At 61.4% G+C, this 43,684-nt stretch carries 41 protein-coding genes; 31 read left to right on the forward strand and 10 right to left on the reverse strand.

All coding sequences use genetic code 11. The annotated features are described in order from the left end of the window. Window positions 1–132 precede the first annotated feature (132 nt). Window positions 133–1,815: an electron transfer flavoprotein-ubiquinone oxidoreductase gene (locus APH36_RS24285; protein WP_082426450.1), complete on the reverse strand. Its 1,683-nt coding sequence runs from the start codon at window positions 1,813–1,815 to the stop codon at window positions 133–135. A 532-nt stretch (window positions 1,816–2,347) separates the two neighbouring features. Here APH36_RS24285 and APH36_RS24290 point away from each other — a divergent pair. From APH36_RS24290 to APH36_RS24330, 9 genes are all read left to right on the forward strand, one after another. Continuing rightward, a complete protein-coding gene (locus tag APH36_RS24290; protein WP_014590265.1) occupies window positions 2,348–3,097 on the forward strand; it encodes an electron transfer flavoprotein subunit beta/FixA family protein in 750 nt (249 codons plus the stop codon). Then, the gene (locus APH36_RS24295) at window positions 3,098–4,027 is read left to right on the forward strand and encodes an electron transfer flavoprotein subunit alpha/FixB family protein (RefSeq protein WP_060500809.1); all 930 of its coding nucleotides are present in this window, start codon (window positions 3,098–3,100) and stop codon (window positions 4,025–4,027) included. Between the two features lie 75 nt (window positions 4,028–4,102). After that, window positions 4,103–4,924 carry an ABC transporter substrate-binding protein gene (locus tag APH36_RS24300; RefSeq protein ID WP_060500811.1) on the forward strand — a complete coding sequence of 274 codons (822 nt, stop codon included), beginning with the start codon at window positions 4,103–4,105 and terminating at the stop codon, window positions 4,922–4,924. A 9-nt stretch (window positions 4,925–4,933) separates the two neighbouring features. Then, complete coding sequence (locus APH36_RS24305) at window positions 4,934–5,287, forward strand: DUF4398 domain-containing protein (protein WP_060500813.1); 354 nt, start codon at window positions 4,934–4,936, stop codon at window positions 5,285–5,287. Continuing rightward, window positions 5,284–6,096 (forward strand): OmpA family protein, encoded by an 813-nt coding sequence (locus APH36_RS24310; protein ID WP_060500815.1) that lies wholly within the window; start codon window positions 5,284–5,286, stop codon window positions 6,094–6,096. Before APH36_RS24305 ends, APH36_RS24310 begins: the two co-directional genes overlap by 4 nt. Window positions 6,097–6,270: 174 nt before the next feature. Then, complete coding sequence (locus APH36_RS24315) at window positions 6,271–7,713, forward strand: PLP-dependent aminotransferase family protein (RefSeq protein WP_012273358.1); 1,443 nt, start codon at window positions 6,271–6,273, stop codon at window positions 7,711–7,713. Between the two features lie 64 nt (window positions 7,714–7,777). After that, a complete protein-coding gene (locus APH36_RS24320) occupies window positions 7,778–8,251 on the forward strand; it encodes a hypothetical protein (RefSeq protein ID WP_060500817.1) in 474 nt (157 codons plus the stop codon). Between the two features lie 130 nt (window positions 8,252–8,381). Continuing rightward, window positions 8,382–8,636, forward strand: coding sequence for a YkgJ family cysteine cluster protein (locus APH36_RS24325; RefSeq protein ID WP_009684718.1), 255 nt, complete (start codon window positions 8,382–8,384; stop codon window positions 8,634–8,636). Window positions 8,637–8,669: 33 nt separating this feature from the next. Further along, window positions 8,670–9,275 (forward strand): START domain-containing protein, encoded by a 606-nt coding sequence (locus APH36_RS24330; RefSeq protein WP_025753288.1) that lies wholly within the window; start codon window positions 8,670–8,672, stop codon window positions 9,273–9,275. 75 nt (window positions 9,276–9,350) lie between these two features. On the opposite strand, the gene APH36_RS24335 is transcribed toward APH36_RS24330, so the two are convergent. Together APH36_RS24335 and gltA are read right to left on the reverse strand one after the other, a co-directional pair. Further along, window positions 9,351–10,661 carry an IS4 family transposase gene (locus APH36_RS24335; RefSeq protein WP_060500820.1) on the reverse strand — a complete coding sequence of 437 codons (1,311 nt, stop codon included), beginning with the start codon at window positions 10,659–10,661 and terminating at the stop codon, window positions 9,351–9,353. 123 nt (window positions 10,662–10,784) lie between these two features. Further along, entirely contained in the window at window positions 10,785–12,074 is a 1,290-nt protein-coding gene (gltA, locus tag APH36_RS24340; RefSeq protein ID WP_016711651.1) for a citrate synthase, read from the reverse strand. Window positions 12,075–12,426: 352 nt separating this feature from the next. Here gltA and sdhC point away from each other — a divergent pair, with 352 nt between their 5' ends. The 11 genes from sdhC (at window position 12,427) to APH36_RS24395 (ending at window position 26,414) form a co-directional block, all read left to right on the forward strand. Next, window positions 12,427–12,813, forward strand: coding sequence for a succinate dehydrogenase, cytochrome b556 subunit (gene sdhC, locus APH36_RS24345; protein WP_012315350.1), 387 nt, complete (start codon window positions 12,427–12,429; stop codon window positions 12,811–12,813). After that, a complete protein-coding gene (sdhD, locus tag APH36_RS24350) occupies window positions 12,807–13,175 on the forward strand; it encodes a succinate dehydrogenase, hydrophobic membrane anchor protein (RefSeq protein ID WP_003254214.1) in 369 nt (122 codons plus the stop codon). Before sdhC ends, sdhD begins: the two co-directional genes overlap by 7 nt. A gap of 3 nt (window positions 13,176–13,178) precedes the next feature. Then, window positions 13,179–14,951: a succinate dehydrogenase flavoprotein subunit gene (gene sdhA, locus APH36_RS24355; protein WP_060500822.1), complete on the forward strand. Its 1,773-nt coding sequence runs from the start codon at window positions 13,179–13,181 to the stop codon at window positions 14,949–14,951. Window positions 14,952–14,962: 11 nt separating this feature from the next. Further along, window positions 14,963–15,667, forward strand: coding sequence for a succinate dehydrogenase iron-sulfur subunit (locus APH36_RS24360; protein ID WP_060500825.1), 705 nt, complete (start codon window positions 14,963–14,965; stop codon window positions 15,665–15,667). Window positions 15,668–15,913: 246 nt separating this feature from the next. Next, window positions 15,914–18,745: a 2-oxoglutarate dehydrogenase E1 component gene (locus APH36_RS24365; RefSeq protein ID WP_060500827.1), complete on the forward strand. Its 2,832-nt coding sequence runs from the start codon at window positions 15,914–15,916 to the stop codon at window positions 18,743–18,745. 42 nt (window positions 18,746–18,787) lie between these two features. Beyond that, complete coding sequence (odhB, locus tag APH36_RS24370; RefSeq protein WP_060500829.1) at window positions 18,788–20,011, forward strand: 2-oxoglutarate dehydrogenase complex dihydrolipoyllysine-residue succinyltransferase; 1,224 nt, start codon at window positions 18,788–18,790, stop codon at window positions 20,009–20,011. Window positions 20,012–20,104: 93 nt separating this feature from the next. Next, window positions 20,105–21,541 (forward strand): dihydrolipoyl dehydrogenase, encoded by a 1,437-nt coding sequence (gene lpdA / locus APH36_RS24375; protein ID WP_003254207.1) that lies wholly within the window; start codon window positions 20,105–20,107, stop codon window positions 21,539–21,541. Between the two features lie 172 nt (window positions 21,542–21,713). After that, window positions 21,714–22,880 carry an ADP-forming succinate--CoA ligase subunit beta gene (gene sucC, locus APH36_RS24380; RefSeq protein ID WP_003254205.1) on the forward strand — a complete coding sequence of 389 codons (1,167 nt, stop codon included), beginning with the start codon at window positions 21,714–21,716 and terminating at the stop codon, window positions 22,878–22,880. Continuing rightward, complete coding sequence (gene sucD, locus APH36_RS24385) at window positions 22,880–23,764, forward strand: succinate--CoA ligase subunit alpha (RefSeq protein WP_003254203.1); 885 nt, start codon at window positions 22,880–22,882, stop codon at window positions 23,762–23,764. The genes sucC and sucD overlap by 1 nt, the downstream gene beginning before the upstream one ends. Window positions 23,765–24,139: 375 nt before the next feature. Then, window positions 24,140–25,453 (forward strand): branched-chain amino acid transport system II carrier protein, encoded by a 1,314-nt coding sequence (gene brnQ, locus APH36_RS24390; RefSeq protein WP_060500832.1) that lies wholly within the window; start codon window positions 24,140–24,142, stop codon window positions 25,451–25,453. Window positions 25,454–25,664: 211 nt separating this feature from the next. Further along, complete coding sequence (locus APH36_RS24395) at window positions 25,665–26,414, forward strand: DUF599 domain-containing protein (RefSeq protein WP_060500834.1); 750 nt, start codon at window positions 25,665–25,667, stop codon at window positions 26,412–26,414. 67 nt (window positions 26,415–26,481) lie between these two features. On the opposite strand, the gene APH36_RS24400 is transcribed toward APH36_RS24395, so the two are convergent. Further along, on the reverse strand, window positions 26,482–26,793 hold the full coding sequence (locus APH36_RS24400) for a hypothetical protein (RefSeq protein WP_060500837.1): 312 nt from the start codon (window positions 26,791–26,793) through the stop codon (window positions 26,482–26,484). 154 nt (window positions 26,794–26,947) lie between these two features. Between APH36_RS24400 and APH36_RS24405 the strand changes: the two genes are divergently transcribed. The 4 genes from APH36_RS24405 to APH36_RS24420 all read left to right on the forward strand — a co-directional run bounded on the left by APH36_RS24405 (window position 26,948) and on the right by APH36_RS24420 (window position 30,682). Continuing rightward, window positions 26,948–27,424 (forward strand): PaaI family thioesterase, encoded by a 477-nt coding sequence (locus tag APH36_RS24405; protein WP_060500839.1) that lies wholly within the window; start codon window positions 26,948–26,950, stop codon window positions 27,422–27,424. Beyond that, the gene (locus APH36_RS24410; RefSeq protein ID WP_060500841.1) at window positions 27,421–27,903 is read left to right on the forward strand and encodes a PaaI family thioesterase; all 483 of its coding nucleotides are present in this window, start codon (window positions 27,421–27,423) and stop codon (window positions 27,901–27,903) included. The genes APH36_RS24405 and APH36_RS24410 overlap by 4 nt, the downstream gene beginning before the upstream one ends. A gap of 70 nt (window positions 27,904–27,973) precedes the next feature. Beyond that, the gene (htpG, locus tag APH36_RS24415; protein ID WP_060500843.1) at window positions 27,974–29,878 is read left to right on the forward strand and encodes a molecular chaperone HtpG; all 1,905 of its coding nucleotides are present in this window, start codon (window positions 27,974–27,976) and stop codon (window positions 29,876–29,878) included. Window positions 29,879–29,956: 78 nt separating this feature from the next. Then, window positions 29,957–30,682: a dienelactone hydrolase family protein gene (locus APH36_RS24420; RefSeq protein ID WP_060500846.1), complete on the forward strand. Its 726-nt coding sequence runs from the start codon at window positions 29,957–29,959 to the stop codon at window positions 30,680–30,682. Window positions 30,683–30,712: 30 nt separating this feature from the next. Here APH36_RS24420 and APH36_RS24425 read toward each other — a convergent pair whose 3' ends face one another. Beyond that, a complete protein-coding gene (locus tag APH36_RS24425; RefSeq protein WP_060500848.1) occupies window positions 30,713–31,576 on the reverse strand; it encodes a pirin family protein in 864 nt (287 codons plus the stop codon). 117 nt (window positions 31,577–31,693) lie between these two features. Here APH36_RS24425 and APH36_RS24430 point away from each other — a divergent pair, with 117 nt between their 5' ends. Continuing rightward, window positions 31,694–32,701 (forward strand): amidohydrolase family protein, encoded by a 1,008-nt coding sequence (locus APH36_RS24430; protein ID WP_060500850.1) that lies wholly within the window; start codon window positions 31,694–31,696, stop codon window positions 32,699–32,701. Between the two features lie 169 nt (window positions 32,702–32,870). Here the strand turns inward: APH36_RS24430 and fabB are convergent, their stop codons facing one another. The 5 genes from fabB to APH36_RS24455 all read right to left on the reverse strand — a co-directional run bounded on the left by fabB (window position 32,871) and on the right by APH36_RS24455 (window position 39,794). Beyond that, the gene (gene fabB / locus APH36_RS24435; protein ID WP_019099700.1) at window positions 32,871–34,091 is read right to left on the reverse strand and encodes a beta-ketoacyl-ACP synthase I; all 1,221 of its coding nucleotides are present in this window, start codon (window positions 34,089–34,091) and stop codon (window positions 32,871–32,873) included. Between the two features lie 11 nt (window positions 34,092–34,102). Further along, window positions 34,103–34,618 (reverse strand): 3-hydroxyacyl-[acyl-carrier-protein] dehydratase FabA, encoded by a 516-nt coding sequence (fabA, locus tag APH36_RS24440; protein ID WP_051098991.1) that lies wholly within the window; start codon window positions 34,616–34,618, stop codon window positions 34,103–34,105. 207 nt (window positions 34,619–34,825) lie between these two features. Further along, entirely contained in the window at window positions 34,826–36,757 is a 1,932-nt protein-coding gene (locus APH36_RS24445) for an ATP-binding protein (protein WP_060500851.1), read from the reverse strand. Then, entirely contained in the window at window positions 36,754–37,641 is an 888-nt protein-coding gene (locus tag APH36_RS24450) for an ABC transporter substrate-binding protein (RefSeq protein ID WP_060500854.1), read from the reverse strand. Before APH36_RS24450 ends, APH36_RS24445 begins: the two co-directional genes overlap by 4 nt. After that, entirely contained in the window at window positions 37,641–39,794 is a 2,154-nt protein-coding gene (locus tag APH36_RS24455) for a TonB-dependent siderophore receptor (RefSeq protein WP_177337134.1), read from the reverse strand. Before APH36_RS24455 ends, APH36_RS24450 begins: the two co-directional genes overlap by 1 nt. A gap of 139 nt (window positions 39,795–39,933) precedes the next feature. Between APH36_RS24455 and APH36_RS24460 the strand changes: the two genes are divergently transcribed. The 6 genes from APH36_RS24460 to APH36_RS24485 form a co-directional block, all read left to right on the forward strand. Further along, a complete protein-coding gene (locus tag APH36_RS24460; protein ID WP_060500858.1) occupies window positions 39,934–40,959 on the forward strand; it encodes an NAD(P)H-dependent glycerol-3-phosphate dehydrogenase in 1,026 nt (341 codons plus the stop codon). A gap of 36 nt (window positions 40,960–40,995) precedes the next feature. Next, window positions 40,996–41,343 (forward strand): DUF4389 domain-containing protein, encoded by a 348-nt coding sequence (locus APH36_RS24465; RefSeq protein ID WP_016711631.1) that lies wholly within the window; start codon window positions 40,996–40,998, stop codon window positions 41,341–41,343. After that, window positions 41,340–41,798, forward strand: coding sequence for a phosphohistidine phosphatase SixA (gene sixA / locus APH36_RS24470; protein WP_060500861.1), 459 nt, complete (start codon window positions 41,340–41,342; stop codon window positions 41,796–41,798). Before APH36_RS24465 ends, sixA begins: the two co-directional genes overlap by 4 nt. Window positions 41,799–41,927: 129 nt before the next feature. Further along, window positions 41,928–42,302, forward strand: coding sequence for a hypothetical protein (locus APH36_RS24475; protein ID WP_060500865.1), 375 nt, complete (start codon window positions 41,928–41,930; stop codon window positions 42,300–42,302). 93 nt (window positions 42,303–42,395) lie between these two features. Then, window positions 42,396–43,184 (forward strand): alpha/beta fold hydrolase, encoded by a 789-nt coding sequence (locus APH36_RS24480; RefSeq protein WP_060500863.1) that lies wholly within the window; start codon window positions 42,396–42,398, stop codon window positions 43,182–43,184. Next, window positions 43,181–43,684, forward strand: a 504-nt coding sequence (locus APH36_RS24485; protein ID WP_156342189.1) for an alpha/beta fold hydrolase, incomplete at its 3' end; no start/stop codon positions are given. The genes APH36_RS24480 and APH36_RS24485, both read left to right, overlap by 4 nt.

Below are 43,684 nucleotides of genomic sequence, written 5' to 3' on the forward strand. Positions count from 1 at the left end.
GCGTAGGCGGCGCTCGATCTGATAAGCGCTGAGCCTCTCACGGCGAACACCTCGCAGCCCAGACGCAATTCACAACAAAAAGCCCCCGGCTCGTGAGCGCCGGGGGCTTTTTGTTACGGCAGGGCAGGGGCCTTACATGTTCGGGTAGTTCGGCCCACCCGCGCCCTCAGGGGTAACCCAGGTGATGTTCTGGGCCGGGTCCTTGATGTCGCAGGTCTTGCAGTGCACGCAGTTCTGCGCGTTGATCTGGAAGCGCTTGTTGCCGTCTTCCTGGGTGACTACTTCGTACACGCCTGCCGGGCAGTAGCGTTGTGCCGGCTCGTCGTACAGCGGCAGGTTGCTGGCGATCGGCACGTTCGGGTCGGTCAGCTTCAGGTGGCAGGGTTGTTCCTCTTCGTGGTTGGTGCTGGAGAGGAATACCGAGCTGAGCTTGTCGAAGCTGAGCTTGCCGTCCGGTTTCGGGTAGTCGATCTTTTTCGAGTCGGCCGCGAGCTTGAGGCAGGCGTAGTCCGGCTTGGTGTCGTGCAGGGTGAACGGCAGCTTGCCGCCGAACCAGTTCTGGTCCACATAGTTGAACGCGGCGCCCAGCAGCGGGCCGAACTTGTGCATGGCCGGGCCGAAGTTACGGCTGGCGAACAGTTCTTCGTACAGCCAGCTCGCCTTGAAGGCGCTGACGTAGCCGTTCAGCTGGTCACCGCCCTCGCTGCCGGCGAGCAGTGCGTCGGCCACCGCCTCAGCGGCGAGCATGCCGGACTTCATCGCCGTGTGGCTGCCTTTGATCTTGGCCACGTTCATGGTGCCCAGGTCACAACCGATCAGCGCGCCACCATTGAAGACCATTTTCGGCAGCGAGTTGATGCCGCCCTTGGCCAGGGCGCGGGCGCCGTAGCTGATGCGTTTGCCGCCCTCGAGGTACTGGCTGATCACCGGATGGTGCTTCAGGCGCTGGAACTCATCGAATGGCGACAGGTAAGGGTTGGCGTAGGACAGGTCGACGATCAGGCCGACCACCACCTGGTTGTTTTCCAGGTGATAAAGGAACGAACCACCGGTGTTGTCCTTGGCCATCACGTCCAGCGGCCAGCCAGCGGTGTGCACCACCAGGCCCTGCTCGTGCCTGGCCGGGTCGATTTCCCAGATTTCCTTCAGGCCGATGCCGTAGTGCTGCACATCGGACTCGCTGTCCAGGTTGAAGCGCTTGATCAGCTGCTTGCCGATGTGGCCACGGCAACCTTCGGCGAACAGGGTGTACTTGCCACGCAGCTCCATGCCAGGGGTGTACATGCCGTCTTTCGGGTTGCCTTCACGGTCCACACCCATGTCACCGGTGACGATGCCGCGCACCACACCGTTTTCATCGAACAGCGCTTCCTGGGCGGCGAAGCCCGGGTAGACTTCCACGCCCAGGTTCTCGGCCTGCTGGGCCAGCCAGCGGCACAGGTTGCCCAGCGAGATGATGTAGTTGCCTTCGTTGTGCATGGTCTTGGGCACGAACAGGTCAGGCACCTTGGTGGCGCTGCCGGCATCCTTGAGTACGTAGATGTCGTCACGCTTCACTTCGGTGTTCAGCGGCGCGCCGAGTTCCTTCCAGTCGGGGAACAGCTCGTTCAGGGCGCGGGGCTCGAACACTGCGCCGGAGAGGATGTGGGCGCCCACTTCAGAGCCTTTTTCCACCACGCAGACGCTGATTTCGCTACCGGCTTCGGCGGCCTTCTGCTTCAGGCGGCAGGCGGCGGACAGGCCCGCCGGGCCGGCGCCGACGATGACCACGTCGAATTCCATGTATTCGCGTTCCACTGGTTCTCTCCTACTCATCAAGGCTCGTGCTGTTGCTTTGTCTTATGGGGGCTTGCGCGCAGTGGCTCATCACGGGAGCGGAACTGTAGCTGCGCAAATGACGGACTACACCGTTTTGTCTTGGCCGCGCATTATATCTACACCACTTGGCGGGTCCAATACAAACGTTTGTTTGAATTTGCCGCAGGCCAGTAAAATCACAGGAGCGCGGCTGGAGGGTGACCGATTTGCCGTATTGACCGGATGGGGTGTTACGGTCAAGATACGAGCGGTTTTACGTTCGCCGTAGGCTTGCAGCCGGGCGCAGGTACACCTCTAAAGACCAGGTGTGGAGCAGGGTTTTGCGGCCTTTGGCCGGTTTGTAGTGGAGTTTACACGCCACGACAGAAAATGACCCGTGAGTATTCGTCGCAATGGTCCGAACAAGACTGTTCGGTCACTGTGAAGTTATTGCCTCCCGATACGTTTTTAGAGGTGCCCTTGTACCCACGCGCATCGCAGGGCTCAGTCCCAGGCGACTATCTATTCACCGGAGAGTAACGAGGAATCCATGAAGGTTCTTGTAGCTGTCAAACGAGTGGTCGACTACAACGTCAAGGTTCGCGTCAAGGCGGACAACTCCGGCGTCGACCTTGCTAACGTCAAGATGTCCATGAACCCCTTCTGCGAAATCGCCGTGGAAGAGGCTGTCCGCTTGAAGGAAAAGGGCGTTGCGACCGAGATCGTCGTCGTTTCCGTCGGCCCGACCACTGCCCAGGAGCAACTGCGTACCGCCCTGGCCCTGGGTGCAGACCGCGCCATCCTGGTAGAAGCCGCTGACGAACTGAACTCCCTGGCCGTGGCCAAGGCGCTGAAAGCCGTTGTCGACAAGGAGCAGCCACAGCTGGTCATCCTCGGCAAGCAGGCCATCGACAGCGACAACAACCAGACTGGCCAGATGCTGGCTGCGCTGACCGGCTTTGCCCAAGGCACCTTCGCCTCCAAGGTTGAAGTGGCTGGCGACAAGCTGAATGTCACCCGTGAAATCGATGGCGGCCTGCAAACCGTTGCGCTGAACCTGCCAGCCATCGTCACCACCGACCTGCGCCTGAACGAGCCGCGCTACGCGTCGCTGCCGAACATCATGAAGGCCAAGAAGAAGCCGCTGGAGACTGTTACTCCGGACGCGCTGGGCGTTTCCCTCGCCTCCACCAACAAGACCCTGAAGGTTGAAGCCCCGGCTGCCCGCAGCGCTGGCATCAAGGTCAAATCGGTGGCCGAACTGGTCGAGAAGCTGAAGAACGAAGCGAAGGTAATCTAAATGACTATCCTGGTTGTCGCTGAATACGAAAACGGTGCCGTAGCCCCGGCTACCTTGAACACTGTTGCTGCTGCCGCCAAGATCGGTGGCGATGTGCACGTGCTGGTCGCTGGCCAGAACGTCGGTGGCGTTGCTGAATCTGCTGCCAAGATCGCGGGTGTGGCCAAGGTGCTGGTTGCCGATAACGCTGCCTACGCCCATGTGCTGCCAGAGAACGTCGCGCCGCTGATCAAAGAGCTGGCGAGCGGCTACAGCCACGTGCTGGCTCCGGCCACCACCAACGGCAAGAACATCCTGCCGCGCGTTGCCGCGCTGCTGGACGTGGACCAGATTTCCGAGATCATCTCGGTCGAGTCTGCCGACACCTTCAAGCGCCCGATCTACGCCGGTAACGCCATTGCCACCGTGCAGTCGAGCGCTTCGGTCAAGGTCATCACCGTGCGTACCACCGGCTTCGACCCTGTCGCCGCCGAAGGTGGCTCGGCCGCTGTTGAAGCTGTTGGTGCTGCGCACAACGCTGGCATTTCGGCCTTCGTTGGCGAAGAGCTGGCCAAGTCCGACCGCCCAGAGCTGACCGCTGCCAAGATCGTCGTGTCCGGCGGCCGTGGCATGGGCAACGGTGACAACTTCAAGCACCTGTACAGCCTGGCCGACAAGCTCGGTGCTGCCGTCGGTGCCTCGCGCGCTGCAGTCGACGCCGGCTTCGTGCCGAACGACATGCAGGTCGGCCAGACCGGCAAGATCGTTGCGCCACAGCTGTACATCGCCGTCGGTATCTCTGGCGCGATCCAGCACCTGGCCGGCATGAAAGACTCCAAAGTGATCGTTGCGATCAACAAGGACGAAGAAGCGCCGATCTTCCAGGTAGCCGACTACGGCCTGGTGGCTGACCTGTTCGAAGCGGTACCGGAGCTGGAAAAGCTGGTCTGATCCGCCTGCTTCACTTATAAAGAACCCGGCCCTCGTTTCGAGGGTCGGGTTTTTTTATGGGCTGAGGAGTGAGGGATGACGTTGCGTGAAACGGGCAGGGCGCTGGCATGCATGGCGGCGCTGTTCTCACCGCTGGTCATGGCGGCAGGCAAGTGCGAGCGCCTGGTGGCAACCGGCAGCCCTGATGCACCGCCCTATTCGTGGCAAGACCCGCAAGACCCTAAACACCTGATCGGCGCCAACGTCGACCTGTTGCGTCAGGTGGCTGGCGAGCTGGGTGTAAAAGTCGAAGTACTGAGCGCAGGTCGCCGCGACCAGGCACTGGAGGAAGTGCGCAGTGGGCGCATGGATTTGTTGCTCGACACCCCCATGCAGGTGGAGCAATTGACCGCGCTGGACTACATCCACCCGCCGTTGCAGCTCAACGAGTACCTGGTGTGGACGCGTCATGATGCCCAGCTGACCTTCGATGGTCCGGCGGACCTGGCCAGGTATCAGGGCAGCTTGTCCGAGCGCGCACGGCTAACCCCGGCTTTCACCGCCTTCGCCAAGGCCCAGCTCAAGCTCGTGCCGGCGCAGAACCTTACCCAGGCCTTCCAGAAACTGGTGCTCGGCCAAGTGGACTATGTGCTGGCTGGCCGCTATTCAGGCATGGCCATGGCCCAGAGCCTGGGTATGAGCAATGACCTGATCGCCCGTGGCCTGCCGGTGGACCGGCCAGGCCTGTATCTGGCCCTTTCGCACAACTCGGCCTGCAATGACAGCTGGTTGCGTGGGCAATTGGCGAAAAAACTGACAGAATTGCCGATCTCCGGTGCGTCCGAGGCGGTCCTGCAACGAAATGTCGAGCGCTGGAAAGCGCAGTTGCAGGTGCCGGCGGACGCCCCCAAACACTAGGAAGATTGCGTGAGAACCCAACCACTAATCCTTGCCTTGGCCATGCTTGGCTTGGCTGGCTGCGCCAATGATCCGGCCCCTGACGAGCAGATGCGCATTTCCGAACAGGCCCTGGAGCAGGCCAAGGCCGTAGGTGCCACCGAGCAGGTCGAAACACTGAAGCTGGCTGAAGACAAGCTGGCCCGGGCCAAGGCCAACATGCTGACCGAAGACTACCGCGATGCGCGCATGCGTGCCGAGCAGGCCGAGCTGGATGCACGCCTGGCCGAGGCCCAGGTGCTGAACCAGAAGAGCGAAGAGCAGTTGCAGCTGCTGCAGTCGCGGGTCAAGCGCCTGCGCAAGCAACTGGAGGTGCAGCCATGATCCGCCGTACGCCGTTGGCCGCGCTGGTAGTGCTGGCGCTGGCCGCAGGCTTGCAAGGCTGTGCCAGCCAGCGCAGTTCTGCAGCGCTGGATGAGGCCAGTGCCGCCTTCGCGAAGGTCAAGGATGATTCCGATGTGCTGCGCAGTGCGCCGCGTGATGTGATCCGAGCGGGCGAGTCGCTGGCCCGTGCCGAGCGTTTGTCCAGCTACATCGGCACCGGTTCCGATGTGCGCCATTACGCTTACCTCAGCCAGCGCTACAGCGAAATTGCCCGTGAGCATGCCAAGCTGGCGCTGAACCAGGAGCGCCAGACCAAGCTCGACCTTGAGCGCCAGCGCCTGCAGCTGGCCTTGCGCGAGGCCAAACTGGCCAGCGTGCAGCAACAGGGCAAATGGGTCGAGTCGCAAATTGCGGCACTGGCCTCGGAGCAGACCGACCGTGGTCTGGTGATGACCTTGGGCGACGTGCTGTTCGATACCGGCCGTGCCGACCTGAAGAACTCGGCCAGCCGCACTGTGCTCAAGCTGGTGCAGTTCCTTCAGCTTAACCCGCGTCGGGTAGTACGTATCGAAGGCTATACCGACAGCACCGGCGCGGCAGAGGACAACCTGAAACTGTCTCGCGACCGGGCGCAGGCCGTGGCTGACATGCTGGTGGACCTGGGCATCGACGAAAAGCGTTTGCAGGTCGAGGGCTATGGGGACCAGTACCCGATCGAGGCCAACGCCTCTGAGCGGGGCAGGGCGCAGAACCGTCGGGTGGAGATCGTGTTCTCCGACGACAAGGGCAGGCTCGCGCCTGTGCGCTGAGTTCGACCCATAGAGGGGCCGCCATGCGGCCCTTCTTTTTGTCGGTTTAATCGTTTCGATAGTTATCACGCTGTTGTATTGTCGACTATGTTGCATTCTGTCCCAGTACACTTTGCAACTGTTACGGTATCCTTTATCGTCATCGAGCCGCACAAGAACAACGAGCCTGCCGCCATGACCAACCTGCTGCTGTACCAGCGTATCGCCCAGCAACTGGCCGATGACATCCGCCGTGGTGTCTACCAGCCAGGCGAGCGGGTACCCTCCGTGCGCAAGATGAGCGCCCAGCTCAATGTCAGCCATGCCACGGTGCTGCAGGCCTATGCCAACCTAGAAGATCAAGGGCTGATCCGTGCGCGGCCGCAGTCTGGCTACTATGTGCACCAGACGCCGGCCCTGACTGCGCAAACCCCCGACATCGCGCGGGTGGAGCGCCCTGGTCTGGTGACCCGTGCCAGCATCATCCAGCAAGTGCTCACCGAAGCGCGCCGTGATGGTGTGTTTCCGTTCGGCGCTGCGGTGCCGCATGTTGACTACCTGCCGGTGCGTGCCCTGCACCAGCAAATTGCCAAGGTCACCCGCTTTCACAGCCCGCGCGCGTTCAGTTACATGTTCAGCCCGGGTTTCGAGCCGTTGCGCCGGCAGATTGCCATTCGCATGCGCGATGCCGGTGTACTGGTCGACCCGCGTGAAGTGATCGTGACCCACGGATGCGTCGATGCGCTGCAAATGTCATTGCGTGTGCTGACGCGTCCGGGTGACTTGATCGCCGCCGAGTCGCCGACGTATTACGGCTTGCTGCAACTGGCGGACCTGCTCGGCCTGAAGGTGATCGAGATCCCCAGCGACCCGTCCACAGGCATCAGCCTTGAAGCTTTGCAGCTGGCGGCTAACCAGTGGTCGATCAAGGCCCTGGTGCTCACCGCGCGGCTGAGCAACCCGTTGGGTGGCACCGTCCCGGAAGAGCGGCAGAAACAACTGCTGCGCCTGGCATCGGACTTCGATATCCAGATCATCGAAGACGATATCTATGGCGAGCTGATGTTCGAGCAGGGCAAGACCAAGGCGCTGAAGGCGTTCGACCGGCTGGACCGGGTAATCTATTGCTCCAGCTTCTCCAAGACGCTGTCCCCCGGCGTACGTGTTGGCTGGATGATTGCCGGGCGCTACCAGGACGAGATCCAGCGTCTGCAAACCTTCACTACCCACTCCGCGTGCAGCGTCACGCAGATGGGGGTGGCGGCCTATCTGGAGAATGGTGGCTACGACCGGCACCTGCGCTACATCCGCCAGGAGTATCGCAAGAACCTCAGCGCCTACCAGTTGGCAGTGCAGCAGCACTTCCCCGAAGGCACCCAGATGACCCGGCCCACGGGCGGTTTCATTCTGTGGGTGAGCCTGCCCGGGCGGGTCAACACCCAGGAGCTGCATGTGCGGGCGCTGGAGCAGGGCATCAGCATTGCGCCAGGGCTGATATTCAGTAATACAGAGCAGTTCAACCACTGCATCCGCCTTAATTGCGGTATTCCGTGGAACAAGGAGGCCGAGCGTGCCGTGATTACCCTCGGCTTGCTGGCTCAGCAGTTGTGCCGGGAGCCTGCGCTCACACTTTTGTAAGGCTTGCCAGCTGCCTGTGGAACAGGGAGCATAGGCACCTTTCCTGCCAGTCTGTCCATTTGCCATGAATGTTCTACGCCGTTTTGCCCTGATCTTGTGCCTTGCACCGTTCTGCTGTGTGCCAGCCATGGCTGCGCAGCCGGCCAGCCAGGCGCCGGTAACCCAGGGCAAGCCAGTGCAGAAAAAGGCGACAGCCAAGCCTGCGCAGAAGCAGGCGGTAAAAAAAGCCGCCAACAGCAAGGCCAAGGCGCAAAAGCCGGTCAGCAAGGCGGTGGCCAAGCCACTGCCCAAGGCAAAGCTTGACCTCAGCCTGCCGGTCGATATGGTCAACTCACTTGAGCCGAACGTTGGCACCCCGTCGCCGATTCAGCGACGCAAACCCTTGCTGCCGCCCATGTTCACCGAGAAACCAGAAACCAACGACAGCCCGTTCCAGCTCAATGGCCGGCTGATCAACAACGAAATGCAGTTGCAATTGCGCAACGACAGCCGTCATGACGTTGACGGGGCGGCCATCGATTTCGAGTACCGGCAGTAGCAGTCAAACTGACTGCCGGGTCACTGCACATTTCATCGTGCCAGTAATTTCAAACGCCTGTTTGAGCGGTTACTATCCAGGGACGCTCGTCCCGTTTTGTTCCAGGGAGTCCTGACTTTGGTGAATAGCCATGAATTGCCGTGAGGGCTGCGGTGCCTGCTGCATCGCCCCGTCCATCACTTCTGCGATGCCGCGCATGCCCAATGGCAAGCCGGCGGGCGAGCGCTGCCTGCACCTGACGGCTGCCAACCTCTGCGACCTGTTTGGCAAGCCCGAGCGGCCGGCGGTGTGTGGTGGCTTCAAGGCGGATGTCGAGGTGTGCGGCAGCGACCGTGACGAGGCAATCAGGATTCTGGGTTGGTGGGAGCAGATGACGGCGGCGTGAGAGGCTGGATCTTCGACAACAAGGATAAACATGATGAGATCGTTCAAGCGTATTGCACTGCTGTGTGGCATGGGTGTTTTGCTGTCGCCGGTGGCCTGGGCCGAAAACTGGCAAGTGGCCAAGGACGAGGAGGGGATCAAGGTTTCCCTCAGTGAAGTAGCCGGTTCCAAGTACAAGGCCTATCAAGGCGTGACAGTGATCAAGGCGCCGCTGGCCAAGGTGCAGGCGTTGCAGGAAGACGTGGTCGGCGCTTGTGCATGGATTCACGAGTGCAAGTCGCAAAAGCTGCTCAAGCATGAAGGTGACCAGAGCTGGACCTACACCCAGTTCAACACGCCGTGGCCGGTGACGCCGCGTGATTCGGTGTTGCACATCACCACGGTCAAGGGGGCTGATGGCAGCTTGACCCGTAATCTGGTCGAAGAGCCGACCTATGTTCCGGAAGAGAAGGGCTTTGTGCGGGTGGCCAAGGTCGAAGGCTTCTGGAAGCTGGTGCCCAAGGGGGACAGCACCGAAGTGACCTACCAGGTGCACACCGAGCCGGGGGGGAGCGTGCCGGCGATGGTGGCCAACAAGTTCGTGGTGGATGCGCCGTTCAATACCCTGAAAGGGCTGCGGGAGCGGGCTGAGAAGAACTGAGGCCAGCGCAGGAAAAAGACCATAAAAAAGGCTGCCCAAGGGCTAATGCCAGTCAGTTAAGCTGACTGGCATTTTTCATTTTCGGGTCGGGTATTTTGCCGGCCTCTGCTTTACTACTCGCGGGAACCATCTATCAGGGCGCCGGTGGGGCAGAACGTACTGCGCAGCCGATGCCTGCAAATCCGCCAGAAAACCTGGCAGGTTACCGGGATGATTCAGTGATGTGCCATGCAGTAACCCCAAGATTGCCCAACTGCAGGCGGTAAAGCTCATTTCACATGGATACACCCCTGGGCACTGCCTCGACATCTGTACCATCTGATAGCGCAACAGGTTGTAACCCAGCAATACGCCCCACAACTCTTGCGCAATCATCTCCGGCGTTTTGCTTCTCAGCGTGTATTCGCCGCCTAGCAGTCCTTGCTCGATCTCCCGGTAGCCCAGTTCGATTTCCCAGCGCTGGCTGTAAAGATCGACGATCTCATCACCCGGGAAGCGCAGCGGATCGGTCATCGAGGTCAAGACACTCACAACCTTTCCTTTGATCGTTTTGCTCAGCAGCCGCGCCTGAGCGTCAAGCGGTAAGCCTGGCCACTGCTTGCGAGCCTGAGGCGACGTGCGCAAAACGACTAAGGCATTGTTACGCCCAAGCTTGCGTTCGACCTCATACTGAATGCCCTTTTTCAAGGGGACCAACCAGTGGCGCTGCTCGCCTTGAGATTGCCAGTGATGCAGCAAGCCCAGCGAGTAGAAACCTTTGTCGAACAGGGTTAGCGAATGGTTCGGCGTGGTGGCGATTAGCTGTTCTGCCAGCTTCATTTCACTGCTGTGGTAGCTCTCGAAAGTGCTGCTTATCAGCAGGTGGCTAGTCAGCTCCATCTGACAGACCATCCGTACCTGAGGAAAACCGCCGTCTCCATGCTGGTTGGTCGCGCCACCGTAGTGCGCGCGGTTTTCCGCCGTGTCAGGCGTGTTCCAAACGACGCCATCCACGCCAAGTAGCGTCAATCCTAACCATTGCGGGTGCTGGGTCTTTTCGTGCCATCGTTGCTGAGTAAGTGTGAAAACTTCGCGCACCGCTTCGCTACCCAACCGCTGCCGTCCTTGCACAACGGCGCTGGGCGCCACGAGTGGCCGCTTGCCGGGCAACATGATGTCCATGTGATTCACGACATCCCAGGCTGACATTCGACGAAACAACGCCATTCCGATGATGCACCACACCAGGCTTTCAAGCGGAAGGCGGCGTTTGCGAATGGTCGAGACACCCGCTGTTTCAAAAGCCTGCTTCACGATGTCCGGATCAAGCAAAGCCCCTAACCCTTCAAGGGCATTTGGCCTTGATGCCATTTCGTGAGTGAGGGACAGTGCTTTTGCTAGACGCATAAAAAATCCGATGCTCGTTTCCAAGCATCGGATTTTGCGGCCTACGGGCTAAAGCTCAAAGCATCAGTCTTAACTGACTGGCATTAGCCCAAGGGCAGCCTTTTTGCGTTCGGCCAGTAAAGCTTACTTGCGGTCCTGCAGTGCAACGATGTCGCGCTTCTGCTCGCCGGTGTACAGCTGGCGCGGGCGGCCGATCTTGTACGGACTGGAGAGCATTTCTTTCCAGTGCGAGATCCAGCCCACGGTACGTGCCAGGGCGAAGATCACGGTGAACATGCTGGTCGGAATGCCGATCGCCTTGAGGATGATCCCCGAGTAGAAGTCGACGTTCGGGTACAGCGAGCGCTCGATGAAGTAAGGATCGGTGAGGGCGATCTCTTCCAGGCGCATGGCCAGCTCCAGCTGCGGGTCGTTCTTGATGCCCAGCTCGCGCAGGACTTCGTCGCAGGTCTGCTTCATCACGGTGGCGCGCGGGTCGCGGTTCTTGTACACGCGGTGACCGAAGCCCATCAGCTTGAACGGGTCGTTCTTGTCCTTGGCCTTGGCGATGAACTTGTCGATGTTCGAAACATCGCCGATTTCATCGAGCATGGTCAGTACGGCTTCGTTCGCACCGCCGTGGGCCGGGCCCCACAGTGCGGCGATACCGGCGGCGATACAGGCGAACGGGTTGGCACCCGACGAGCCGGCCAGACGAACGGTGGAGGTGGAGGCATTCTGCTCGTGGTCGGCATGGAGGATGAAGATCCGGTCCATTGCCTTGGCCAGCACCGGGCTGATCGGTTTGATCTCGCACGGGGTGTTGAACATCATGTGCAGGAAGTTTTCCGCGTACGACAGGTCGTTGCGCGGGTACATCATCGGCTGGCCCATGGAGTACTTGTAAACCATCGCGGCCAGGGTCGGCATCTTGGCGACCAGGCGCACCGCGGAAATTTCGCGGTGTTGCGGGTTATTGATGTCCAGGGAGTCGTGATAGAACGCCGACAGGGCGCCGACCACGCCGCACATCACCGCCATCGGGTGAGCGTCGCGACGGAAACCGTTGAAGAAGGACTTCAGCTGCTCGTGAACCATGGTGTGGTTCTTGACGGTGCTGACGAACTGGGCCTTCTGCTCGGCATTCGGCAGTTCGCCGTTGAGCAGCAGGTAGCAGGTTTCGAGGTAGTCGGATTGTTCGGCGAGTTGTTCGATCGGGTAGCCGCGGTGCAGCAGGATCCCTTTGTCGCCGTCAATGTAGGTGATCTTCGACTCGCACGAGGCAGTCGCCATGAAACCAGGGTCGAAGGTGAAGTGACCAGTGGCCCCCAACCCGCGGACGTCGATTACATCAGGACCAACGGTGCCGGTTAAAATGGGCAGCTCGACGGGGGCAGCGCCCTCGATGACCAACTGCGCTTTTTTGTCAGCCATGTGGCCTCCTATTAATGCTAGAAATCATCAGACAGACCCCCCACGCAGGGCCCGCACCACTATAGAGGGATAAATTCAGATGTCAATTTGCCTAAAGGCTTGTTGAATCAAGCATTCAAGCCTGATTTTTCCCGAAATTCTCGCCCATTTACGCCTTTTGTTCGCTAAAGGCAATGCGCTATTTGGGCTACCCCGTCACGTTGTCATAAGCAGCCTAACTGTCTATACTCGGCACCCGACCGCCAGGGGCTTGCAAGCCCGAACTACTGGGGGTCGCCGTTCCCTGGGTGGTGGGTACCTGACCAGTACACTTACCAACAACTTTGCCCTGATTCGCTAGGGGCTCTTCAGTGTGAAAAAAGCCGTGAAAAGCCAACGACCTGTAAACCTAGACCTAAGGACCATCAAGCTCCCCGTCACTGCATACACGTCCATCCTGCACCGTATCTCCGGCGTCATCCTGTTCCTCGGCCTTGCCATCATGCTTTATGCACTGGGCAAGTCGCTGGGTTCCGAGGAAGGCTTCGGTGAGGTGAAGGCGTGTCTGACCAGCCCGCTGGCCAAATTCGTGACCTGGGGCCTGCTGTCTGCCCTGCTTTATCACCTCGTGGCAGGTGTTCGTCACCTGATCATGGACATGGGTATCGGTGAGACGCTGGAAGGCGGCAAGCTGGGCTCGAAAATCGTGATCGTCATCTCCGTGGTGCTGATCGTTCTGGTGGGAGTTTGGGTATGGTAACCAATGTCACGAACCTGTCGCGTTCGGGCCTCTATGACTGGATGGCGCAGCGCGTTTCTGCGGTCGTTCTCGCGGCTTACTTCCTCTTCCTGATCGGCTACGTGGTCGCCCACCCAGGCATCGACTACACCCAGTGGCATGGTCTGTTCTCCAACAACGCGATGCGGATCTTCAGTCTGCTGGCCCTCGTTGCCCTGGGCGCTCACGCCTGGGTCGGCATGTGGACCATTGCAACCGACTACCTGACGCCTATGTCGTTCGGCAAGTCGGCAACTGCTATTCGTTTCCTGTTCCAGGCGGTATGCGGCGTTGCGATGTTCGCTTACTTCGTCTGGGGTGTGCAGATTCTCTGGGGTATCTGATCCATGGCTAGCATTCCAACCATTTCCTTCGACGCCATCATCATCGGTGGCGGCGGCGCCGGCATGCGCGCCGCGCTGCAACTGGCTCAAGGCGGCCACAAGACTGCCGTAGTCACCAAGGTCTTCCCGACCCGTTCGCACACTGTATCCGCCCAGGGCGGCATCACCTGCGCCATCGCTTCGGCCGACCCGAACGACGACTGGCGTTGGCACATGTACGATACCGTCAAGGGTTCCGACTACATCGGTGACCAGGACGCTATCGAGTACATGTGTCAGGAAGGCCCGGCTGCGGTCTTCGAGCTGGACCACATGGGCCTGCCGTTCTCGCGTACCGAAACCGGTCGTATCTACCAGCGTCCGTTCGGTGGCCAGTCCAAGGACTTCGGTAAAGGTGGCCAGGCCGCCCGTACCTGTGCCGCTTCCGACCGTACCGGTCACGCGCTGCTGCACACCCTGTACCAGGGCAACCTGAAGGCAGGCACTACCTTCCTCAACGAGTACTACGCGGTTGACCTGGTGAAGAACCAGGAAGGTGCGTTCGTCGGTGTGATCGCAATCTGCATCGAAACCGGCGAAACCATGTACATCAAGTCCAAGGCCACTGTTCTGGCCACTGGCGGTGCCGGTCGTATCTACGCCTCCACCACCAACGCCCTGATCAACACCGGTGACGGTATCGGCATGGCCCTGCGTGCAGGCGTACCGGTGCAGGACATCGAGATGTGGCAGTTCCACCCGACCGGTATCGCCGGCGCCGGTGTACTGGTAACCGAGGGTTGCCGTGGTGAAGGTGGCTACCTGATCAACGCCCACGGCGAGCGCTTCATGGAGCGTTACGCGCCGAACGCGAAAGACCTGGCCGGCCGCGACGTGGTTGCCCGTTCCATGGTCAAGGAAATCATCGCCGGCAACGGCGTGGGCCCGAACAAGGACCACGTACTGCTGAAGCTGGACCACCTGGGCGAGGAAGTGCTGCACAGCCGCCTGCCAGGTATCTGCGAACTGTCCAAGACCTTCGCCCACGTCGACCCAGTGGTCGCGCCGGTTCCGGTCGTGCCGACCTGCCACTACATGATGGGCGGCGTTGCCACCAACATCCATGGCCAGGCCATCACCATGGACGCCGAAGGCCAGGATCACATCATCCCGGGCCTGTTCGCCGTAGGTGAAGTGGCGTGCGTGTCGGTTCACGGTGCCAACCGCCTGGGCGGCAACTCGCTGCTCGACCTGGTGGTATTCGGCCGTGCTGCCGGCCTGCACCTGGAGAAGGCGCTGAGCGACGGCATCGAGCATCTCGACGCCAGCGACACCGACATCGATGTTGCCCTGAGCCGCCTGAACAACCTCAACGGGCGTACCACGGGTGAAGACGTTGCGAGCCTGAAGCGCGAGCTGCAGAGCTGCATGCAGAACTACTTCGGTGTATTCCGTACTGGCGAATACATGCTGAAGGGTATCGAGCAGCTGGCTGGCCTGCGCGAGCGTATCGCCAACGTCAAGATCAACGACAAGTCCCAGGCCTTCAACACCGCGCGTATCGAAGCGCTGGAGCTGCAGAACCTGCTGGAAGTCGCCGAAGCGACTGCCATCGCGGCCGAAGCCCGTAAAGAGTCCCGCGGCGCTCACGCCCGTGAAGACTTCGAAGACCGTGACGACGAAAACTGGCTGTGCCACACCCTGTACTACCCGGGTGAGAAGCGCGTTGCCAAGCGCGGCGTCAACTTTGCGCCGAAGACTGTTCCAGCCTTCGAACCAAAAGTCCGGACTTACTAAGGGTGGCTGCTATGTTGAAAGTCGAAGTTTATCGTTACAACCCGGACACCGACTCGGCGCCCAAGATGGAGTCGTTCGACGTCGATACCGGCGGCAAGGACCTGATGGTTCTCGATGTATTGGCGCTGATCAAGGAAAAGGACGAAGGTTTCTCGTACCGTCGCTCCTGCCGTGAAGGCGTGTGCGGTTCTGACGGCATGAACATGAACGGCAAGAACGGCCTGGCCTGCATCACCCCGCTGTCGGGTGTGGTCAAGGGCAACAAGCTGGTTCTGCGCCCACTGCCAGGCCTGCCGGTCATTCGTGACCTGGTGGTCGACATGAGCATCTTCTACAAGCAGTACGAGAAGGTGAAGCCGTTCCTGCAGAACGATACCCCGGCACCGGCCATCGAGCGCCTGCAGTTGCCGGAAGACCGTGACAAGCTGGACGGCCTGTACGAGTGCATCCTGTGCGCGTGCTGCTCGACGTCCTGCCCGTCGTTCTGGTGGAACCCGGACAAGTTCCTGGGCCCGGCTGCACTGCTGCAAGCCTACCGCTTCCTGGCTGACAGCCGCGACACCAAGACTCAGGAGCGCCTGGCGTCCCTGGATGACCCGTTCAGCGTATTCCGCTGCCGCGGGATCATGAACTGCGTAAACGTTTGCCCGAAAGGTCTGAACCCGACCAAGGCAATCGGTCACGTACGTAACATGCTGCTGCAAAGCGGCACCTGATACAACGTGTTGTACCTGCAGTAAGCCGAGGTGCGGGTGGTGAGCCCGCACTGAGGTAAAACCCGAACAAGGGCCCACAAAGCCTGCGTTCATTACCTATGAAGATATGAGACCAGCAGGGGCTTTCCGGGCTGGTACCCGGAAAATCAGCAGGATCCTAGTGGCGTGGTTCAGTCGCTGTATTCGGACTTTTCCAGGTTTGCTGTGGCTCTCGCCGATCAGTCCCCTAATCGAGGGTGACCAAGCATGCAAGAAAGCGTGATGCAGCGCATGTGGGAAAGCGCCCACCTTTCAGGTGGTAACGCTGCATATGTGGAAGAGCTCTACGAGCTCTACCTGCACGACCCTAACGCTGTGCCAGAAGAGTGGCGCACCTACTTCCAGAAGTTGCCCGCCGACGGCAGCACCGCTACCGATGTATCGCACTCGACAATCCGCGACCATTTCGTACTGCTGGCAAAGAACCAGCGCCGCGCCCAACCGGTATCCGCCGGGAGCGTGAGCAGTGAACACGAGAAGAAGCAGGTTGAAGTTCTGCGACTGATCCAGGCCTATCGTATGCGCGGCCATCAGGCTGCCAAGCTCGACCCGTTGGGGTTGTGGCAGCGTCCTGCGCCCGTAGACCTGTCGATCAATCACTACGGCTTGACCAATGCCGATCTTGATACGACCTTCCGTGCCGGCGACCTGTTCATCGGCAAAGAGGAGGCGAGCCTACGCGAGATCTTCGAGGCGCTCCAGAAGACATATTGTCGCACCATTGGCGCCGAGTTCACCCACATCGTCGATTCCGAGCAGCGCAGCTGGTTCCAGCAGCGCCTGGAAAGCGTGCGCGGCCGTCCGGAGTTTTCCGCTGACGTGCAGGCTCACCTGCTCGAGCGCGTGACTGCCGGTGAAGGCCTTGAAAAATACCTGGGCACCAAGTACCCAGGCACCAAGCGTTTCGGCCTTGAGGGCGGCGAAAGCCTGATCCCGATGCTGGACGAGATGATCCAGCGCTCCGGCTCCTACGGCACCAAGGAAGTCGTGATCGGCATGGCCCACCGTGGCCGTCTGAACGTCTTGGTGAACACCTTCGGCAAGAACCCGCGCGAGCTGTTCGACGAGTTCGAAGGCAAGAAGATGAACGAGCTGGGCTCCGGTGACGTGAAGTATCACCAGGGCTTCTCGTCGAACGTGATGACCGCCGGTGGCGAAGTGCACCTGGCCATGGCGTTCAACCCGTCCCACCTGGAAATCGTATCGCCAGTGGTCGAAGGTTCGGTGCGCGCCCGTCAGGACCGCCGCAACGACACCGTTGGTGACAAGGTACTGCCGATCTCGATCCACGGCGACGCAGCGTTCGCCGGCCAGGGCGTGGTCATGGAAACCTTCCAGATGTCGCAGACCCGCGGTTTCAAGACCGGTGGCACCGTGCACATCGTGATCAACAACCAGGTGGGTTTCACCATCAGCAACCCGCTGGACGCGCGCTCTACCGAGTACGCCACCGACGTTGCCAAGATGATCCAGGCGCCGATCCTGCACGTGAACGGCGATGACCCTGAAGCGGTGCTGTTCGTCACCCAGCTGGCGATCGACTACCGCATGCAGTTCAAGCGTGACGTGGTGATCGACCTGGTCTGCTACCGTCGTCGCGGCCACAACGAGGCCGACGAGCCAAACGGTACCCAGCCGCTGATGTATCAGCAAATCAGCAAGCAGCGTACTACCCGTGAGCTGTACGCCGAGGCACTGATCCAGGCCGGCCGCATTGATGCCGAGCGCGCCCAGGCCAAGATCGACGAGTACCGCAACGCGCTGGACAACGGCCTGCACGTTGTGAAGAGCCTGGTCAAGGAGCCGAACCGCGAGCTGTTCGTTGACTGGCGCCCGTACCTGGGCCATGCCTGGACCGCACGTCACGACACCCGTTTCGACCTCAAGACCCTGCAAGACCTGTCGGCCAAGCTGCTGGAAATTCCGGAAGGCTTCGTCGTTCAGCGCCAGGTGTCAAAGATCTACGAAGACCGCCAGAAGATGCAGGCCGGTGGCTTGCCGATCAACTGGGGTTATGCAGAGACCATGGCTTACGCCACCCTGCAGTTCGAAGGTCACCCGATCCGCATGACCGGCCAGGACATCGGCCGTGGCACCTTCTCGCACCGTCACGCGGTGCTGCACAACCAGAAGGACGCCAGCACCTACGTACCGCTGAAGAACCTGTTCCCGAGCCAGCCAATGTTCGAGCTGTACGACTCCTTCCTGTCGGAAGAAGCGGTACTGGCCTTCGAATACGGCTACTCGACCACCACGCCGAACGCGCTGGTGATCTGGGAAGCCCAGTTCGGCGACTTCGCCAACGGTGCGCAAGTGGTGATCGACCAGTTCATCACCAGCGGCGAGCACAAGTGGGGCCGTCTGTGTGGCCTGACCATGCTGCTGCCACACGGTTATGAAGGGCAGGGCCCGGAGCACTCCTCCGCGCGTCTGGAGCGTTACCTGCAGCTGTGCGCCGAGCACAACATCCAGGTGTGCGTACCGACCACCCCGGCTCAGATCTACCACCTGCTGCGTCGTCAGGTCATCCGTCCGCTGCGCAAGCCGCTGATCGTGCTGACGCCAAAGTCGCTGCTGCGCCACAAGCTGGCCATCTCGACCCTGGAAGACCTGGCCGAAGGCTCGTTCCAGACCGTGATCCCGGAAATCGACACCCTCGATCCGGCCAAGGTCGAACGTCTGGTCCTGTGCGGTGGCAAGGTTTACTACGACCTGCTGGAAAAACGCCGTGCCGAAGGCCGCGAAGACATCGCCATCGTGCGTATCGAGCAGCTGTATCCGTTCCCGGAGGACGACCTGGTCGAAATCCTGGCGCCGTACACCAACCTCAAGCATGCGGTCTGGTGTCAGGAAGAGCCGATGAACCAGGGCGCCTGGTACAGCAGCCAGCACCACATGCGCCGTATCCTGGGCCGCCACAACAAGGCGCTGGTCCTGGAATACGCCGGCCGCGACGCTTCTGCCGCGCCAGCCTGTGGTTACGCTTCGAAGCACGCCGAACAGCAGGAAAAACTGCTGCAAGACGCCTTCACTGTCTAACGCCTTCGCGCACCTGAAACCGAATTTAAGGAAACACTGATAATGGCTATCGAGATCAAAGCCCCAACCTTCCCGGAATCGGTTGCCGATGGCACCGTTGCCACCTGGCACAAGCAGCCGGGCGAAGCCGTCAAGCGTGACGAGCTGATCGTCGACATCGAGACCGACAAGGTCGTCCTGGAAGTACTGGCCACCGCCGACGGCGTGCTGGGCGCCATCGTCAAGGGCGAGGGCGACACCGTCCTGTCCGACGAAGTACTGGGTTCGATCGTTGAAGGCGGCGCTGCCGCCGCTGCACCTGCTGCTGCCCCGGCCGCTGCTGCTCCGGCTGCCGCTGCTGCCGATGCTGGCGAAGACGACCCGATCGCTGCGCCGGCCGCGCGCAAGCTGGCTGAAGAAAACGGCATCGACCTGGCTGGCGTTGCAGGCACTGGCAAAGGTGGCCGCATCACCAAGGAAGACGTCGTAGCTGCCGTCGCCAACAAGAAGTCGGCGCCTGCCGCTGCCCCGGCTGCCAAGCCTGCTGCCGCTGCTGCTGCCCCGGTTGTCGTCGCTGCTGGCGACCGCACCGAGAAGCGCGTGCCGATGACCCGCCTGCGTGCCAAGATTGCCGAGCGTCTGGTCGAAGCCCAGTCGAGCATGGCCATGCTGACCACCTTCAACGAAGTGGACATGACCGAAGTCATGGCCCTGCGTTCGAAGTACAAGGACCTGTTCGAGAAGACCCACAACGGCGTACGCCTGGGCTTCATGTCGTTCTTCGTCAAGGCCGCCACCGAAGCCCTGAAGCGCTTCCCGGCTGTCAACGCCTCGATCGACGGCAACGACATCGTCTACCACGGCTACGCCGACGTCGGTGTTGCCGTGTCCAGCGACCGTGGCCTGGTGGTACCGGTACTGCGTAACGCCGAGTCGATGAGCCTGGCTGAAATCGAGAACGGCATCGCCACCTTCGGCAAGAAGGCCCGTGACGGCAAGCTGGCCATCGAAGAGATGACCGGCGGCACCTTCACCATCACCAACGGTGGTACCTTCGGTTCGATGATGTCGACCCCGATCGTCAACCCGCCGCAGGCCGCCATCCTCGGCATGCACAACATCATCCAGCGTCCGATGGCCATCAATGGCCAGGTCGTGATTCGCCCGATGATGTACCTGGCGCTGTCGTACGATCACCGCCTGATCGACGGCAAGGAAGCGGTAACCTTCCTGGTCACCATCAAGAACCTGCTGGAAGATCCGTCTCGCCTGCTGCTGGACATCTAACCCTCTGGCTGCGTACCGTGCCGGCCCTGGCTTCGCAAGAAGCCATGCCGCGCGGTTCGCGGCTTGTAGCTTGTAGCTGATAAGGAATCTTTTATGACCCAGAAATTCGACGTAGTGGTGATTGGTGCAGGTCCTGGCGGCTATGTGGCTGCCATCAAGGCTGCCCAACTTGGTCTGAAGACTGCCTGTATCGAGAAGTACACCGACGCCGAGGGCAAGCTGGCCCTGGGCGGTACCTGCCTGAACGTAGGTTGCATTCCTTCCAAGGCGCTGCTGGACAGCTCCTGGAAATACAAGGAAGCCAAAGAGAGCTTCAATGTCCACGGTATCTCCACGGGCGAAGTGAAGATGGACGTCGCCGCGATGGTTGGCCGCAAGGCTGGCATCGTCAAGAACCTGACCGGTGGCGTTGCCACGCTGTTCAAGGCCAACGGCGTTACTTCGATCCAGGGCCACGGCAAGCTGCTGGCTGGCAAGAAAGTCGAAGTCACCAAGGCTGACGGCACCACCGAAGTCATCGAAGCCGAGAACGTGATCCTGGCTTCCGGCTCGCGCCCGATCGACATTCCGCCGGCTCCAGTCGACCAGAACGTCATCGTCGACTCCACCGGCGCCCTGGAATTCCAGGCCGTACCGAAGCGCCTGGGCGTTATCGGTGCCGGCGTGATCGGCCTGGAGCTGGGCTCGGTCTGGGCTCGCCTGGGTGCTGAAGTCACCGTTCTGGAAGCCCTGGACACCTTCCTGATGGCTGCCGACACCGCCGTGTCGAAAGAAGCCCAGAAGACCCTGACCAAGCAAGGCCTGGACATCAAGCTGGGCGCTCGCGTCACCGGCTCGAAAGTCAACGGCAACGAAGTTGAAGTGACCTACACCAACGCCGAAGGCGAGCAGAAGATCACCTTCGACAAGCTGATCGTTGCGGTCGGCCGTCGCCCTGTAACCACCGACCTGCTGGCGGCCGACAGCGGCGTGACCATCGACGAGCGTGGCTACATCTTCGTCGACGACTACTGCGCTACCAGCGTGCCGGGCGTCTACGCCATCGGTGACGTGGTACGCGGCATGATGCTGGCCCACAAGGCTTCGGAAGAGGGCATCATGGTTGTCGAGCGCATCAAAGGCCACAAGGCCCAGATGAACTACGACCTGATCCCTTCGGTTATCTACACCCACCCGGAAATTGCGTGGGTCGGCAAGACCGAACAGGCCTTGAAGGCCGAAGGCGTTGAGGTTAACGTGGGCACCTTCCCGTTCGCGGCCAGCGGCCGTGCGATGGCAGCCAACGACACCGGTGGTTTCGTCAAGGTCATCGCCGATGCCAAGACCGACCGCGTCCTGGGTGTACACGTGATTGGCCCATCGGCTGCCGAACTGGTGCAGCAGGGTGCAATCGCAATGGAATTCGGCACCAGTGCCGAGGATCTGGGCATGATGGTCTTCAGCCATCCAACCCTGTCCGAAGCGTTGCATGAAGCAGCGCTGGCAGTGAATGGCGGCGCCATTCACGTGGCCAACCGTAAGAAGCGTTAATTATAAGAAACCACGGCGGGCAGCCCGTCGTGAGTCTTGCGTGCATGACTCACCGCGGAACGTCCGCCGGACCGGATCACACGGGAAAACCCGGGGTCAACGGTCACAGGTGGTGCGGCGCCAGTAATGGCGCAGCGCCGAAGCGCAGTACCTAACGAAGACGGTAAAAAGCATGAATCTTCACGAGTATCAGGGTAAGCAGCTGTTCGCTGAATACGGCCTGCCAGTTTCCAAGGGTTTCGCAGTCGATACCCCTGAGCAAGCTGCAGAAGCCTGCGACAAGATCGGCGGGAACGAGTGGGTGGTAAAAGCCCAGGTTCACGCGGGTGGTCGCGGTAAAGCGGGCGGCGTCAAGCTGGTTCGCAGCAAGGAAGACGCCAAGGCGTTCGCTGCACAGTGGTTGGGCAAGAATCTGGTTACCTACCAGACTGATGCCAACGGTCAACCCGTCTCCAAGATTCTGGTCGAATCCTGCACTGACATCGCCAAAGAGCTGTACCTGGGCGCTGTAGTCGATCGTTCGAGCCGCCGTATCGTGTTCATGGCTTCCACCGAAGGTGGCGTGGACATCGAGAAAGTCGCTCACGAAACGCCTGAGAAAATCCTCAAGGCCACCATCGACCCACTGGTCGGCGCTCAGCCGTTCCAGGGTCGCGAGCTGGCATTCCAGCTGGGTCTGGAAGGCAAGCAAGTTCAACAGTTCGCCAAGATCTTCGTGGGCCTGGCCAAGCTGTTCAAGGATCACGACCTGGCGCTGCTGGAAGTGAACCCGCTGGTGATCAAGGCCGACGGCGACCTGCACTGCCTCGATGCCAAGATCAACATCGACGCCAACGCCATGTACCGTCAGCCTAAGCTGAAAACCTTCCACGACCCGTCGCAGGACGACGCCCGTGAAGCCCACGCTGCCAAGTTCGAACTGAACTACGTTGCCCTCGAAGGCAACATCGGCTGCATGGTCAACGGTGCCGGCCTGGCCATGGGTACCATGGACATCGTCAACCTGCACGGCGGCAAACCAGCCAACTTCCTCGACGTTGGCGGCGGTGCTACCAAAGAGCGCGTTACCGAAGCGTTCAAGATCATTCTGTCCGACAGCAATGTCGCGGCCGTTCTGGTCAACATCTTCGGCGGCATCGTTCGCTGCGACATGATTGCCGAAGGCATCATCGGTGCAGTGAAAGAAGTCGGCGTTAAAGTTCCGGTTGTTGTTCGCCTTGAAGGTAACAACGCCGAACTGGGCGCTAAAGTACTGGCAGAAAGCGGTTTGAACATCATTGCGGCAACCAGCCTGACCGACGCTGCTCAACAAGTTGTCAAAGCTGCGGAGGGCAAGTAATGAGCGTCCTGATCAATAAAGACACCAAAGTCATCTGCCAGGGCTTCACCGGCTCGCAGGGTACTTTCCACTCCGAGCAAGCCATCGCCTACGGCACCAAGATGGTCGGCGGCGTAACCCCAGGCAAGGGTGGCACCACCCACCTGGGCCTGCCGGTGTTCAACACCGTCAAGGAAGCCGTGGAAGCTACCGGCGCTGACGCTTCGGTTATCTACGTACCGGCTCCGTTCTGCAAAGACTCGATCCTGGAAGCGGCCTTCGGTGGCATCAAGCTGATCGTGTGCATCACCGAAGGCATTCCTACCCTGGACATGCTGGATGCCAAGGTCAAGTGCGACGAGCTGGGCGTTACCCTGATCGGCCCTAACTGCCCAGGTGTCATCACCCCGGGCGAGTGCAAGATCGGCATCATGCCAGGTCACATCCACCTGCCAGGCAAGGTCGGTATCGTTTCGCGCTCCGGCACCCTGACCTACGAAGCTGTGAAGCAGACCACCGACGCCGGCTTCGGCCAGTCGACCTGCGTCGGCATCGGCGGTGACCCGATCCCGGGCTCCAACTTCATCGACATCCTGAAGCTGTTCCAGGAAGACCCGAAGACCGAAGCGATCGTCATGATCGGTGAGATCGGCGGTTCGGCTGAAGAAGAAGCTGCGGCCTACATCAAGGCCCACGTGACCAAGCCTGTTGTTTCCTACATCGCCGGTGTTACCGCACCTGCGGGCAAGCGCATGGGCCACGCCGGCGCCATCATCTCCGGCGGCAAGGGCACTGCGGACGAGAAGTTCGCCGCCCTGCAGGACGCGGGTGTGAAGACCGTGCGTTCCCTGGCTGACATCGGCAAGGCCCTGGCCGAGCTGACTGGCTGGGAAGCCAAGAAGTAATACTGCTACACCCCCCACGCGCACAGAGGCCACCTTCGGGTGGCCTTTGTCGTTTTAGCGTTGGGCATTTTTGTAAAGGTGGAAAATTCGATAGCCCTCATCAGGTTTTTCCACCAGACATTCGCACTAATTGGCAATAAATTATCGCCCGACACAGATATCCAGACGACAAACATGTACGCACATCGGACAAGCAGCACTGTAACAGTGCGTTTGTTGGGTAAAACGGTTAGTCTACGCGTTCACTCTGTGCCCGCTCCCCAAAAGGGAACGACACGCTAAACGGGTCTGGCCTATAAAGCCGGGCAGCATTTCCCTCACCCATAGGGAAATCCCCTCTCGAATCCCGATTTCAGCAGTGTGGTACTACCTTAAATGAAAGTTCTCAAAGGCCAGGATATCCTGGCGCTTGGCTTTATGACGTTTGCGCTTTTCGTAGGTGCAGGCAATATCATCTTCCCGCCTATCGTCGGTCTGCAGTCTGGCCCGCACGTATGGATGGCGGCCCTGGGCTTCCTGGTGACCGCCGTGGGCCTGCCGGTCATCACCGTGGTCGCCCTGGCCAAGGTCGGCGGCGGCATGGATGCCCTGAGCAGCCCGATTGGCAAATTCTTCGGTGGCCTGCTGGCGGCCGTGTGCTACCTGTCGGTCGGCCCGCTGTTCGCCACCCCGCGCACAGCGACCGTATCGTTCGAAGTGGGTGTTGCGCCGCTGACCGGCGAAAGCCCGCTGGCGCTGTTCATCTACAGCCTGGTGTACTTCCTCGTGGTGCTGGCCGTGTCCATGTACCCAGGCAAGTTGCTCGATACCGTGGGCCGCTTCCTGGCGCCGTTGAAGATCATCGCCCTGGCGGTGCTGGGCATCGCCGCCTTCGCGCTGCCTGCCGGCACCATTGGTGAAGCGCAGCCGGCCTATGCCGCCGCAGCGTTCTCCAAGGGCTTCTCCGATGGTTACCTGACCATGGACACCCTGGGTGCCCTGGTGTTCGGTATCGTCATCGTCAATGCCATCCGTTCGCGCGGTGTCGAGTCGCCGAAGCTGATTACCCGCTACGCCATCATCGCCGGCCTGATCGCCGGTGTCGGCCTGGCGTTGGTGTACGTCAGCCTGTTCCGCCTGGGTGCCACCAGCCACGACATCGCGGCTGACGCCACCAACGGTGCGGCGGTTCTGCATGCCTACGTGCAGCACACCTTCGGTTCGTTGGGTAGCGGCTTCCTGGCCGTGCTGATTGCGCTGGCCTGCCTGGTGACCGCTGTCGGCCTGACCTGCGCCTGCGCCGAGTACTTCAGCCAGATTCTGCCGCTGTCGTACCGGGCACTGGTGGTGCTCCTGGCGGGCTTCTCGCTGTTGATCTCCAACCTGGGCCTGACCAAGCTGATCATGTTCTCGATCCCGGTGCTTACCGCCATCTACCCACCTTGCATCGTCGTGGTTGGCCTGAGCTTCGTGAAGGACCTGTGGAACTCGCCGACCCGCATTCTGGCGCCGGTGATGCTGGTGTCGCTGGTGTTCGGCATGGTTGATGCGATCAAGGGCAGCAGTATTGCCCATGTGCTGCCGGACTTCATGGCGCACCTGCCACTGAGCGACCAAGGCCTGGCCTGGCTGGTGCCTTCGGTGGTGACCCTGGTGGGTGCCGTGGCCTGCGACCGCATGCTCGGCAAGCCGCGCGAAGCGCTGGCCTGATAGTCGAAGCCTGAGGGCAGCACCGGCCACAAGCCAGAAGGGTGCCCGCCAACAGCCCAGACTCGAAAACCCCGTATCCGGAAGGATGCGGGGTTTTTTATTGGCGGCATGAACAGTGCGATTTTCAGGGTGGATGTGTGCCTTTTTCCGCTTGCCAGCGTCGAAACCCGGTCCCTATCCTCTAGGCATCTGGCCCACTCGGGAACCCTGCATGAACTTCATCCAAACCAACTTCAACAACCTGCTGGCCATCGCCTGGTTTGCCTTGTGCTGGGGCGGTTATACCCGTTATGCCATCTGGAAGGGGCGTGACACCGCGTGCCTGGCCAGCGTGCTGCACTTGTACCGTGAAGACTGGATGCGCCGCATGCTGTTGCGCGACAACCGAATCGCCGATGCCAGCGTAATCGGCAACCTTGAGCGCAACGCATCGTTTTTTGCGTCCAGCACGCTGATCATTCTTGCCGGCATCCTTACCGTGCTCGGTGCCTCTGACCGGGCGCTGTCGCTCCTGGCCGACCTGCCGTTGGTGCAACAGACCTCCCAAGGCATGTCGGAGATCAAGTTGCTGTGCCTGGCCACGGTTTTCGTCTACGCCTTCTTCACCTTTAGCTGGTGCATGCGCCAGTACAACTTTGCCGCCGTGCTGGTGGGCTCTGCACCGATGATCGGTGAACGGTTGGTCAATGAGCTGGAGCGCAAGGCCTTTGCCTCACGGGCGGCGCGTGTGCTGTCGCTGGCGGCCAACCAGTTCAACCTGGGGTTGCGCTCGTACTACTTCGGCATGGCCATGTTGAGCTGGTTCATCAGCCCGTGGCTGTTCATGGTCATGAGTGTCGGCGTCGTCTTTATTTTGTACCGCCGCGAGTTCCATTCCGATGTGCTGGATGTGATGGTGTTCACCCCCACGGAAAGTGTGCCTAACGAACCGGGCAGGGAAAGTACCGTGGCGGGCAACTGAAACGTTTAATCTTTAAGTGGCAGGCACAAAAAAACCCGACAGCGTCGGGTTTTTTTGTTTTAGCCAATTACTGCTTGGCGGGTTCTGCCGGAGTAGCAGGGGCAGCTTCAGTCGCCGGAGCGGCTGGGGCGGCTTCTGGAGCCGGAGTAGCCGGAGCGGCTTCTTCAGCAGCCTTCTGCTCGGCTTCAGCCTGATCTTTGGCGGCTTCAGCGTTTTCCTTGGCAGCCTCGTTCATTTTATCCTGAGCTTCACCCATTTTTTCCTGGGCTTGCTCGGCGTGTTGCTGTGCGTCCTGGGCTTTGTCTTCGCTTGCTTTATCGCAAGCGGCCAGGCCCATGGCAGCGGCCAGCATCAGAGCAAAAGCAAAAGGTTTACGCATGGGGGTGTTTCTCCTTGGTGGAATAAGTGACTTGTTCCTTCGAGTGCAACTACGCGGAATAAGTTCCGCGAAGGTTACAGATATATAACGCCCCGTTCTATATAGACTTTTTAACGATTTTATGCCGCTGAGGCAGTACGGGTGGAAACAGCGAATGAGCGATTCAACCTTGATGCCCATGGCCGAGCGTTTTCTCTCGGCGCTTAAACATTGTCAGTTACTGCAGATGCGTGTGGCAAAAGCCGATGCCGATGGCATGACACTGATCATGCCCTGGTCGGCAGCCATTGTCGGCAACCCGCAGACCGGGGCTGTGCATGGCGGTGCCCTGACCACGCTGATGGACACCACCTGCGGCATGGCCACGCTGTGCGTGCTGCCGCGCTTCGAGGTGTGCCCGACACTGGACCTGCGCATCGACTACATGCACCCGGCCGAAGCTGGCAAGGACATCTACGGCCATGCCCAGTGCTACCGGGTGACCCGCGACGTGATCTTCACCCGGGGTACCGCCTACCAGGACGATCCCGAACAGCCGATTTGCCAGGTGGTGGGCACGTTCATGCGCCTGGGGCAGGAGATCAAGGGCGGTATCCGTTTTGGCAATAGCCTGAAGGAGGGCGGGGCATGATTCCACATGCGGTTCGTCAACAGCTCAACGCCGCCCACGCGGTGGGCGACTACGGCCCATTGCTGGCGCTGATCCCTTACGCCGGGCTGATTGGTATCGAATGCGAGCGTCAGGGCGACGACCTGCTGTTCCGCCTGCCGGCCCGCCCGGACAACATCGGCAACCCGTTGCTGCCCGCCATCCATGGTGGTGTGATTGCGGGGTTCATGGAGCTGTCTGCGGCTTTGTACCTGTTGATCTACAGCGAAAGTGCGAGCATCCCGAAAATCATCGATTTCTCCATCGACTACCTGCGAGCCGGGCTTTTTCGCGATACTTACGCCCGGTGCCAGCTATGGCGCCAAGGGCGACGGGTGACGAATGTCGCCATTACCGCCTGGCAGGGCGACAGGCAATCGCCCATTGCCACGGCCCGCGCGCATTTCAAGATCGAACCGGAAAAGCCCTTGAAATCATCCGGGCAGCCCCCATCTGAATGACATCCGCCGCTAACGCAGGCCGAACTGGCCGCCAGGCGCCCACTACCCTCAGATCGGAGTTTCGAAGACCATGACTGTGGAAACACAAAAGGAAACGTTGGGCTTCCAGACCGAGGTAAAGCAACTGCTGCACCTCATGATTCACTCGCTGTACTCGAACAAGGAAATCTTCCTGCGGGAGCTGATTTCCAACGCCTCCGACGCGGCCGACAAGCTGCGCTTCGAAGCCCTGGCCAAGCCAGAACTGCTTGAAGGCGACGCCGATCTGAAGATTCGCCTGAGCTTCGACAAGGACGCCGGTACCGTCACCCTCGAAGACAACGGCATCGGCATGAGCCGTGAAGACGTCATCGCCCACCTGGGTACCATTGCCAAGTCCGGCACTGCCGACTTCATGAAGAACCTCACCGGTGACCAGAAGAAGGACTCGCACCTGATCGGTCAGTTCGGCGTGGGCTTCTACTCCGCGTTCATCGTGGCCGACAAGGTCGACGTGTACAGCCGCCGTGCCGGTCAGCCAGCCGCAGAAGGTGTGCACTGGTCGTCGAAAGGCGAGGGCGAGTTTGAAGTCGCTACCATCGACAAGCCACAGCGCGGCACCCGCATCGTCCTGCACCTGAAGCAGGAAGAAAAAGAGTTCGCCGATGGCTGGCGCCTGCGCAACGTGGTCAAGAAGTACTCCGACCACATCGCCCTGCCTATCCAGCTGCCGAAAGAAGAACCAGCCGCCGAAGGCGAAGAACAGCCGGCTGAAGCGTGGGAAACCGTCAACCGTGCCAGCGCGCTGTGGACCCGTTCGCGCACCGAGGTGAAGGACGAGGAGTACCAGGAGTTCTACAAGCACATCGGTCATGACTTCGAAAACCCACTGGCCTGGAGCCACAACAAGGTTGAAGGCAAGCTCGAATACAATTCGCTGCTGTATGTGCCGGCCCGCGCGCCGTTCGACCTGTACCAGCGCGAAGCACCGCGTGGCCTGAAGCTGTACGTGCAGCGTGTGTTCATCATGGACCAGGCCGAGTCGTTCCTGCCGCTGTACCTGCGCTTCATCAAGGGCGTGGTCGACTCCAACGACCTGTCGCTGAACGTGTCGCGTGAAATCCTGCAGAAAGACCCGATCATCGACTCGATGAAGACCGCGCTGACCAAGCGCGTGCTCGACATGCTGGAAAAACTGGCGAAGAACGAGCCCGAGCAGTACAAAGGCTTCTGGAAGAACTTCGGCCAGGTGCTGAAGGAAGGCCCGGCCGAAGACTTCGCCAACAAGGAGAAAATCGCCAGCCTGCTGCGCTTTGCCTCCACCCAGGACGACAGTGGCGAGCAGAGCGTCGCCCTGGCCGAGTACCTGGCCCGCGCCAAGGAAGGCCAGGACAAGATCTACTACCTCACCGGCGAGTCGTATGCGCAGGTCAAGAACAGCCCGCACCTGGAGGTCTTCCGCAAGAAAGGCATCGAAGTGCTGCTGCTGACCGACCGCATTGACGAGTGGCTGATGAGCTACCTCAACGAGTTCGACGGCAAGGCCTTTGTCGACGTCGCCCGTGGCGACCTGGACCTGGGCAAGCTGGATTCGGAAGAAGACAAGAAAGCCCAGGAAGAAGTGGCCAAGGACAAGGAAGGCCTGGTCGAGCGCCTGAAAGGCGCGCTGGGTGACAGCGTGGCTGAAGTGCGCGTGTCGCACCGCCTGACCGACTCCCCAGCGATTCTGGCCATAGGCGAGCAGGACCTGGGCCTGCAGATGCGTCAGATTCTGGAGGCCAGCGGGCAGAAGGTGCCGGAATCCAAGCCGATCTTCGAGTTCAACCCGACCCACCCGCTGATCGAAAAGCTGGACAACGAGCAGAGTGAAGACCGTTTTGCCGAGCTGTCGCACATCCTGTTCGATCAAGCGGCCCTGGCGGCCGGCGATAGCCTGAAGGACCCGGCGGCCTACGTTCGTCGCCTGAACAAGCTGCTGGTCGAGCTGTCTGCTTGAGTTGATGCTTGGGAAAGCCCGCTTCGGCGGGCTTTTTTCATGGCGGGCTTTTTAGAATACGTGCCTAAGGAGTGCTTGATGAGCAAGGTAATCGTCGAATCGCTGGTTTATCACCTGTCCGGCAAAACCTACGAAAGCCGCCTGGTCTATGAGCCAGGGGCGCTGGGCCGTCCAGGCCTGGTGATGGCGCCGAACTGGATGGGCATTGGCGAAGGGGCTGAGCGCATTGCCAAGGAAGTGGCCGAGAAAGGCTATGTGGTGCTGATAGCCGACCTGTACGGGCAGTCGGTGCGCCCGTCTAACGCCGACGAGGCTGGCGCGGCGATGATGCCGCTGAAGAACGACCGGGGCGAACTGCGCAAGCGCATGCAGGAAGCCCTGGCGCAGCTGTTGGGGCAGTCCAAGGCGCTGCTGGAGCCAGGCAAGGTCGGCACGTTTGGCTTCTGCTTTGGTGGCTGCTGTGCGCTGGAGCTGGCCCGTACCGGCGCCGATTTGCGTGCGGCGGTGTCGTTCCATGGCACGCTGGATACGCCAAACCCGGAGGATGCCAAACGCATCAAGGGCTCGGTGCTGGTGTTGCATGGGGCTTCCGACCCGCTGGTGCCGAAGGAGCAGTTGCCGGCGTTTGAGGAGGAGATGAACGCGGCCAAGGTGGATTGGCAGTTGCTAAGCTATGGCGGGGCGGTGCACTCGTTTACCGACCCGAGTGCCAATGTGCCGGGCAAGATGCAGTATGACCGGCGCACCTCAGAGCGGGCGTTCCGTTCGATGCACAATCTGCTGGCAGAAGTGTTCCAGCGCTGACTGTGATTTGGGGCCGCAAAGCGGCCCCAATTACCTAGGCAACTCGATTCTTGAGGTTTCCCCCGGCACCACCGGCCAATCCCCCGCCGCCCACCTTGCCCTGGCCCGCTCGATCAGCTCCGGGTCACTGGCCACGAAATTCCAGTTCATTCGCCGCGGTCCATCCAAAGGCTCGCCGCCAATCAGCATCAGCTGGCACTCTTCCTCTGCATAGAGCACCACCTCTTCGCCTTCCGGCAGCACCACCAGGCTGCACGGCTCCACGTCTTCATCGTTCAACAGCAGCTCACCATCCAGCAGATACAGCGCTCGTTGCGCATGCTCGGTCGGTACCAGCAACGTCGTAGCCGCCTGCATCCGCACATGCGCATAAAGGGTAGGAGACAGCACCGGCACCGGTGATTCCAGGCAGAACCCGCTACCGGCAATCATGCAAATGCGCACCCCCAGGTTTTCACTGACCGGCAGGCTCGCCGCCGGGTGATGGCTATAGCTTGCCGCGCCTTGTTCATGTTCACGCGGCGAGGCCAGCCATACCTGCAAGCCATGCAGGCGCGAGCCATGAGCCAGGGCGTCGTCGGGCGTACGCTCCACGTGGGCCACGCCGCTGCCAGCCGTCATCCAGCTGACATCGCCGGGCAGCACCCGCTGCGCTGAGCCGAGGCTGTCCTTGTGCAGGATCGCGCCCTCGAACAGGTAGGTCAGGGTCGACAGGCCGATATGCGGGTGCTGGCGGATGTCCATGCCATGCCCTGGGGCATAGTCGGTTTCCAGCATGTGGTCAAAAAACACGAACGGTCCGACGCTGCGGCACTGGGCCGTTGGCAGCGGGCGCAGGATCGGCTGGCCCTCGACCGATTCGGCGCGCGGGCGGATGATCAGGGGGCTGCTCATGGGGTGGGCTCCAGGCGAAGTGGAAATGCCTCCAGCATAGCGGTTTGCCCGCTTCGGCTGAACCGTCTCGCTTAACGGCCGGTCTACTGTTTTCGCCCCCTTGGAAGGAAGCTGCCCATGATTGCCAAAGCGCTGGCCTGCGTGTTGTTGACTGGCTGGCTGTGCCAGGCGGCGCAGGCGCGCGACTACCGCTACAGCGATGCCCACTTGCACTACGTCGACTTCTTCCAGGAAAGCGAAGGCATGGCGGCATTGATCAAGGCCATGGATGCTGCCGGTATCGAGCAGTCGATGATTTCCGGCATACCAGTGGCCAAGAAGTGGCATGAGGACGAGCCCAAACGCCCGCGCTATTACGCCGGTGACGATGCCGATGCCTATTGGTACAGTGCGACCGATACCTATGTGGCCGCAGCCCTGCAGCCATTGCCGGAAGCGCAGCGTAAGCGCTTTCATCCGTTTCTGACGGGCTTCAACCCGGTAGACAAGAACGCAGTCAGCCACATCGAGCGGATGCTCGACCTGTACCCGGGGTTGTGGCAGGGCATTGGCGAGGTGTTCACCCGGCACGACGACCTGACAGCGCTGACCAGTGGCGACACGCCGCGCGCCAACAACGAAGCCATGACGCGTATCTACCACCTGGCGGCCGAGCGTGACCTGCCGGTGTTGCTGCATTCCAACATTACCTCCAAGCGCGAGCGCAACCCGTTGTACCTGGCGGAAATCGAAGAGCCGCTGCGTAATCACCCGCACACGCGGTTTATCTGGGCGCACGCCGGCAGCAGCATGGAGATACACCGGCACCAGACGCAGATGGACTTTCTGCTGCCGGTGCTGACGCGGCTGCTGGAGGACTACCCGAACCTGTATGTGGACCTGTCGTGGAGTGTGCTGGAGCCGTATCTGCTGGACGACCAAGGCGTGCCGCGCAAGGAATGGGTGGCGTTGGTGGAACAGTACCCGGAGCGTTTCATGCTGGGGTCGGACGTGGTGGGGCGGTTTGGCAGCCTGGGGGAGCAGATGCACGGGTTCCGGCCGTTTCTGGATGCCTTGCCGGAGGCGGTGGCCAACAAAGTGGCGCGGGATAATTTTCTCGCGGTGTTGCCCAAGGTTCACCGATAGCCTGTGCCGGCCCTTTCGCGGGTGAACCCGCTCCCACAGGGTCCCCACAGTTCTTGAGGGCTGTGCAGTACCTGTGGGAGCGGGTTTACCCGCGAAGAGGCCGGTACAGGCAACACAAATAAAAACGCCCCGAACCAGTCGGGGCGTTTTCGATTACCGCATCAGCGTCTTACTTGCCTTCCCAGCGCTTGAGCACCAGGGTGGCGTTGGTGCCGCCGAAGCCGAAGCTGTTGCTCATGACCGTGTCGATCTTGGCGTTTTCTTCGGTTTTGCGCAGGATCGGCAGGTCGGCGACCTCCGGGTCCAGCTCGTCGATGTTGGCGGAACCGGCGATGAAGTTGTTTTCCATCATCAGCAGGCAGTAGATCGCCTCGTGTACGCCAGCGGCGCCCAGCGAGTGGCCCGACAGGCTCTTCGTCGAGCTGATCTTCGGTGCCTTGTCGCCGAACACGGCGCGAACGCCCTTGATCTCGGCAACGTCACCGACCGGGGTCGAGGTGCCGTGGGTGTTCAGGTAGTCGATCGGGGTGTCGACGGTGGACAGTGCCTGCTGCATGCAGCGGATGGCACCTTCGCCACTCGGGGCAACCATGTCGTAGCCGTCGGAGGTGGCGCCGTAGCCAACGATTTCGGCGTAGATCTTGGCGCCACGGGCCAGGGCGTGTTCCAGCTCCTCGACCACCACCATGCCGCCACCGCCAGCGATGACGAAGCCATCACGGTCGGCGTCGTAGGCGCGCGAGGCCAGTTCCGGGGTTTCGTTGCGCTTGGTCGACAGAGCGCCCATGGCATCGAAGAGGAACGACTGGCTCCAGTGCTCTTCTTCACCGCCACCGGCGAAGACGATGTCTTGCTTGCCCCACTGGATCTGCTCCAGCGCGGTACCGATGCAGTGAGCCGAAGTGGCGCAGGCCGACGAGATCGAGTAGTTGATGCCCTTGATCTTGAACGGGGTGGCCAGGCACGCCGAAACGGTGCTGCCCATGGTGCGGGTAACGCGGTATGGGCCGACGCGCTTGACGCCTTTCTCGCGCAGGGTGTCCAGCGCTTCCATCTGGTTCAGGGTCGACGCGCCGCCAGAGCCAGCTACCAGGCCGGTACGCGGGCTGGAAACCTGCTCTTCGGTCAGACCGGCGTCCTTGATCGCGTCCTGCATCGCCAGGTAGGCGTAGGCAGCAGCGTGGCCGACGAAACGGTAGACCTTGCGGTCGATCAGTTCTTCGAGGTTGAGGTCGATGGACCCGGAAACCTGGCTACGCAGCCCCATTTCCTTGTATTCCGGGTTGTAACGGATACCCGGACGGCTGTTGCGCAGGTTTTCGGTGACGGTAGCTTTGTCATTGCCCAGGCACGACACGATGCCCAGACCAGTGATAACGACGCGGCGCATGCGAATAACCCTTAGAAATTGTCAGTGGAGGTGAACACGCCGACCCGCAGGCCTTCGGCAGTGTAGATCTCGCGGCCGTCGACGCTGACCGAGCCATCGGCGATGGCCATGTTCAGCTTGCCCTTCAGGACGCGCTTGATGTGAATGTTGTAGGTGACTTTCTTGGCAGCAGGCAATACCTGGCCAAAGAATTTCACTTCACCCGAACCCAGGGCACGACCGCGGCCTGGCAGGCCCTGCCAGCCGAGGAAGAAGCCCACCAGCTGCCACATGGCGTCGAGGCCCAGGCAGCCCGGCATGACCGGGTCGCCTTCGAAGTGGCAGGCGAAGAACCACAGGTCCGGGTTGATATCCAGCTCGGCGACCAATTCACCTTTGCCGTACTTGCCGCCTTCTTCGCTGATATGGGTGATGCGATCGACCATCAGCATGTTCGGCGCGGGCAGTTGCGCATTACCTGGGCCGAACAGCTCACCGCGACTGCAGCGCAGCAGGTCTTCCCGAGTAAAGGCGTGTTGTTTGGTCATGCGAGCTCCTCAATAACCCCCTGTGGCAGGGGATGAACCTTCCCGGCCGGCCCGATACGCAACGCGTTCGGGGCGGCAGCCTACAGGTAGACTATTGCGTTGTGGTGAAAGTCACAGCGCACCTGGTGAAAGAAGTACAGGTGTGCACTGAAACGTCTATTTTCAGGTCCGATGAAGGTCCTGTCCAGTGTTTAAGACTGCCGCACTTTAGCATTTATCGCCAGTCGCGGTTGTCCGACCAGGCAACCAGCGCTGCAACACCCGTTGCAGTTCGGTGCGGCGCAAGGGTTTGCTCAGGTAGTCGTCCATGCCGGCGGCCATGCAACGCTCCCGATCGCCCTGCAAGGCATTGGCGGTCAAGGCGATGATCGGTAGCCCGGTGCCGTTGGGCAACTGCCGGATGCGCCGGGTGGCTTCATAGCCGTCCAGGTGCGGCAGGCGGCAATCCATCAGCACGGCGGCAAAGCGTTGCCGGCCGACCAGGTCGACCGCCTCTAGGCCATCCTCGGCGGTGCATACGGCCATCCCCAGGCTGCGCAACATGGCCTCGATGACACTCTGGTTGACCGGATTGTCTTCTACCAGCAGTACCTGGTCACTGTCGGTAACCGGCGTTGGTGCAGCCATTGGCGGCGCGAGCGGGACGGGGGCAGGGCTGGCAAGTGCCAGCGGCATCTCCAGGGTAAAGGTCGAACCCAGGCCTTCGCGGCTCTCCCCGCGCAGCTTGCCGCCCATGCGCTCGGCCAGGGTACGGGCGATCGACAGCCCCAACCCGGTGCCGCCATAACGGCGGGAAATCGAGCTGTCGGCCTGCTGGAAGGCGACGAACATCATTTCCAGCCGGGCACTGTCAATGCCGATGCCCGTGTCGCGCACGCTACAGGTCAGCCAGATCAATTGCCGGTCAAGCACCTTCCAGCGTGCTTCGACCTGCACCTGGCCCCGCTCGGTGAACTTCAGGGCGTTGCCCACCAGGTTCAGCAGGATCTGGCGGATGCGTGTGGGGTCACCGTTCACCTGCAGTTGCTTGATACCGGCAGGCAGTTGCAGGTGCAGGCCCAGGCCGCGCTGTTGGGCGCTGTGCTGGAACGACTGGACACTGCTGGTGATCAGTTCACCCAGGTTGAAGTCGATGTGTTCCAGTTGCAGCGCGGCGCGTTCGATGCGCGAGAAATCGAGGATGTCGTTGATGACCTTCAACAGATGCCCGGTGGACTCGCTGGCGACCGCCGTGTAATCGGCCTGTTCGGTGCTTAGCGATGTGGTCTCCAGCAGCTGCAGCATACCCAGCACGCCATTCATCGGCGTGCGCAGCTCGTGGCTCATCATCGCCAGGAAGTCGGATTTGGCGCGGTTGGCCTGCTCGGCCTCCTCACGGGCCTGAATCAGCTCGGCAATGGCCTGCTTCTGTTCATCGCTGGCCTTTTCCAGGGCGCTGGCCAGGTTGTTGATGTGGCGTGCCAGGTGGCCCAGTTCGCTGTCATCGACCACCGGCAAGGGGGTGTTGTACTCACCTTGCTGAATGGCCTTTACCGCATGGCCCATGTCGCTGATAGGCTTGGCCAGGCTCAGGGCCAGGCGGCGCGCCAGCAAAAAGGTGAACAGCAGCGCGAACAGCGCCAGGATGCCGGCTTTGATCACGATCTCCTGCTGGCGCTGGCTGAAGGCGTCATCGGACATACCAACGATGACCCGCCCCAGGTAGTCGTCACCGATAGCGGGGGTGGTGGCTTTGCCCTGTTGCAGGAAGTCGGTGTCCAGGCGGATTTGCTGCAGGCGGATGGGGGCCTGGAACACTTCAACCTGTTGCGCGCGGTTGGCGCTTTCGTCGGACTGCTCGACGTACACCAGAATGTGGTTGCGGCTGTCCTGCACTTCCAGAAAGCGGACGTGCGGGATGCTGAGGGTGGCCCGCATCAGTCCTTCGAGCACTTCGTTGTTGCCCGAAATCACCCCGTACTCTGATGCCGGTGCCAGCTGATTGGCGATCAGTTGCCCGGTGTGATTGAGCTCCTGGCGCAAGTCCTGGATGCGCACGAAGGTAAAGAAGCTGATCAACAGCAAGGTCAGCAGCAGGGCAGGGCCCAGGCTGATGATCTGGGTGCGGGTGTGGATATCCCAGCTCAGGCGCTTGCTCATGGGGTGGGCTCTCCTGCGGCCAGGGCTTTGGCAGCGGCGTTCGGATCGATCGGTTCAAGGCCCAGGGCGCGGGCCACCTGCTGGTTGCCACTGACGCCGTAGCGCGCCGGGTACAGGCTGCGTGGCCAGCGCGCTGGCGGCTGGTCGAGCAGCTGGTCGAGCTCCGCCAGCCAGTCGTCCTGATCGCTGTAGGTGCTGGCCAGGGCGCCGGCCCGCACAAACCCGGCGTTCGGGCCGATCAATGCCATTTGCCGGCCATAGCTGCTCAGCAGCAGGTTTTTCGCCGTCTTGGAGTTGTACAGGTTGGGGTCGTCCAGGGCCAGCAGCACATCGCTGTTGCCCAGCAGGTGCTGCAACGGCCGGCTGTCCCGTGGGTCGGACCAGTCCTGGGCAATGATCTCCAAGCCCATCGGGCGGGCAGCATGGCGCAGCTCGTCGAGCAAGAAACTGCTGTGTTCACCGTACAGCACGCCAATGCGCTGGGCCTGCGGCAACAAGTAGCGCGTCAGGCGTAATTGCCGGCCCAGCGGCGCGTCGCTCCACAACAAGGTAAGGAACGCAGGGCGCGACTTTCCCAGGCGCTGTTCAGCCTGTACCCGGCTGACCCGCATGGCCAGGGCCGGTGGGCCGGCGTTTTCACCCAGGCGCCACTCCAGCGCGGCGCTGTCGAGCAGAATCAGGCGCTGGTCCGCTTTGAGCTTGCTCGGGCGCGGCAGCTCGGCAGTGGTCAGAAAATGCACATGGTCATGCGGTCGGCGGCTTTCCAGCGCCGCGACAAAACTGCGGATGCCGGGCTGATCCTCAGCCCCTACCAGCAGGATCTCACTGGCCGACAATGGCCCGAGCGGCCACAGGCACAGCAGCAGGCGCAGCAACACGGCCATCAGAACTCCAGCTCCGCGCTGACGCTCAGGCGGTGGCGGCTGTCGTAGCGGTTCTGGATTGCCGTGGTGGGTTCATCGTCCAGCCGCTGCTGCCACAGCGCCGCCAGCTCCAGGTTACTGCCATGCACCCGAAAGCGCTTGGCCAGGCGTAGGTCCAGGCGCTCGTAGCGGTACTGGTTGAGTGCATCGTCACCGTAGTAGAACAGCGCGCTCGACCAGCCCGCCCCCCATTCGCGCATCCATCCGGCCGAGCCGCTGTTGTGGGCGCTGAGGCGGCGGTCGTCGGGGTTGCTGGCCCAGGCATCGACGTAGGCGTAGGTCAGGCGCAGGCGATCGCGCAGGGTGGGGCGCCAGTCCAGTTGTGCTTCGCTGCCACTGAAACGGGCCTTGTTGGCGTTGCTAGCGATGTACTGGTTGTTCTTCAAGGGCTCGCTGATCATTCCCGTGATTTCGTCGTAGAACAGCTTTACATCCATGCTCAGGTCGATGTCGCTGAAGTAGCCGTTGTAGCCGAGCTCGCGCGAGCGCATGCGCTCCTGTTCGAGGTCGCCGGGGCCACGGGTCTTGACGAAGTACTCGCCATTCTGCAGACCAAATGCATTGGGGGTGAGGTTCTTGACCGTGTAGCTCCAGTTGACGTTGTTCTCGAACATGTCGGGTGAGCGCACGGCCTCGGAATACACGGCGCGCAGGCCATGGCGCGGGGTGATCAGGTAGTTGACCGCCACGCGCGGGGTCAGCGAGCTGCCAGACAGGCGAGAGTCTTCGAGCATAGCTCCGCCCTGCAGGATCCAGTGTTCGTCGGCGCGCCATTCCAGCTGGCCGAACAGGCGCCAGGTCTGGTCGTCGAGGCTGCCGTTGAAGTAAGTCTGCGAGTCGGCCCGGTCATAACGGTAGTTTATGCCGCTGAGCAGGCGCAGGCTGTCGGTCAGGCTCAGGGTGTCCTGGATTTCCAGGTCGTAGCGGGTTTCACGGGTGCTCTGGTCCACGTCGCCGCAGACCACATGACTACCACCCTGTTCGTTCCATTGATCCTTGATGGCATCGACCAGGGCCTGCTCTTGTGGGTTGTTGCTGGAAGGTGGGTTGTTGGCGCCGCGCGCTACCAGCTCGGCGAAATTGGGGTTCATCTGCCAAAGCTGGGTCAGTTCGGGGCTGAATGACAGCGCTGCATCGCAGGCACGCCAGACCTGCTGACGGTCGAAGTGCTGCGCCGAGCCCTGAACATACAGGCTGTGCTCAGGGTTGAAGTCGATGCTCCAGCGCACCGAGCCCGCGTAGTCCTTGGCATTGACGTCAGCGTTGTCACCTTGCTGGGTGACATAGGGGAAGACCGGCTTATAGGTATAAGGCCGCTGGTTGCTGCCTTCCTTCGCCGCCAGTTGCCACTCCAGGGTCTGGTCCACTGCAAGGTTGTGGCTGGCGCTGAGGTTGAAGCGGGTAAGCCGGCGGCTGTCGCGGTAGTCCTGGCCAAACTGGTTTTCGTCGAAACCATCGTCCTGCTGGCCGGACAGCGACAGGCGTATGTCGCCGCCGTCCCAGCCAAAGCCGTGGCTGGCGTAGAAGTCGTTGATGCCATCCTGGCCGCGGGTCACCTTCAGCCGCGTGCCATGGCTGTCGGCAGGGTTGCGGGTGAGAATGTTGACCACCGCCATCAGCGCGTTGGCGCCGTAGCTGACGGTGTTCGGGCCGCGGAACACTTCGATGCGCTCGATATCCTCCATGGCCAGAGGGATGTCGCTCCAGTCCACGGTGGCCAGGCCCGCGCGGTACACCGAGCGGCCATCGATCAGTACCTGCATGCGGCGTGCGTCGTTGACGTTGCTGCCGTGGTAGTTGACCGTGGGTTGGTTACCGGCACCGTAGCCAATCATCATGCCCGGCACCAGGCGCAGTAATTCGGGGATGTCGCGGGCGCCACTGGCACGGATCAGCTCGCTGTCGAGCACGGTCATGCTACCCGGGACTGCCGCCGGGGATTGTTTGAGGCGTGTGGCAGTCAGAACCTGGGGCAGATCGGTGTTGTCAATGAACAGGTCGTCGGCCACAGCCGGGCTGCCGAGCAGAGCGGTCAGCATGAGCATGGGCAGGCGCGGGTACGGGGGCGTGCCAGGGAACACGGGGCGGCCTTGTATCAGGATTGAAACAGGCATGGTAACTGACCGTGGCGCATTTGCCAGTGACCTGCATGAGCGAGCCGGCCCCTTTCGCGGGAACAGAGACTGGTTCTGTCGCAGGCGAGCCGTATAATGGCGGGGTCGCCACTTAATTTTTGGCTTTAACGGATTGGATATGACTGAACAGCAACCTGTTGCAGTTCTGGGAGGCGGCAGCTTTGGCACCGCCGTGGCGAACCTGCTGGCGGAAAACGGTGTGCCGGTGCGTCAATGGATGCGCGACCCGGCGCAAGCCGAGGCCATGCGCGTCAATCGAGAGAATCCGCGCTACCTCAAGGGCATCCGGCTGCATGATGGCGTCGAGCCGGTCAATGACCTGCTGGCGACCTTGCAGGCCAGCGAGCTGATTTTCGTTGCCCTGCCGTCGAGCGCCCTGCGCAGCGTGCTGGCGCCCCATGCCGAGTTGCTGCGTGGCAAGGGCCTGGTCAGCCTGACCAAGGGCATCGAAGCGCAAAGCTTCAAGCTGATGAGCCAGATACTCGAAGAAATTGCCCCCGAAGCGCGTATTGGCGTGTTATCGGGCCCTAACCTTGCCCGAGAAATCGCCGAGCACGCGCTGACTGCAACGGTGGTCGCCAGCGAGGACGAGAAACTCTGCAAGCAGGTGCAGGCTGTGCTGCATGGGCGCACGTTCCGTGTCTACGCCAGCGCTGACCGCTTTGGTGTCGAGCTGGGTGGTGCGTTGAAAAACGTCTACGCCATCATCGCCGGTATGGCCGTTGCGCTGGGCATGGGCGAGAACACCAAGAGCATGCTGATTACCCGTGCCTTGGCCGAAATGACCCGCTTTGCCGTCAGCCAGGGGGCCAACCCCATGACCTTCCTCGGCCTGGCCGGTGTCGGTGACCTGATCGTCACCTGCTCCTCGCCCAAGAGCCGCAACTATCAGGTTGGCTACGCGCTGGGGCAGGGCCAAAGCCTGGATGAGGCGGTCAACCGCCTGGGCGAGGTGGCCGAAGGCGTCAACACCATCAAGGTGCTCAAGGCCAAGGCCCAGGAAGTGCAGGTCTACATGCCGCTGGTGGCGGGCCTGCATGCCATCCTGTTCGAAGGGCGCACGCTGAACCAGGTGATCGAGCACCTGATGCGCGCCGAACCCAAGACCGATGTCGATTTCATTTCCATCAGCGGTTTCAACTGAGCCTTTGGCGGCTCTGACACGAGCAAGGAGCGACACATGAACGATACGCCCGAACGCGCCCAGCGCGAGTCGATCATCCTGCGGGTGCTGTGGATGCTGGTGTTCCTGGTGGTCTGGCAACTGGCTGAACTGTTGTTGGGCGGGCTGGTGCTGGTGCAGCTGATCTACCGTCTGGTGTACGGCGCACCCAGCGCCAGCCTGATGAACTTCGGCGACAGCCTGAGCCAGTTCCTGGCACAGATCGGCCGCTTTGGTAGCTTCCACAGCGACCAGAAGCCATGGCCATTCTCTGACTGGCCTGCGCCGCGCGCGCCGGAAGGTGAAGCCGCGCATGCCGTGGCGCCGGCCCCGCACCCGGTGCGTGACGAGGAACCCAAGCTGTGAAACTGTGGGTACTGCGCCACGGTGAAGCGGAGTCACAGGCCAACACAGATGCCGAACGCCGTTTGACTGCCCATGGCCGCGAGCAGGTGCTGCACAGCGCTGCTCGCCTGCTCGGGCAGCCGTTGCAGGCAATTATTGCCAGCCCCTACGTGCGCGCCCAGCAAACGGCGGCGCTGGTGCATGACACGCTGGGCTTCGGCGAGCCGGTGCGTACCGTGCCCTGGCTGACCCCGGAAAGTGACGTGCAGCAGGTGATCGGTGAAATCGAGCGGCTGGGCCTGGAGCATGTACTGCTGGTCAGCCACCAGCCGCTGGTGGGGACCTTGGTCGGGGTGTTGGAACAGGGTCACAAGCAGCAACCGGCAGCCATGAGCACTGCAAGCCTAGCCGAGTTGGAAGGGGATTGGCCGCTTGCTGGGCTGATGACGCTGCGGGCGATCAATTCGCCGGCTTGATACCCGGGACGCAAAGCGCCCCGGGTTATCTGGAAGGCAACTGGCATTTTTGCCAGTTGTCGCGTTTGACGGCGCCTTGCTAGCGTTGCCCAAAAGCAATCAGGCAGGGAGCAGTGGATGAGCGGTGAGATGTGGGAGCTGTTGAGCTCCCTGGACCTGCAACCCACCATCAACCAGGTTGACCGGGGCGCCTCTCTCGACTTTGCCCGCTACAGCCTTCTACGCGAATCGGCCGATGCCAAGCTTTACCATCTGATGCACCGGGTGATGGGCAATCCCGATCTGGAGCCCGGCGCCAGGCAACAAAGCGAGCACGACCTACGCACCCTGCAGGATGCCTGCCTGCGAGTCTCTCACCTGCTACAAACCAGTTGTCTGGCCCTGCGCCGCCTGCAACTCGACCACCAGGACCAGCGCCTGGCCCGCGAAGCGCTGGAAAGCCAGTTGGTCTACATGCAAGCCTGCCTTCGCCGTTCACTGGCCAGTTTCGACCGGTCGGCGTGACCTGATAGCCCTCGCCGATGACCTTTCCGGACGTTGCCGAACGTGGCGCCGATGCCGACAATGAGCCATCATCCTCCGTCCGGACCAGGCGCCATGCCGCAGCAGATCTTCTTCGCCCATGCCAACGGTTTCCCCTCGGCTACCTATGGCAAGCTGTTCGCCGCCCTGGCGCCGGACTACCAGGTGCAGCACCTGGCCCAGCATGGGCACGACCCACGCTTTCCTGTGAATGACAACTGGCAGAGCCTGGTCGATGAACTGTTGCACCACCTGGCGCAACAGGACCAGCCGGTCTGGGGGGGCGGCCACTCGTTGGGTGGCGTATTGCACCTGCATGCTGCCTTGCGCTGCCCCGAGTACTACCGTGGTGTGGTGATGCTCGACTCGCCGGTACTCACCCGCGCCGATCAATGGCTGCTGCGCACCGCCAAGCGTTTTGGCTTCATCGACCGTATCACACCGGCCGGGCGCACGCTGGGGCGCCGCGAAACGTTCAATGACCGCGACAGCGCCCGGGACTATTTCGCCGGCAAGTCACTGTTCCGCCATTTCGATCCCGACTGCCTCGACGCCTATGTCGAACACGGCTTGCAGGCGGCAGAGCAGGGCCTGCAGCTACGCTTCGACCCGGCTACCGAAATCAGCATCTACCGCAGCATCCCGCATACCAGCCCGGCGCCCGCGCGGCAGTTGCAGGTGCCGCTGGCCATGGTGCGCGGCGACCGTAGCAATGTCATTCGCCGCCACCACACCCTGGCCGTACGGGGCATGCCCCAGGGTGAATACCACAGCGTGCCGGGCGGGCACATGTTCCCGCTGGAGCGCCCTGCAGACACCGCCAGCCTGATCAAGGGCCTGTTCGACCGCTGGAGTCAGGCATGAGCGCACACGTCGAAGAAATCCGCCTGAGCCTGGGCCATATCGAGCTGGCCGCGCACCTGTTCGGCCCCGAGGACGGGCTGCCGGCGATTGCCTTGCATGGCTGGCTGGACAACGCCAACAGCTTCGCCCGCCTGGCACCGCAGCTAAAAGGGCTGCGCATCGTCGCCCTGGACCTGGCCGGGCATGGTTACTCCGAACACCGCCCGCCTGGCGCCGGTTATGCCTTGGCCGACTATGCCCATGATGTGCTGCGGGTGGCCGAGCAGCTCGGTTGGCAGCGTTTTGCACTGTTGGGGCATTCGCTTGGGGCCATCATTTCGGTGCAGCTGGCTGGCGCCTTGCCCGACCGGGTCAGCCATCTGGCGTTGATCGACGGCGTCATCCCGCCGACCGGTGCCGAGCAGGATGCAGGCGAACGTTTGGGGATGGCACTGCAGGCCCAGCTGCGGCTGGACGGCAAGCGCAAGTCGGTGTACGCCACGCTGGAAGACGGTGTGCAT

The sequence above is a fragment of the Pseudomonas sp. NBRC 111133 genome (assembly GCF_001320605.1).
Classification (GTDB): domain Bacteria; phylum Pseudomonadota; class Gammaproteobacteria; order Pseudomonadales; family Pseudomonadaceae; genus Aquipseudomonas; species Aquipseudomonas monteilii.

What these genes read in the sequence shown, in the direction of transcription:
- gltA (WP_016711651.1), bottom strand. Translation starts at nt 12,074, where the DNA reads ATGGCTGACAAAAAAGCGCAGTTGGTCATCGAGGGCGCTGCCCCCGTC.
- htpG (WP_060500843.1), top strand. Translation starts at nt 27,974, where the DNA reads ATGACTGTGGAAACACAAAAGGAAACGTTGGGCTTCCAGACCGAGGTA.
- sdhD (WP_003254214.1), top strand. Translation starts at nt 12,807, where the DNA reads ATGGTAACCAATGTCACGAACCTGTCGCGTTCGGGCCTCTATGACTGG.
- APH36_RS24335 (WP_060500820.1), bottom strand. Translation starts at nt 10,661, where the DNA reads ATGCGTCTAGCAAAAGCACTGTCCCTCACTCACGAAATGGCATCAAGG.
- APH36_RS24365 (WP_060500827.1), top strand. Translation starts at nt 15,914, where the DNA reads ATGCAAGAAAGCGTGATGCAGCGCATGTGGGAAAGCGCCCACCTTTCA.
- sdhA (WP_060500822.1), top strand. Translation starts at nt 13,179, where the DNA reads ATGGCTAGCATTCCAACCATTTCCTTCGACGCCATCATCATCGGTGGC.
- APH36_RS24400 (WP_060500837.1), bottom strand. Translation starts at nt 26,793, where the DNA reads ATGCGTAAACCTTTTGCTTTTGCTCTGATGCTGGCCGCTGCCATGGGC.
- brnQ (WP_060500832.1), top strand. Translation starts at nt 24,140, where the DNA reads ATGAAAGTTCTCAAAGGCCAGGATATCCTGGCGCTTGGCTTTATGACG.
- APH36_RS24420 (WP_060500846.1), top strand. Translation starts at nt 29,957, where the DNA reads ATGAGCAAGGTAATCGTCGAATCGCTGGTTTATCACCTGTCCGGCAAA.
- APH36_RS24300 (WP_060500811.1), top strand. Translation starts at nt 4,103, where the DNA reads ATGACGTTGCGTGAAACGGGCAGGGCGCTGGCATGCATGGCGGCGCTG.
- APH36_RS24460 (WP_060500858.1), top strand. Translation starts at nt 39,934, where the DNA reads ATGACTGAACAGCAACCTGTTGCAGTTCTGGGAGGCGGCAGCTTTGGC.
- lpdA (WP_003254207.1), top strand. Translation starts at nt 20,105, where the DNA reads ATGACCCAGAAATTCGACGTAGTGGTGATTGGTGCAGGTCCTGGCGGC.
- APH36_RS24430 (WP_060500850.1), top strand. Translation starts at nt 31,694, where the DNA reads ATGATTGCCAAAGCGCTGGCCTGCGTGTTGTTGACTGGCTGGCTGTGC.
- sucC (WP_003254205.1), top strand. Translation starts at nt 21,714, where the DNA reads ATGAATCTTCACGAGTATCAGGGTAAGCAGCTGTTCGCTGAATACGGC.
- APH36_RS24290 (WP_014590265.1), top strand. Translation starts at nt 2,348, where the DNA reads ATGAAGGTTCTTGTAGCTGTCAAACGAGTGGTCGACTACAACGTCAAG.
- APH36_RS24465 (WP_016711631.1), top strand. Translation starts at nt 40,996, where the DNA reads ATGAACGATACGCCCGAACGCGCCCAGCGCGAGTCGATCATCCTGCGG.
- APH36_RS24395 (WP_060500834.1), top strand. Translation starts at nt 25,665, where the DNA reads ATGAACTTCATCCAAACCAACTTCAACAACCTGCTGGCCATCGCCTGG.
- APH36_RS24285 (WP_082426450.1), bottom strand. Translation starts at nt 1,815, where the DNA reads ATGAGTAGGAGAGAACCAGTGGAACGCGAATACATGGAATTCGACGTG.
- APH36_RS24455 (WP_177337134.1), bottom strand. Translation starts at nt 39,794, where the DNA reads ATGCCTGTTTCAATCCTGATACAAGGCCGCCCCGTGTTCCCTGGCACG.
- APH36_RS24325 (WP_009684718.1), top strand. Translation starts at nt 8,382, where the DNA reads ATGAATTGCCGTGAGGGCTGCGGTGCCTGCTGCATCGCCCCGTCCATC.
- odhB (WP_060500829.1), top strand. Translation starts at nt 18,788, where the DNA reads ATGGCTATCGAGATCAAAGCCCCAACCTTCCCGGAATCGGTTGCCGAT.
- APH36_RS24410 (WP_060500841.1), top strand. Translation starts at nt 27,421, where the DNA reads ATGATTCCACATGCGGTTCGTCAACAGCTCAACGCCGCCCACGCGGTG.
- APH36_RS24315 (WP_012273358.1), top strand. Translation starts at nt 6,271, where the DNA reads ATGACCAACCTGCTGCTGTACCAGCGTATCGCCCAGCAACTGGCCGAT.
- APH36_RS24445 (WP_060500851.1), bottom strand. Translation starts at nt 36,757, where the DNA reads ATGAGCAAGCGCCTGAGCTGGGATATCCACACCCGCACCCAGATCATC.
- sucD (WP_003254203.1), top strand. Translation starts at nt 22,880, where the DNA reads ATGAGCGTCCTGATCAATAAAGACACCAAAGTCATCTGCCAGGGCTTC.
- APH36_RS24425 (WP_060500848.1), bottom strand. Translation starts at nt 31,576, where the DNA reads ATGAGCAGCCCCCTGATCATCCGCCCGCGCGCCGAATCGGTCGAGGGC.
- APH36_RS24480 (WP_060500863.1), top strand. Translation starts at nt 42,396, where the DNA reads ATGCCGCAGCAGATCTTCTTCGCCCATGCCAACGGTTTCCCCTCGGCT.
- fabB (WP_019099700.1), bottom strand. Translation starts at nt 34,091, where the DNA reads ATGCGCCGCGTCGTTATCACTGGTCTGGGCATCGTGTCGTGCCTGGGC.
- APH36_RS24475 (WP_060500865.1), top strand. Translation starts at nt 41,928, where the DNA reads ATGTGGGAGCTGTTGAGCTCCCTGGACCTGCAACCCACCATCAACCAG.
- APH36_RS24450 (WP_060500854.1), bottom strand. Translation starts at nt 37,641, where the DNA reads ATGGCCGTGTTGCTGCGCCTGCTGCTGTGCCTGTGGCCGCTCGGGCCA.
- APH36_RS24310 (WP_060500815.1), top strand. Translation starts at nt 5,284, where the DNA reads ATGATCCGCCGTACGCCGTTGGCCGCGCTGGTAGTGCTGGCGCTGGCC.
- APH36_RS24405 (WP_060500839.1), top strand. Translation starts at nt 26,948, where the DNA reads ATGAGCGATTCAACCTTGATGCCCATGGCCGAGCGTTTTCTCTCGGCG.
- APH36_RS24320 (WP_060500817.1), top strand. Translation starts at nt 7,778, where the DNA reads ATGAATGTTCTACGCCGTTTTGCCCTGATCTTGTGCCTTGCACCGTTC.
- APH36_RS24295 (WP_060500809.1), top strand. Translation starts at nt 3,098, where the DNA reads ATGACTATCCTGGTTGTCGCTGAATACGAAAACGGTGCCGTAGCCCCG.
- fabA (WP_051098991.1), bottom strand. Translation starts at nt 34,618, where the DNA reads ATGACCAAACAACACGCCTTTACTCGGGAAGACCTGCTGCGCTGCAGT.
- APH36_RS24330 (WP_025753288.1), top strand. Translation starts at nt 8,670, where the DNA reads ATGAGATCGTTCAAGCGTATTGCACTGCTGTGTGGCATGGGTGTTTTG.
- APH36_RS24360 (WP_060500825.1), top strand. Translation starts at nt 14,963, where the DNA reads ATGTTGAAAGTCGAAGTTTATCGTTACAACCCGGACACCGACTCGGCG.